This window comes from Lelliottia nimipressuralis (genome assembly GCF_004115925.1).
Classification (GTDB): Bacteria; Pseudomonadota; Gammaproteobacteria; order Enterobacterales; family Enterobacteriaceae; genus Enterobacter; species Enterobacter nimipressuralis.
On sequence record NZ_SDDX01000002.1, the window covers coordinates 115,344 to 173,014 of the forward strand.

Genomic DNA, 57,671 nt, shown 5'->3' on the forward strand with positions numbered 1-57,671 from the left:
AAATCGTTGAACTGTTGCCGCGCGGAGGCTCGCTCACTTTCAGTTGCGCTACTCCAGGGGATGACATCGCCGGCAAAACTACTGTACCAGTCGGTACGATCGCCCCCCTGGTCGTTTTGCGGAATAGCAAGATGTCGTGCCAGGTCGCGACCTGCATCGAGGCGGTAGATGGCTTCACGTAGCTGAAATGCCATCTTAAACACGGGATAACCGGTTTCCCCCAGCGCCTTAAACGATGAGTTATTTCCGGTACGTAATAGTGGTCCCTGAATCGAATTTCGCATTGTCTAAACCTTGTAGGGCTGTTAATTAACGCAAATCAAACACAAACATGGCTAATTTTTGCTCGCACCAGGCGTCCATTTAAAGCCCCAGCCGTAATGCTTATCCAGTGACTCACGATTGCGGAAGAAACTGTTAAGCCGCTCCACTTTGATATCACCATTAACATTTTTTAAACGAGCGATTGCCACAACGTTATTGAGTTCACTTCCTTCTACCAACGTTGAAGTGACAGGAGGCTGTTCAGGGACATAGATAGTGATAGTGGCATCAGTACCCTTCCAGTTATCCGTACCGCCGTAGATAAAGGTGTAAATCAGCACTTCATCAATCTCTTGCCATTGGCTACCGTTGATAAAAAGCCATTCACCATCCTGGTCATCCCCCCCACGAAGATCTTTCGGCAACAACATATAGGGCGGTTTGTCATAGTCACCACGAAATTTACTGAGCGCCTCGACTCCGCTTATCTTGCCATTTTTGAAACGAACAAATGCGGCAATATCCAGATCCACAGGCTCATTATGTTGACCCTGTTGCCACGTCAGATTGACTCTGATACGCCCGAAGTCCTTTCTTTTTTCGAGACTGATGCTGGGGTTATCCTGCGTTAATTCCGTCTTTTCGGCTGCGGTTTTGGCAACTGCTGCAGGCGTTTCGTTCTGCACGGGAAGAATTGTGTCAACGCGGTTTCGGTTGGCAAACCACCACCAGGCGACCGCCAGAAGGAGCAGAAACATCAGCAACATTAACCAAGGCCAGAATCGTTTCCACCACGGTACGACTGGTACCACAGTAGCCGCTTTCTCTTGGGGGATAGCCCAGTTGATTAATACAGGTTCGCCACCGACGCTAAAGCAGGTAAGATTCTGTGAGTGAGTAAGGAGGAGTTGCAATGCTTGAGCGGGTTCCACTTCTCCACGGGCCTTCAGCTGTTCAACCAAACCCGAAACAGTATCCTGGTACTGCTGGCGCTTGCTCTGGAGTTGATGTTGTTCGGTATCACTCAGCGTGGAATATGGCGCTGCAAATCCTTCTCGCGCAGTCCACCACTCGAGATTACCTTCAGTGCTCCGACGCGCAGTCGCATAAAGCAATGCAAGAGAGGGTGGAAGGTAACGGTGAATAATAGCGACCGTATCCTCGTAAATAGCGAGGATGGAATCATCAATTGGCACTGATCGTGTTAATCGTTGCATAGCCCGCATTCATTGTCGTTATCATTAGCATCACACGCTGTGTAGGTGGAGCTATCTTGATCAGAAGGTCTGTTTAAGGCGGTCGTAAAGACCGCCACGCAAACAACATGCTTATTGAAGCGTGTTGGCCTCTTCCAGCGCTGCGACTCTTTTTTTGGCATCTGCAATTTTTGTCTCAAGAGCGGAAATTTCACTGGCGCTACCCGCTTTCTGAGACTGGCGTTGTAATTCCTGCAATTGCTTAATTTCTTGCTGACGCTGCTTATTGTTAGCTTTGCTCGACTGAAGTTTTTTAAGCGTCTGCGCCAGATCGGATTGCGCAGCCGTTAACCTGGCTTGTTCATCTGCCAGCTTCTGGCTTGAGGCAAGCTCCCTTCTTTGGGTATCAGCGAGATCTTGTTGCGCGATTTTATTGTCTCGCTGACTTTGCAGGACCTGACGCTCTTGCTCATCAACTTTCTGTCTATATCCGCCGGAAGTCGCACAGCTCAGCTTGGTAATAAAACTTGGGTCCTGTGCATGTAAGTCACAGTCCTGAGGAGATGATGCGCATCCGGCAAGTATGAGCGAAGCGAGTAGTACATATTTTCTCATGAAGTAGTCCATGAATTGAGAATGCTAAATATGGGGTCGAAGATAACCACAGGAATAAATAGGGCTGACAATAATATCACCCCGTAATTATCAACCGAGTGAAATAGCCTGGCGTTGGTTGTACAAGCCATCGGCTTCTTTTTCCAAAGCGACAATCTGACTATTGAGTTGGGTATACTCAGTGTTTAATGTTTTCAGCTTGTCTTTATCAGCCGGGGTGGTCGTGCTTTGTCCCTGCAAGGCAACTTTATAAGCAGCTGTTTTTTCATTCATGACCTTGATTTTGTCTTTCATGACTTTAATGTTTGCATCAACCTGAGCCAGTTCTTTATTGGCGCTGGCTTTATCGAATCCGGCATTATCTTTCTGCAGGCTAATTTTGGTCAGTGTGGCATGGTTATCACTAATAACTTCTTTCATCGCAGCACTTGTTTTCGCTACGTCTGCCGTGTCTTTACTAATATCTTTATCCATTGCCTGCAGACGATCTGCGGTTGTGGCGTAATCTTTTTTCAGATTGTCCAGATAATAGTTTGTCGCCATACCTGCAGCACATCCGGCAGCTCCGCCAGCGGCAGCGCCGACTAATGCTTTTTTACTGTCGCCAGCCAATACGCCCACTAATGCCCCCAGGCCTGCACCGGCCAGAGCGCCAACGCCACACCCTTGAGCTGTGGAACTGGTAAAGAACTTAGATTGTTCGGTCGTGGTCAATCGTGGATCAGGTTTGGTGTTCGACAGAAGAGAACTGCCTGTATTAGCACACCCACCAAGAAGAAGAGTCAGAGAAACAATAATACATGTTGCGCTACGCTCAAGCTTATTCGCCATCGTTTTATCCTTAAATTATCGCATGGCGCAGCCGCGAGAAAGTGTGCTGTCCATCGACACTATTGCTGTATTAAATTAAAAAATCGGGGCGCCTACCACTCTTTTAATAAAATTTCAATGAATAATTACTACTGGGGTAGGTTTCCGGACTATTCTATTTGATCTCATTTTAAAATCACTAAAAAAATGCACAGCATACTGATTTTTGTAGTGCTTAATAGAAATCGGCAGGCAGTCTCAGATCTTTAGCATTAAACAGAAAAATAATAATTTTACGTTTATTGTGGTGGATCAATTTTATCGATTTGCGAAGTGTAAACGACGGCAATCAGCGCAAGATAGCAGGCTGGCGGGGCGCATGTTGAAGTTGATGCTTCATCGAGATGCAATGATACGAATAGCCATTTTTAAAATATTAATGCGGATTTATCCCTATCTATGAACGCATCCAGGATTTCAGCTGTAAATATCTCATCCAATTGGTGATAAATGCTGAAAATTGAGACGTAGGCTGAATGGTTTGAAAAACTCGATAGCGCATCACCCACCCGCATTGAAGTTTACAGACCTGGATAATGCACAGGTATAGCTCGGGTGAAACGCTGCCACTTCCGCCATGCCGTTAAGGTCAGGAGATGTCTATACTCATTTCATCCCCGCAACCGGAGCGCGCCATGCCCCTACCCGACTTCCATGTATCCGACCCTTTTACGCTGGGTATTGAACTCGAACTGCAGGTGGTGAACCCGCCGGGGTACGATCTCAGCCAGGACTCTTCGGCGCTGATTGCCGCCGTGGAAAACGATATCAAAGCCGGTGAAGTCAAACACGATATCACCGAGAGTATGCTCGAAATCGCCACCGGCGTGTGCCAGGACATTCATCAGGCTGCAGCGCAGTTTTCCGCGATGCAGCAAGCGATCCTGCGCGCGGCGGCGGATCAGCATATTCAGATCTGTGGCGGCGGCACACATCCTTTTCAGAAGTGGCAGCGTCAGGAGGTGTGCGACGACGAGCGCTACAACCGCACGCTGGAGATGTTTGGCTATCTGATTTTGCAGGCGACGGTTTTCGGCCAGCACGTTCACGTCGGCTGCCGGAACGGCGATGAGGCGATCTACCTTCTGCACGGCCTTTCGCGCTTTGTGCCGCACTTTATCGCCCTCTCTGCCTCGTCGCCTTACATGCAGGGCAGCGATACCCAATTCGCCTCCTCTCGGCTCAATATTTTCTCGGCGTTTCCGGATAACGGCAAAATGCCGTGGGTGAATAACTGGCAGGAGTTCGAAGGGCTGTTTCGCCGCCTGAGCTATACCAGCACCATCGACAGCATCAAAGATCTGCACTGGGACATCCGCCCCAGCCCGCATTTTGGCACCGTTGAGGTGCGGGTGATGGATACACCGCTGACCCTGGCGCACGCGATTAACATCGCCGGGCTGATTCAGGCGACGTCGCACTGGTTGCTAACCGAACGTCCGTACAAGCACCAGCCGCAGGATGCCCTGCTCTATAACTTCAACCGTTTTCAGGCCTGCCGCTATGGGCTGGATGGCCTGCTGACCGACGTGAACAGCGGCGAACAAAAAACCATTGCGGAGGATATCGCGTGGCTGCTGGAGCGCGTCGCGCCATCAGCCGATAAGGTGGGCGCGACAAGCGCGATTGCGGAAATTGCCCTGATGTTAAAACAGGGCAAAAGCGAGGCGCAGCGGATGCGGGATTTTATCGCCGACGGCGGTTCGCTGACCTCGCTGGTACAAAAACACTGCGAGCTGTGGACTACTCACCCGTAAGTGAGTGCCCCCACTCGCGCAGACGCTGGAACAGCACGAACAGCGCCGGAATAAAGACAATCCCGACCACGGTCGCCACCAGCATGCCGCTGAACACCGTGGTCCCGATGATGCGGCGGCTCTGCGCCCCCGCACCGGAGGCCAGCATCATCGGCAGCACGCCGATAATAAAGGACACGGCGGTCATCATCACGGCGCGGAAGCGGCGCGATGCCCCTTCGCGGGCGGCATCGACAATCGCCATGCCGTCGATGCGCCGCGCGCGGGCAAACTCGACGATCAGAATGGCGTTTTTGGCCGCCAGGGCGATAAGCAACACCAGCCCAATCTGCACGTAAACGTCGTTGGCAAAGCCCGCAACCCACAGCCAGACCAGCGCACCGCCGATGGCAAACAGCACCGAGAGCATCACGCTTGCGGGCAAGGTCCAGCTTTCGTACTGCGCCACAAGGAACAGCCACGCCATCACCACCGCCGCCAGCACAATCCAGATCGCCTGATTGCCCGTCTGCTGCTCCTGATACGACATACCGCTCCACGCATAGTCATACCCGGCGGGCAGAGTATCGTTCAGCAACTGGCCCATCGCCGCCATTGCCGTACTGCTGCTCACGCCCGCCGCCGCCGAGCCGCTCACCGACACCGACGGGAACTGGTTGTACTGCTGCACAAACGGCGCACCGACGGTCGGGGTGATAGTCACCAGATTGCTCAGACGCACGCGCTCGCCATTATTGCTGCGCACATAAAGCTCGCTGATCTGCTCCGCACGCTCGCGCCACTGCATCTCGTTTTGCATCACCACATGGTAAACGCGATTATTAATGCTGAAATCCCCGGCGCGCGTGCCGCCAAAGGCGGTTTGCAGGCTGCTGAAGATGCGGCTCACGGGCACATCCAGACGTGCTGCGCGCTCGCGATCCACCTCAAGGGTCAGCTGCGGTACGTTGCTGCTCCAGGTGGTAAACACGCGGGTGAGTTGCGGATGCTGGTTGGCTTTCGCCAGCACCTCGCGGGTGACGCGCTCCAGCTCCGCCGGGCTTTGCCCTGCCTGGGCCTGAATACGCAGATCGAACCCGGAGGCATTACCCAGCCCCGGCAGCGTCGGCGGCGCGAAGGTCATGATGGTCGCTTCCGGCAGGGCCAACAGCTGACGTTGCAACCCGCCCATCACCTCGTCGAGCGCCGGGCGCTCGCTCCAGTCTTTCAGCATCACCGAGATAAATCCGCCGTTCGAGGCGCTGGTACCGTTGAGAATATTAAAACCCGAGACCTGAATAACATCCGCCACCGCCGGATTGGCGGCAATCAGCTCGCGCGCCGTTGTCATCACCGCTTCGGTGCGCTCCAGGGACGCCGCCTCCGGCAGCTGGACGCTGGCGAAGAAGTAGCCCTGATCTTCCTGCGGCAGGAACCCTTTTGGCATGGCGGTAAAACTCAGCGCCACGATGGCCGCCGCACCGGCAGTCGCCAGCAGTGCCAGCACAGGGCGACGGTTAAAGACCTCCACCAGACGGGTGTAAGCCTGCCGCGTGGCGTCCAGCGCCCGGTTAAAGCCGCGAAACACTGCCGCAGGACGCCCGACGCGCGGGCGCAGCAATAAGGCGCACAGCGCCGGTGTGAGTGTCAGGGCCACAATACTTGAAAGGGTTACGGCGGTGGAGAGCGTGACCGCAAACTGGCGATACAGCTCGCCGACAATCCCCGGCAGCAGCGCCACCGGCACGAACACCGCCAGCAGTACCAGGGTGGTGGCGATCACCGGCCCGGCAATCTGACGCAGCGCGTTGGCCGTCGCCTCCGTGCGGCTTTGCCCCTCCGCCATCAGCGTTTCGACGCTCTCGACCACCACAATTGCGTCATCCACCACCATGGTGAGCGCCAGAATAATGGCGAACAGACTCAGGGTGTTAGCCGAATAGCCGAGCGTGTAGAGCACCGCGAAGGTGCCAATCAGCGACACCGGGATCGCCAGCACCACAATCAGCGTCGCACGCCAGCTTTGCAGAAACAGTGAAACAACCACTACCACGGCAAGCAGCGTCAGGGCCAGTGAGACACCAATCTCTTTGATGGTCGCCGCCACAAACTCGGTGGTGTCGAACTTCACTTCCCAGGTCAGGTCCGCCGGGAAGCGTGTGGCGAGCCGCTCAAGCTCGCCGCGCACCGCTTCGGCCACGCGCAGGGCATTAGCCGACGGCGTCGGATAGATGCCTAAGTACGCCGAATCGTGACCGTTCAGCTGCGCGCCAGAGCTGTAACTTCGCGATCCCAGCTCGATGGTCGCCACATCTTTCAGGCGCACCAGTTGCCCCATGTCACCGGCGCGGATAATGATATCGCCAAAGGCGTCGGCTTCGTTGAGACGCCCCAGCCCGTTGATAGTGAGCGTTTGCTGCTGCCCGTTGAAGACCGGCGGCGTCCCCACCTGGCCTGCCGCACCCTGCACGTTCTGCTCGCCCAGCGCCTGGGCCACATCATCCGTGGTGACGTTGAGAGCGTTCATACGATCCGGACGCAGCCAGATGCGCATGCTGTAGTCGCGCGCGCCAAACAACTGGACCTGCCCGACGCCCGGCAGGCGTGCCAGGGCTTCGCGCACCTGGGTGCTGGCGTAATTGCTGACAAACAGCGTTGAATGGGTGCCTTCCGGTGAGTAAAGACTTACCCCCATCATCAGGTTAGTGGCGCGTTTTCGCACCTGGACGCCGTTTTGCTGCGCCTCGGCGGGCAACTGCGCCAAGGCCTGCGCCACGCGGTTTTGTACATCAATCGCCGCCAGATCCGGGTCGGTGCCTGCGGCAAAGGTGATGTTCAGGCTGTAGGCGCCTTCATCGGAGCTGGTCGATTCCATGTACAGCATGTGATCCACACCGTTAAGCTGGGTTTCCAGCGGCGTGGCGATGGCTTCTGCCACATCTGCCGCGCTGGCACCCGGCCAGCTGGCGCTCACATTCACCACCGGCGGCGTGATCTGCGGGTACTGCTCCACCGGAATCAGCCTCAGGGCGATGGCCCCAAGCAGGGTGATCACCAGCGCAATCACCATCGCAAAGCGCGGGCGTTTGATAAACAACGTCAGCATGGTGGCTCCTTAATTCAGAATCTGGACAGCAGCACCGGGCTGCAGTCGCGGTGCGCCGTCAGTGACCACGCGCTCATTCGCCTCAACGCCGCTTTGCACGGTGAACTGCTGGCCCATTTGTCCGCCGAGCGTAAGCGCGCGTTTTTCAGCGTTTCCGTCGGCGTTCACTACCCAGGTGAAAAATCCGTCGCCATTTTGTTGTACCGCAGCCGCCGGGATCACCAGCGAATCCTGCTCGCTCTGCGGTCGCAGCCAGACATTCACGTTGCCCCCCGGCAGCAGGCGGTGCTGCGGATTGGCGAATTCGGCGCGCAGCATTACGCTGGCGGTGCGCGGGTCGATACGGTTATCCACCGAGGTCAGGGTGCCGTTTTCACGCTGCTCGCCGTTCTGAATCTGCGCCAGCCAGGCCTGTTTTAGCGCCGTGATATCCGCATGCTGCCCGGCTTTCGCGGCAAATGCCCCCTCTTCCAGGGCGAAGGCAATGCGGATGGGGTCAAGCTGCACCACCTCCACCAGCGGGCCGCTCGATGGATTCACTACGCTGCCGACATGGAAGCGGCTGTGGCCCATACGCCCGTTGATGGGCGAGACTATCCGGGTGAAACCGAGGGTGACGTTTCGCGCCTCGAGACGGGCATTGGCCTGCTCCAGCGCCGCGCGGGCCACGTCGCGCTGCATCTGCGCATTGTCGACGTCATTGCGGCTGATAGCGTTACCGGTTTTCAGGCTTTGAAAACGCGTGAGTTGCTGCTGTGCCTGGCGCAGGGTGGCTTCGGCACTTTTCACTTCCGCCTGCGCCAGACGCACCGCCGCACGCGGCTCCGCGTCGTCGAGTTCGAACAGCAGATCGCCCTGTTTGACGTACTGCCCGTCGCGGAAATGGATTTTGGCTATCGCCCCTTCCGTGCGCGCCCGCAGCTCTACCGTATGGATCGCCTCAATGCGGCCAGGGATCTGGCGCTCAGCGGCGTGGGTGGTCTGCTCGACGCTGGCGACGCGCACCGGAATGGCGGCGGCAAGGGCGGTTTGCAGGGTGCAGGAAAGAAGTGCGACCGCCAGAGCGGTGCGCAGGAAGGTGGATTTCATGGGGAAGTCCTCAGGTGATTCTCTCCCTCACCCTGCCCGCTCCAGTGGAGAAGGTCAGGATGAGGGTGAGGGCAAAAAGTTATGCAGCCTTACGGAACCTGCGGGTCAGTCGCTTCTCAATTTCGACGATGAAGAACATCACACCAGCCAGCGCCAGGGTAACACCCCAGTAGCGCAGCGGCAGGGCTTCGGTGCCGAACAGCATCTGCATAAATGGCAGGTAGATAATCGCCAGCTGCAGCAGGAACAGCACACCCGTGACCAGCCAGATCCCTTTGTTCGCCAGCAGACCGCGGTTCAGAGAGAAACCATCGCTGTTGCGGCAGTTAATCATGTACACCCACTGCGCACACACCAGCATCTGCAGCAGCACGGTGCGGATGAACTCGGCGCTGTGGCCGCGCGGCGCGAGCCAGGCTTCCAGCGCAAAGGCTGCAATCGCAATCATGGTACCGACGAAGGCCACGCGCCAGACGGCGAAGGCATCCATCACGTGCTGACCGGTCTGACGCGGCGGACGCTTCATGATGTTGCGCTCGGCGGCTTCAAAAGCCAGGCCGAAGGAGAGCGTGGCGGAGGTCGCCATGTTCATCCACAGAATCAGCACCGGCGTCAGCGGAATAATGTTCCCCGCCAACAGGGCAATCACAATCAGCAGACCCTGCGCCAGGTTGGTTGGCATAATGAACAGAATCGTTTTCTTCAGGTTGTCGTAGACGCGACGCCCCTCTTTTACCGAGCTGGCGATGGTGGCGAAGTTGTCGTCCGTCAGAACCATATCGGCGGCTTCTTTGGTCACTTCCGTGCCTTTGATGCCCATGGCGATCCCGACATCCGCCTGACGCAGCGCGGGCGCATCGTTCACCCCGTCGCCGGTCATCCCGACGATTTCACCTTTCTCCTGCAGGGCTTTCACCAGGCGCAGCTTATGCTCCGGGCTGGTACGCGCAAAGATGTCGTACTCCACCGCCGCATCCGCCAGCTCGGCGTCGTCCATCTTCTCCAGCTGATAGCCGGTGACAGCCTGCGCACTGTTGGTGATCCCCAGCATCTGCCCGATGCTCATTGCGGTCTGCGGGTGGTCGCCGGTGATCATCTTCACGCGGATACCGGCCTGCTGACAGGCGTGGATGGCGTCGATGGCCTCCGGACGCGGCGGGTCCATCATCCCGGCGATGCCGAGGAAAATCAGCCCGTTGTTCAGGTCATCGTGGCTCAGCCCCTGCTGGTCGGCCGCCGCCGGTTTGTACGCGGCTGCTACCATGCGCAGCCCCTGGCTGGCATAACGCTCCATCTCGGTTTCCCACCAGGCGCGGTCAAACGCGTCGACACCGTGGCGAGTCTGCTGCTGGTCGCACAGGGCGAAAATCACGTCCGGCGCGCCGGTGACCAGGATCTGCTCCTCACTGCCAATCTGGTAGTGGGTGCTCATGTACTTGTACTGCGAGTCGAACGGGATTTTGTTAATCAGGCTGGTGACGACCGGCGCAAGATTGGCTTTGGCGGCCAGCACTTTCAGCGCCCCTTCCGTCGGCCCGCCGGTGATACCCCACAGGCCGCGCTCGTCCTGAATAATCTGGCTGTCGTTGCACAGGTCGATGGTGCGCAGATAGTGCTCCAGCACCGTGCCCTGCTGAACGTGCACCGGCTCGTCGCTGCCGTCCAGATAGATGTTACCCACTGGCTCGTAGCTGTTGCCTTCCACGCGGTAGCAGCAGTCGGCGGTGATAATTGCTTTAACGGTCATTTCGTTCATGGTCAGGGTGCCGGTTTTATCCGAGCAGACCACGGTCATCGCCCCCAGGGTTTCAACGGTTGGCAGCTTGCGAATAATCGCCTTTTTGCGCGCCATCGCCTGAACGCCGAGCGACAGGATAATCGAGATAATCGCTGGCAGACCTTCCGGCACAGAGGCCACCGCCAGGCTAATCAAAGAGAGCAGCAGCTCGCCCATTGGGATGTCGCGGAACACCAGGCTGAAGACAAACAGCGCCGCCATCATCGCCAGAATAATGGCGAAGATCGCTTTGCCGAGTTTGTCCATCTGCACCAGCAGCGGCGTGCGGTGCTTTTCAATTCCGGCCATCATCTGGTTGATGTGACCAAGCTCGGTGTCCTGGCCGGTGGCGATAACCACGCCCACACCGCCACCTGCGCTTACGGTGGTGCCGGAGAACACCAGGTTCGTGCGGTCACCCAGCGATAAATCGCCCTGCAATGGATTGGTGTGTTTATCCACTACCGTCGATTCACCCGTCAGAATCGCCTCTTCGACGCGTAAATTATGCGCCTCGATCAGACGCATATCCGCCGGAATACGATCCCCGGCGCGCAGGACAATAATATCGCCCGGCACAATATCCGTGGTTGGAATGGTCTCGTGGACGCCGTTACGAATAACACGCGCATCGCTGGAGAGCATATTGCGAATACTTTGCAGCGATTTCTCCGCATTACTTTCCTGCACATGACCAATTAAGGCGTTGATTACCGCCACGCCCAGAATCACCAGCGTATCCACCCAGTGCCCCATCACGGCGGTTAATACGGCGGCGGCCAGAAGAACATAAATCAGGACGTCATTAAAATGGGCGAGAAAACGCAACCAGGCCGGCTTGCCTTTTTTCTCAGGCAGGGCATTTGGGCCATATTGCTGCAAACGCGCCTGGGCTTCTGCACGGTCCAGTCCGTTGGCGTGGCTCTTTTTTTGCGCCAGTACCTGCTCGATGGTCTGCTGGTATGGCCGATTCTGGGAGTGAGTCTTTTTGGTCATTGATGCAATTCCTTCAATATCCGGTGGACGGAAGCCTGAATTCCTTTCTGGCTTTATTAAATTCATTTTTTATGGCGTTAATTCTTGCGGTGTAAATTGTTCTGCCGCAATATAATTAGCGCCGGCTTATTCAAAACACACATTCAATATTTCGATGAGATGATTTTTACAAAATATTTCTAAACGCAATCTAAACGAGGAGAGAGCATGTTTGGGATTTATCGCGGGCGCCGCCTGGCTTTGTACATAGTTGTTGCCATTGTTATTGCGACGTTAATTGGATACAGCACATATACGTTTGTAAAATTATTCACCTGATGATGACAGTTATTTACATAACCACAGAATAATTGAATTCATTCATTCGAGGTTTAATTAAATCAGGAATATTCCGGAATAATTATTCTTTTTTTATCAGGAAAGTGAATTTCGGGATGATATTGCTTTACGTTGCAGGATGCCGGACAATAACTTTTTTAACTGACAATTAACATTGATATGAAACACCCGTTAGAATCGCTGTTAACGGCAGGAGGCATTTTGCTAATGGCACTGCTCTCCTGCCTGCTGCTTCCCGCGCCATCGTTCGGACTGGCGCTGGCGCAGAAACTGGTCGCTCTGTTTCATCTGATGGATCTGAACCAGCTCTACACTCTGGTGTTCTGTCTGTGGTTTATCCTGCTCGGCGCCATCGAATTTTTCGTCCTGCGTTTCATCTGGCGCCGCTGGTTTTCACTGACCGCGTAGCCCCGTGAAATCGCGCATTCCGTGGATCAACGCTTCGCACCAGGCCGCGTAATCGTGGCCGCTGGACCACGGATGGAAGCTCACGCGATAGCCTTTCTCGCGTAATACCTGCTCAAACTTTTCCGTATTGCGATAGATCCCGCCGCCCGGCCCGGAGGTTTCGAAGCGCCCGGCCTGCAGCCAGAAGCGAATCGGATACGGCGGCGACTGCTGATACTGACGCGTGAGCCAGCCCGGAGCGTCCTCTTTCGGCGCCCACCAGTACGACCCCGACAAACTCAGCACGTTGCCGAACAGATACGGATAGCGCAGCGCCACCCAGGACGACGCAATTCCGCCATAGCTTGATCCCGCCAGCACCGTCTTTTGCCGTTGCAGCGCAATCCCCTGCCCGCGCAGCCACGGCAACAGCTCCTGCGCCATAAAATCGGCGTAATCCGGATTCGGCGGCAGCTCTTTGCCGCGACGGGCGTGATCGAGGCTATCAATAAACACCACGTTAATCGGCGGCAGGTGGTGGCGGGCGATCAGTCCGTCGAGCACATTGGCAAAATGGTACTCATCCTGGTAAATCTGCCCGTCAAACAGGATCAGCGTCCAGCGTGCGGGCTGTGCACCGCGCGGTTTGTAAATCATCACTTCCCGCGCATTACCGAGGATATGACTGGTAAACGGCTGGCGCGTCAGCGAGCCATGGGTAAGCGGCTGCGCGGCGGCCTGCGCAGAACAGTAGCGCGCGGGGCTGAGATCGAGCAGCGAATAGCGGTTCCAGCGATCGGCCTGCTGATCGCCGTAGGTCTGTGGATTGAGCGGATCGGCCTGCGCGCTCACCAGAATGGCGCGGCGCTGATCGCGTGCGCTGCCCTCCACGCGCGGCACATCCGGTGCCAGTTTGTACTGCATGATCGTATCCGCAGGCACCACGTAGCTGCGGAACCAGACGTCGGTTTTGCCAAGACGAAACAGCGGATCGTGATCGCCTGCGGGCGACCCGAGAAGAAAGACGTTATCCCGCGCGCCGCGCCATAAGAACGTCACGCGCTTGTGGCTGGCATCGACCGGCTCCACCATCGGCGTTCCCTGCCGAATTTGCGCCTGCCAGAACGCATGAGTATCTCCACCGGCAGCAACCGTTTTAGCCAGCGTTTGCAGCGTCGGGCTTTCTGGCTCGAGCATCTGCGTGCGCGGGAGTGGCGACGTCTCTTTCATCCGCCACGTAAAGCGCCACGGCTTGCCCTCTTCCCCGTGCAGCACCAGAGACGTGCTCTGCTGCACCGGCAGCGCAAACAGCAGTGAGTGCTCGCCATCGCTGGGACCTTTTTCAATCAGCGTACGAATACGGCGGTTTTGCCCGTCCAGCAGCCTGGCATCGGTTACACCGCTCAGCGTCGCGGAAACGTAGTTTTCATCGAGCGCGGGCAGGACGAAACAGACCTCGCCGCTGGCATCGAATTTCCCTTTCTGTTCCCCCTGAATGGAAGGATGCTCGCACGTTGCCGCCAGTGCTGGCAGCGTACTTATCCCTAACAGCAACCCACTCCACGCCCTTTTCATACCGACTCGTTCCCCTGCAAAATTTGTTAGCAACGCTAATGCAAATGGTAATAATTTGCAATATCATCTGAGCCGTTATTAGGGTGTTTTTATGGCGATAGCAATTAAGGGATTTTAATAAAAATGTTTAAAAATAATAAGATAATGCAACTCTGGTTGCTGAGTCTGGCCAGCGTCAGCGTGGCGGCTCAGGCAGAAACAAATGAAGAAACCCTTCTGGTCACGCAGAGTGTCACCCAGGAGCCGACCGCTCCGGTGAAGGGGATCGTGGCGACGAAAACCCTTTCGGCGACCAAAACCAGTGCCGATATTGTGAAAACGCCGCAGTCGGTTTCCGTCATTACGCGCGATCAGATGGAGCAGCTGGATGTCACGTCCGTGTCACAGGCCCTGCGCTACTCTGCCGGGGTATTTACGGAATACCGCGGCTCGTCCAATCGTAACGATGAAGTGTTCGTGCGCGGCTTCAGCTACGTGCCGAAATTCCTCGACGGACTGAGCTACGGCGCGACGGCCTCCTCGCAAACCGGCACCATGGATCCGTGGCTGCTGGAGCGCGTCGAATTGGTGCGCGGCCCGGCCTCAGTGCTGTTTGGTCAGGTCAACCCTGGCGGGCTGATCAGCATGACCAGCAAGCGCCCGACCAGTGAGCCAGTCCACAACGTGCAGTTCCGCACCGGCAATCACGATCTCGCCGAAGGGGCGTTTGATTTCGGTGGCCCGCTCAGCGACGATGGTCGCGTGCTGTATCGCGTGAACGGAATAGCCCGCACGCAGCACAACCAGGTGGAGGATTACAAAGAGACGCGGATGGCGATTGCCCCGGCGATCACCTGGTATCCTAACGATCAGACGCGCTTTACCCTGCTGACCAGCTACCAGAAAGATCCTGACGCGGGCTATCGCAACTTCCTGCCCGCTTATGGCACGGTGACCAGCGCCAACGGGCGCTACATTCCGCGCGACTTTAACGTCAGCGATCCGGATTACAACCAGTCCTGGCGTGAGCAGACGATGATCGGCTACGAGCTGGAACATCAGTTCGCCGAAAACCTCACTTTCCGCCAGAACGCCCGCTACGCCTCCATCAAGCAGAAATATCGCTATCTGGTGTACGCCAACAGCGCGGCAGACAGCACGGTGCTGACCCGCCGCGCCCAGCATGAAGAGCGCACCACCAACGAGTTTGGTCTCGATAACCAGCTGGAATCCCTGTTCACTACCGGCGATGTGAGCCACACCCTGCTCGGCGGGCTGGACTACAAAACCAGCAAAGATAAGCAGTTGCTGGAACGCGGGATGGGCAAACAGTACGACCTCGACTGGACTAAGCCGGTGTATGGCATCAACGTCGATGAGAGCACGTTCAGCACCGCGACGGACGAGCAGCAAAACCTCGACCAGATGGGCGTCTATTTGCAGGATCAGCTGAGCTGGAACAACTGGGAGTGGCTGGTGTCCGGGCGTTACGACTGGACCGAAGTGCGGACCACCGATTTCACCGGCGGCGCGCCGACCCAGCAGAACGATAACAAGTTCACCTGGCGCACCGGGCTGCTCTATGCGTTCGACTTTGGTCTCTCGCCGTACGTCAGCTACAGCACCTCCTTCGAGCCGAGCCTGCAGACCAACCGTGCACCGGGCGTGGCACCGTTTAAACCAACCACCGGGAAGCAGACGGAAATCGGCCTGAAGTATCAGCCGGTCGACTCCACGCTGATGACCCTGGCACTGTACGATCTGACCCAGAGCAACGTGGCGACATACAACAGCGCCCAGGGCTGGTTCGAAAACGCGGGCGAAGTGCGCTCCAAAGGGGTGGAGGCCGAGATCCACTCAACGCTGATGGAGAGCATCAACCTCATCGGGTCGTATACCTACACCGATGCGGAAATGCAGAGCACCACGGTGGCAGGCACCGAAGGCAAAACCCCGGCGCGTATTCCGGCACACATGGCGTCGGCCTTCGCCAGCTACACCGTGCCTGGCGGGGCGCTGAAAAGCCTGACGGCGGGCGTGGGGATGCGCTATATCGGCACCAGCTATGGCGATGCGAAAAACACCTTCAAAGTGGCGTCGGTGGATCTGTATGACGCGATGATGAGCTATGAGCTGGGCGAGCTGAACAGCAGCCTGAAAGGGGCCAGCGTACAGTTCAACGTCAATAACGTAGCGGATACCAAGTATGTGGCGTCCTGCGCCAGCGATACGGCGTGTTTCTACGGGATTGGTCGTACGGTGACGGCGACGGTGAATTATCGCTGGTAGTGAGCGATTGCCGGGTGGCGGCACCGCCGCACCCGGCATCTAAGCTCACACGTTTTTTAATGCGTGCGGCTGTGATTCTCTTTGCGGTACGCACCCGGCGGCTGATTAAAGGTACGGGTAAAAATCCGCGTAAATGTCTGCTGGGAATCAAACCCGTAGCGCAGACAGATGTCATACACCCGTTCGTCGGACTCGCGCAGATCCCGCGCTGCCAGCAGCAGTTTGCGCTCGCGAATGTACCGCCCCAGGCTTTCACCCTTGTATTGCATAAACAACCGCTGTAGATGCCATTTGGAGTACCCCGCGTGACGGGCGATCTCCTCAATGCGCAGCGGCTGATGTAGATTGTCGTCGATCCACTCAACGATAGTGTCGATGACCTGAGCGGAAATAGTCATGCTGCTCTCCCCCTCGACTGCTTGTCGGTTAAACATTATTCCCACCACTCACGAAATTGCTGCGTCGTATCATTCACCCTGACCGGTTCGCCCAGCTCTGGCGTCAGCAGACGATACTTTTTATCCTGGCTTGCGCGCGTCAGCTGAATTACCGGGTCGTTCCAGCTGTGTTTTGCCAGCACAAAGCGTCCGTAATGGCCCGGCACCACCGCTTTAGCGTTGATATCGGCGGCGGCCTGCGCGGTCTCTTCCGGCAACATGTGAATGTATTTCCAGTCCTGGTCGTACTGTCCGTTTTCCATGATCGCCAGATCGACCTCGCCGAACTGCTCACCAATGGCTTTAAAGTGCGGGCCGTAGCCAGAATCGCCGCTGTAGTAGACCTTTTGCTCAGGCGTGACGAACATAAAGCTGCCCCACAGGGTCTGATTGCGTTTAAGTCCTCGGCCAGAGAAATGGCGTGCGGGCAGCACGTGTACCGTCAGCTCATCGCTGATACGCACCGACTGATTCCAGTCGCGCTCGTCGATAATCTGTGGGTCCATTCCCCAGTAGCGCAGATGCGACCCGACGCCGAGCGGCGTGACCACACGCTTCACCTTCGGCATCAGCGCCTTAATGGTGGCGTAATCGAGGTGGTCGTAGTGATCGTGCGAGATGATCAGCAGGTCGATCTCAGGCATCGTTTCCGCGCGCCACGGATATTCCCCGGCAAAGGCTTTGTTGAGGAACGAAAACGGCGCGGCGTAGCTGCTGAAGACCGGATCAATCAGAATGCGTTTGCCCGCCAGCTGCAGATACCACGACGAATGTCCGAGCCAGACCAGCGTCTCCTGCTCCAGCGGAATCGCCGCCAGATCGGTTTTCACCAGCGGCAACGGCTGAGCGGGACGGGCGTTTTCCGTTTTGCTGACCAGAAATTCCCACATCGCCACCAGCATATTTTTGTCGCCGTTGTAGCCCGGCGTCGGCAGCGTATTGTGGAACTGTCCGTCGCGATAGTGTGGCGAGGCCTCCACTTCACTGAGCTGTGCGCCCTGCGGCGGCTGGCCGAATCCGGCATTTAACACAAAGGGCAAACTCGCCGCTGAAGCAATAATCATGACAAACACCACGCTAAGAAGAAGAGGCTTTTTCATATCCTGACCCGAATACGCGCCCCCTTCCGTTGGTTTGCGCGGGTTGAACTTGATTATGAGTGAGTAAGCACTCATTATAGATATGATGATAAAGTCGTCAAGACGTTTTCGATCTTTGACATTCCGCGTTGCAGCGTGGCAAAGAGCATGTTTCAATCAGGGTTTTACACATTGACAGGAGGGGAATTTTAGTGGCACGTCCGAAGAGTGAAGATAAAAGACAGGCGTTACTGGAGGCAGCAACCGCTGCATTTGCGCAGTCAGGGATTGCTGCATCGACGGCGCTTATCGCCCGTAACGCGGGCGTCGCTGAAGGCACGCTGTTTCGCTATTTTGCTACTAAAGACGACCTGCTGAATGCCCTCTATCTGCACCTGAAACAGGATCTCTGCCAGACCATGCTGGCAAACCTGGATCGCGCCATTAACACCCCGAAAGAACATACCCGCAATATCTGGAACAGCTATGTGGACTGGGGGATTCGCAACCCTGTCGCCCACGGCGCTATCCGCCAGCTCGGCGTGAGTGAAAAGATCAACGCCGAAACGGAACAGGCGGTGCATGAGATGTTCCCGGAACTGCACGAGCTGTGCCGTCGCTCCGTGCGCCAGGTGTTTATGTCCGATGAGTTTCGCACCTTCGGCGATGCGATTTTCTTATCGCTTGCCGAAACGACGATGGAATTTGCCACCCGCGACCCGTCCCGCGCCAGTGATTTTAAATCCCTTGGCTTTGAATCCATGTGGCGCGCGCTTGCCATCGAGGATGTGAATGGACAGTAAATCCCTGCAGGCTTGCGCCAAACGCGTCGCGCTGGAATTGCCCTTCACCGAGCACTGCTGGCCCTTTGGCCCGGAATATGACGTGTTTAAGATCAACGGGAAGATCTTCATGCTGATGGCGGTCGCCCACGGGCGGGCGCATGTCAGCCTGAAATCCGATCCGGAGAAATCACTGCTCAACCAGCAGATCTATCGCGGCATCGAACCCGGCTATCATCTGAACAAAAAGCACTGGATCTCCCTCTACGAAGCCGACGATATCACGCCAGAACTGGTGGCGGATTTGGTTCTCGACTCGTGGAATCTGGTGGTGGATAAGCTGCCGAAAAAAGATCAGAAGCGCATTCGCCCTGCCTGATTGTTCACGTCAGACGAACAGTATAAGCGCATATCTGGCACTTATCTTTTCCCGTGAGTCCTTGTAATCTGCTCTCTTTTCTCGCCCGCAGACGGCGAATTTATTGACCAGGAGTTGTTATGGATATCATTTCAGTTGCCCTGAAGCGTCACTCGACCAAAGCATTTGATCCCACCAAAAAGTTGACCGCAGAACAGGCAGAACAAATCAAAACGCTGCTGCAGTTCAGCCCGTCCAGCACCAACTCACAACCGTGGCATTTCATCGTCGCCAGCACCGAAGAGGGCAAAGCGCGCGTGGCAAAATCAGCGGCAGGCACTTACGTGTTCAACGAGCGTAAAATGCTGGATGCGTCCCACGTCGTCGTCTTCTGCGCAAAAACCGCGATGGACGATGCGTGGCTGGAGCGCGTCGTGGATCAGGAAGAAGCCGACGGGCGTTTTGCGACCCCAGAAGCGAAAGCCGCAAACCACAAGGGCCGCTGCTACTTTGCCGACATGCATCGCGTCGATCTAAAAGATGACGATCATTGGATGGCTAAACAGGTTTACCTGAACGTCGGTAACTTCCTGCTGGGCGTGGGGGCACTGGGTCTGGACGCGGTGCCGATTGAAGGTTTCGACGCCGCCATCCTCGACGAAGAGTTCGGCCTGAAAGCGCAGGGCTTCACCAGCCTGGTCGTTGTGCCGGTCGGCCATCACAGCGTGGAAGATTTCAACGCCGCTCTGCCAAAATCTCGTCTGCCGTTGAGCACGATTATTACTGAGTGCTAATCGACATGGGCACGCTGGTTTCCGGCGTGCCAAATTCTCTCCGCATAACGCCCAATCACCGCCAGCGACGCCGCCAGAATCAGGAAGAAAATCACTTTATTCATCCCGTCCCAGAAGTATTCGAAATAGCGGGTATAGAGGTTAATGGCGAAAAACGTCAGGCCGAAACCGCGCAGCATGCCGTCGTCGGTTTTCAGGCTGATATAAATACACACAACGGCGGCGACGGCGAAAAGCAGCGCCCACGGCAGCAGCGCAGCGCGAGTAACGCCATACCAGCTGTCGATATCGTAATTACCAAAAATCGACATGATCCACAGGGCCACAAACAGGTACGTCAGCCCCATCGCTTTACTGGTGGTGTACAAGTGACGTTTGATTAACATCGCCCGCAGCAGCCAGCACAGCGCCAGCAGCGCCCCGCCGAAGAAGATAAACCGCACCGGGTAGTTCATCCCCAGCCAGTAGGCCCCCCAGCCGGACATATACCCGGTTTCAGCCCCAAACCAGTTGCCGAGCGACAGCAGGAAAAAGAGCCACACCAGACCCGAGCGCCCAAAGAAGCCCACCAGCCCGTAAACCACGCAGCCCGCAAGGAATAGCGGCGCGATATGCCCGCTGCCGTTATCCAGCCGCTCGCCCAGCTGCCAGAGCGCAATGGCGGTGAAGAGAACGCCGAGAAACAGAATTGCTTCGGTGCTGTAGTGCCACTGGGTTTCTCGCCGCTGGCGGCTGAATCCCCAGAGATAAAAGGCCACCGCCAGCACGGCGGGCAGCCCGATGCGGGCAACGAAAGAGAAGGAGAAAAAGGCGATGATGCGTTCCATCAGCTCGCTGTCAGCAAACAGGCTGCCGAAGGCGATCATCACGCAGGCCAGCGCGGTCCAGAAGGCGTAACGGCTGAGTCGCTGCCAGTCCATCGCCACGCGTTTGAGGGTGCCCGCCAGCCGCTGGTGTTCATCGGTACTGAGCGCGCCCTCCTGCTCCCATTCGACGAGCGCCCGACGCAGCAGGCGTTCCTGTTTGCGAGTCACGTTCATGTTCTGTCCCTGAATGAGTGAAATTTAGTTGAGTATAACAGCCTGTTCCGCCAGCCACGTGAGCGCATGTTCGCCCGCGTCGTCCACCGGGAGATAAACCAGCAGCCGCGAGCCGTTGCGCGGAGCGGAGTACCAGTACATCTGCTGAAGCTGAAAATCCCCCAGCTGCGGATGGCTGAAGAGTTTCAGCTGATTTTCCACGCCGCGCACGTCATAGCGCTGGTGCCACAGAGCCTCGAACTCTGCGGAGACGGCAAAGAAGCGCGCCAGCTGCGCTTCCCACTGCGGTTCGCCGCGATGCTCGGCCATTGCCGCGCGGAAGTAGGAGACGAAAATCGGCAACACGTCATCGCGTTTGCCGAGTCGACTGCGCCACGCCGGATGGGTGAGAAATAGGTAGATGCAGTTACGATCTTCCGGCGGAATGGCGTTGAAATCCACCCCCATCAGATGGCCAAAACTGTCGTTCCACGCCACGATGTCGAAGTTCGGTTTCTGAATGCTGGCCGGTTTCGGCATCAGCGTATCCAGCAGACGCCGCGTGCCTTCGCTGATCCCCTCACACACGGTCTGCTGCGGCGCTTCGCCCGGCGGCAGCCCCGCCAGCACAAACAGATGGCGCGTTTCCGTGGCGGTGCACTGCAGGGCTTTCGCCACCGCCACCATGACGGCGCTGGAGGGATTGACGTCCCTGCCCTGCTCAAGCCAGGTGTACCAGGTCACCCCCACATCCGCCAGCATCGCCACCTCTTCGCGACGCAACCCCGGCGTGCGGCGCCGACCGCTGCGCGGCAGGCCCAGCCGCTGGGGATCGAGGCTTTCGCGGCGCGCGCGTAAAAAGGCCCCGAGCTGCTTGCGGTTGTCGTCCTGCAAAGAGGAAGTGGGTTCGGTCATCAGCGTCATACGGCCCCCTGCGTGGTAGTGCCAGTACCAGTATAAGCAAGAACTGGTACCCGTTTTTATTATCACCGATGCTACGTCCATCTGCTGAATGACGCAATGGAGTCACCATGAATACGTCTGTTGTTTCACCGGGTCGCGCAGGCCTGATATTGCTGCTTACAGGCCAGATGCTGCCGCTGATTGATACCTCAATCACCAACGTGGCGCTGGATTCGATCACCCACTCACTGCACGCCACGGCCACCGAGCTGGAGCTGATTGTGGCGCTGTACGGCGTGGCCTTCGCCGTCTGTCTCGCGCTGGGCAGTAAGCTTGGCGATAACCTTGGCCGCCGCCGTCTGTTTATGTGGGGCGTGGCCGCCTTTGGCGCGGCATCGCTACTGTGCGGCATGGCGGGAAGCGTGGAGCAACTGCTGGGCGCTCGCGTGTTGCAGGGCGCTGGCGCGGCGCTGATCGTGCCGCAGATCCTCGCCACGCTGCACGTCACCCTGAAAGGCACGGCCCACGCCAAAGCCATCAGTCTGTTTGGCGGCATCGGCGGAATTGCGTTTATCGTCGGCCAGATGGGCGGCGGCTGGCTGGTGTCGGCGGATATAGCCGGGCTGGGCTGGCGAAACGCGTTCTTTATCAACGTGCCGATTTGCCTGCTGGTGCTGGCCCTGAGCCGTCGCTACGTGCCGGAAACTCGCCGCGAAACGCCGTCGCGCATCGACTGGCAGGGAACCACCCTGCTGGCAGTGATCCTGTGCTGCCTGCTGTTCCCGATGGCGCTCGGGCCGGAACTCCACTGGCCGCTGGTGTTGCAACTGGCGCTGATCGCGGTGGTTCCGCTGATGCTGTGGATGCGCGCCAGCGCGTTGCGTAAGCAGCAGCGCGGCGAACATCCCCTGCTGCCCCCGCGTTTGCTGAAACTCACCAGCATCCGCTTTGGGATGCTGATCGCCCTGCTGTTCTTCAGCGCCTGGTCAGGCTTTATGTTCTGTATGGCACTGACCATGCAGGCCGGGCTGGGGATGGCGCCGTGGCAGTCGGGAAATAGCTTTATCGCCCTCGGCGTGGCCTATTTTGTCTCCGCCTGGTACGCGCCAAAACTGATTGCCCGCTACAGCATGGGGCGCATTCTGATGACCGGCCTGACGGTACAAATCGCGGGCCTGCTGCTGTTGATCGCCACCTTCTGGCGCTTCGGCCAGGCAAATACGGCGCTGACGCTGGCCCCCGCCACAATCCTGATTGGCTATGGCCAGGCGCTGATCGTCAACAGTTTTTACAGGATTGGGATGCGCGATATCAGCAGCTGCGACGCAGGCGCGGGAAGCGCAATCTTGAGCACGCTGCAACAGGCCACACTCGGTCTCGGCCCCGCCATTCTTGGCACCCTGTTCCTGACCTTTGCGCGTCACAACGGCGGCCATTACCCGCAGGCGATGATCGGTTTTCTGAGTATTGAAGTGGTGATGATGCTGGCGCTTGGCGGCATTGCCCTGTGGTTGCGCCACCGCCTGGAGGCCGGCCCGCTGCCTGCTGCGTCATAACAACACCTGCATAGCGTCGCGGGTTGCATAATAAACACGCAGCCGTCATGATAAAAGGAGGATATTCAGGAGACGTTATGCAGGAATTAATTGCTCAGGTTGAAGAGCTTGGAATTGAAATTAATCACACCACTTCGCTGGTGTTAATCTTTGGCATCATTTTACTCACCGCCGTTATTGTCCATCTGATATTGCACAAAGTGGTGCTGCGTCTGTTTGAAAAACGGGCGCAGGCCAGCTCACATTTGTGGCTGCAAATCATTACCCAGAATAAGTTATTTCACCGCCTGGCCTTTACCCTTCAAGGGATAATCGTCAACGTTCAGGCGGCGCTGTGGTTACAAAAAGGCAGCGAAGCGGCTGAAATATTAACCACCTGCGCCCGACTGTGGGTCATGGTTTATGCCCTTCTCTCCTTCTTCTCGTTATTAGATGTGATCTTCAATTTGTCGCAAAAGCTGGCAACCGCCTCTCAGCTTCCGCTCAAAGGAATATTCCAGGGCGTGAAGTTAGTGAGTGCGATCCTCGTCGGCATTCTGATGATCTCCCTGCTGATCGGTCAGTCTCCGGCGATTCTGATCAGCGGTCTTGGCGCGATGGCCGCGGTACTGATGTTGGTCTTTAAAGATCCGATTCTGGGCCTGGTCGCCGGTATTCAGCTCTCGGCGAACGACATGCTCAAGCTCGGCGACTGGCTGGAGATGCCGAAATACGGCGCGGATGGCGCGGTGACGGATATCGGCCTGACCACCGTGAAAGTGCGCAACTGGGATAACACCATCAGCACCATTCCTACCTGGGCGCTGGTGTCGGACTCCTTTAAAAACTGGAGCGGCATGTCAGCCTCCGGTGGACGGCGAATTAAGCGCAGCCTGAGCATTGATACCACCAGCATTCATTTTCTTGATGAGCACGAGCAGCAGCGTTTAATTCAGGCGAAACTGTTGAAGCCCTATATGGCGGCGCGTCACGAAGAAATTCATCTCTGGAATCAGGAAAATGGTGAAGGGGAATCGGTATTAAATCTGCGCAAAATGACCAATATTGGTACATTCCGCGCGTACCTGAATGAATATCTGCGCAACCATCCGCGTATTCGTAAAGATATGACCCTGATGGTGCGCCAGCTGGCACCGGACGCCAATGGTTTACCCATTGAGATATATGCGTTTACCAATACCGTGGTTTGGGCAGAATATGAATCCATTCAGGCAGATATTTTCGACCATATTTACGCCGTGGTCGAAGAGTTTGGCCTGCGAATTCATCAGTCGCCCACCGGGAACGATATTCGCTCGCTGGCGGGCGCGTTCGCGAAATAATGCTCAGGTACTGGCGCGCGCCACGTAGCGCCAGTCCATCATCACCCTTTCCGTCGGCGCATCCGGGTTATCGATTTTATTCAGCAGCAGATCGACCGCTTTGCGCCCGATATCCCGCGACGGCTGTTCAATGGTACTGAGCGGCGGGGAAACCATCTCCGACAGCTCCGTGCCGTCAAAACCGACCACTGCGATGTCCTGCGGAACCCGCAGCCCGGCCTGTTCGATGGCGCGCAGAGCACCCGCTGCCAGGGTGTCCGATACGGCAAACACCGCATCCGGCGGGTTGTTCGCCAGCAGTTTTTTCATTGCCGCCATGCCCGCGCTGGAGCTGAGATCGCTCGCGTACTCCACCACCTGATACTCGAGATCGCGCAGATGCAGCACGCTTTTGTAGCCGCGCTCGCGCAGACGGGCATATTTGTAGCTGAGATCGTGGTTAATGAGCGCAATCCGTCGACGCCCGCCGTCCGCCAGCTGGCTGACCACGTGCTGCGACGCGTCCACATCGTTAATGCCCACGCAGGAAACGGTGCCGGAGTCGGCGTATTCCGCGCACTGCACCCAGGGCGCAGTGCCGATGAGGGCGGAGAGTTCCGGCAGTTTCGAGAACGCGTCCATGGTGATGATGCCGTCGACGATTTTGCCCGACAGCAGGCTCAGGCCGGAGCGCGACCGTTGCAGATCAGACCCGGAATTGCACAGTAAAATGCGGTAGCCGTTTTTCTCGGCCTCTTCTTCGATGCCTTTCACCACTTCACCGCAGAACGGGTTGGCGATGTTCGAGACCATCACGAGGATCATGTAGCTGCGCGCGGTACGAAGCTGGCGCGCCAGCAGATTGGGCTGGTAGTTACTCTCTTTAATCGCCTGCAAGACGCGCTCGCGGTTCTTCGCTTTCACCGAGTCGCTGTTGTTAAGCACGCGCGACACGGTCGCCACCGAGACACCGGCGAGCTTAGCGATTTTCTGAATTGACATAACGACGGCACATCCTGCAGTTAGCGTTTTCATCAGGCTAACATAATTTTGCTGCCCGGCGAACCGGGCAGCACGTTACCGCTCAACCCGTATCCAGCGCTGCTGTTGGTGGCTTTTAACAATGGCATCAATGATATCCATCACGTTTGCGCCATCGTGGAAGGTCGCAAAAAGCGGCTTCTCGGGCAGGGCATTTGCCTGCACGGCACGATAGAACTGCGCCATCATATTCTTGAACGCATCGGGCCAGCCTTCGATGTGCCCGCCGGGGAAGTGGGCGCTGTCGGCGGCATCTGCATTCATCAGGCCCGGATCGTCTGACAACGTCTGATTTGCCTGCTCACGATACCCGATCCACAGCTGCTGCGGAATTTCCTGATCCCAGGCCACAGAACGCTCGCTGCCGTTGATTTCAAAACTGAGGCGGTTTTTGCGCCCGGCGCTGACCTGCGAGACGCTGAAACTGCCTTTGCTGCCGTCGTCAAAGCGGAACAGAACCGAGCCAAAATCCTCCGTCGTGACGGCTTTATCCGCATACACGGCGTCGGCCTGGCGGGTAAAGGTCTGGTTGCCCGCCACCTTCGCTTTACGCGTCGGCCAGACGATCGACAGATCGGCCATCACCTCGACAATGCGTCGTCCGGTGACAAACTGCACCGTGTCGCACCAGTGCGAACCGATATCCGCCACCGCCCGCGAGGCCCCGCCGAGAGCGGCATCGACGCGCCAGTTGTAGTCGGTCTCGCGCAGCATCCAGTCCTGCAAATAGCTGCCGTGCGAGCCAAACAGCCGCCCCACGCTCCCCTCGCGCATCATGCTCGCCGCCTGGCGCACCATCGCGAAGTGGCGATAGACAAAGCTCACGCCGTGGATCACCCCCGCCTGCCCGGCCAGATCCACCAGTTCCCGCGCCTCTTCCGGCGTCATACACAGGGGCTTTTCAGAGAACACATGTTTGCCCGCTGCCAGAATTTGCCGGTTAATCTGCGCGTGCAGATGGTTGGGCGTGCAGTTGTGAACCACCTGCAATCCCGGATGGGCAAGCAGTTCGTCCACGCTGCCGTAGGCATGCGGCACATTCAGCGCCCGCGCCTTTTCCTGCGCCTGCTCAAGCGAGCCGTCGCACAGGGCGACGACCTGCGCAACACCCAGCCGACGCAGGGCCTCGATATGCGCCGGGCCGATAAAGCCGCTGCCGACGATCCCGACGTTAATCATGCGCGCCTCCTGCGGCGAAATCGTCAAATGCGCGGCCAGAGACCGGAATGATGTGGCGGCGGATGAACTCGCTGCCTTCGCTCGCCCCCACGTCACCGTCTTTCATGCAGCACTCCCACTCCAGCACCGCCCAGCCGTCGTAATCGTACTGCGTGAGCTTGCTGAAAATACCGTTGAAGTCGATCTGCCCGTCGCCCAGCGAGCGAAAACGTCCGGCGCGGTTGATCCACGGCTGATAGCCGCCGTAAACGCCGCTGCGTCCGTTGGCGCGAAACTCCGCGTCTTTGACGTGAAACGCCTTGATGCGCGCGTGATAGATATCGATAAACGACAGGTAATCCATCTGCTGCAGCAGCATGTGGCTCGGATCGTAGAGAATATTGCAGCGCGGATGGTTGTCGACCAGCGCGAGGAAGCGCTCGAAGGTCACGCCGTCGTGCAGATCCTCCCCCGGATGCAGCTCAAAACAGAGATCGACGCCGTGCTCCTCAAAGCAGTCGAGGATCGGGTGCCAGCGGTGTGCCAGCTCTGCGAACGCATCGCGAAACCGCTGCTCGTTGTGCGGCGGCCACGGGTAGAAAAACGGCCACGCCAGCGAACCGGAAAAGGTGGCGTGGGCGGTTAAACCAAGCTTCGCCGACGCCGCAGCGGCCTGTTTCACTTTGGCGGTTGCCCACGCCTGGCGCGCCGCGTCGTTACCGCGTACCGCAGGCGGCGCGAAGTGGTCAAAGGCCTCACCGTAGACCGGACTGACCGCTACAAGCTGCCCTTCCAGATGGGTGGACAATTCGCTGATGACAAGCCCATGCCCGGCCAGCATCCCGGTGATCTCGTCGCAGTAGGTCTGGCTGTTCGCCGCCTGCTCCAGATCGAAAATCTGTGGATGGTTGCAGGGGATTTGCAGCGCTTTGTAGCCTTTCGCCGCCGCCCAGCCCGCCAGCCCGTCGAGGGAGTTAAACGGCGCGCGCTCGCCAATAAACTGCGACAGAAAAATGCCCGGTCCCTTAATCGTCCTCATAACACCTCCAGAAAATTACGCCTTATCTTCATCATATTTGAATGCGATAAGGAAAATCAGCGCGATCGCGGCGGCAGCTATCGCCGGGATCCACCAGAATGTGACCCACGCCTGCGGCACGGCCTGCCCCGCCACCAGGCTGTTATACAGCGCGCCAGAAATCTGCGAGCCGAGCAGCATGCCGATGCCGTAGGTGAACATCACCACCATACTCTGGGCCTGGCCTTTTACCTTTTCGCCCGCCACGCGGTCGGTGTAGATAAAGCCGACGACAAAGAAGAAGTCATAGCACACGCCGTGCAGCAAAATGCCGAGATAGAGCAGGAAGCGTCCCTCTTCGCTGACGCCAAGCGCAAAGAAGGCGTAACGCACAAACCACGCCAGCATGCCGATCAGCAGCATGTATTTCACCCCGAGACGGCGGAACAGCAGCGGGATGACCAGCATAAAGACGATCTCGGACATCTGCCCGAAGGACATGGCGGTGCTGACATCACGGATACCGGCGTCAGCGAGATAGGAGGCGGTGTACGCGTAATAAGTGCCCAGCGGAACGGAGATCAGCATCGCGCACAGGGAGAAGATAAAGAAATGGCGCGTTTTCAGGAGCGCGAAGGCATCCGCACAGAACAGATCGCGCACGGCAACGGGCATGCCTTTTGCCGGAGCTGGCGTGTGCGGCAGCGTCAGGCTATAGAGCGCCAGCAGAACGGAGCTTACCGCCGCGACCTGGAAAATGGTCACGCTCGACGCCACGCCGGTCACGCCGATAAAAATCCCGGCGACAATCCAGCCGATGGTGCCAAAGACGCGCACCACCGGGAACGTTTTGTCGACGTTCGCCAGGCTGTGAAACGCGATGTTGTTGGTCAGCGCCAGCGTCGGCATGTAGCAGAGCGTGTAGCCAAACAGCAGGCCTATCAGCAGCGCACCGTTTTCGGCGATCAGCGCCCCCGGCACGAACCACAGGATCGCCGCGCCAGCGAGGTGCATCACGGCCATCACCTTCTGCGAGGCGAAGAAGCGGTCCACCAGCATCCCGAGCACAAACGGCGACAGAATCGAGGCAATGGGCCCGGCGGAGAACGCATCGCCAATCAGCAGGGACATGTTGTGCTGAGTCATCACCAGCCCGAGCGTGACCGACCAGCTTCCCCAGATAAAAAACTGTAAGAACATCATCAGCGACAGCCGCGGCACCAGCAGCCGATGCTGGGCTATCGCCTTTCCACTACTTTCAGTTGTTGACACCATGATAAGCCTCACCCTTAAAAAGTAATCGATTACAAACCTCGTCAACTAAAAAGTAATCGATTACAAAATAAAGATCCTGCGAATCAAAACAGAACTGCGAGAACGGTCACGATCTAAATTTCCGCCCCCTTCTCCCACGCTTTCTCGGAATTTACATATTTAGTTACATTTGGCCGATAAATTAGTCTGCGCTTAATTCATTAAATAATTATGATTCCGATTCTCATTCAAAAAAAATCACATAACAACTCTTCCGGACAGGAAACATGACCTCTTTTAATGGCAAGGAAATCACGAAACCGTTCGCGGTTTCACTTATCGCGCTGGCAATCCAGACCGTCGTTCACCCGGCACTGGCAGCAGAAAACAAAAGCGAACAGGAGATGGTGGTGTACGGCGACGCAAACACCCCGGTGGATGAGCAGCAGGATTACGCGGTTAAAACCACGCGCGCAGGGACCAAAATGTTGCTCGCCCCACGCGATATTCCGCAGTCGGTGAGCGTCGTAACGCAGCAGCGCATGAAGGATCAGGACCTGCAAACCATCGATGAGGTACTGACCAACGCCACCGGTGTGTCGTCACAGCAGATCGACAGCGAGCGCGCGAACTATTTCTCCCGTGGCTTTGAGATCACCAACTTCTCCTACGATGACATCCCGACGTCCATGGGCGACGCGTGGAACTTTGGCGATGCGACGGAAGATACGGCGATTTACGATCGTATCGAAGTGGTGCGCGGCGCGGCGGGACTGATGACCGGTGCGGGCGATCCGGGGGCATCGATGAATATGGTGCGTAAACGCGCCGACAGCAAAACCGTGACCGGCAACGTCAGCGCCAGCTATGGCAGCTGGAATAAGCAGCGCTACGTGGCCGATCTCTCTGCCCCGCTCAACGCTGACGGCAGCCTTCGCGGACGGGTGATCGCCGGTTATCAGGATCAGGACAGCTGGCTGGATCGCTACGGTAAACGCAAAAAATTTCTCTACGGCGTGATGGATGCGGATCTTACGGACCACACCACCCTTTCACTCGGCTGGGATTATCAGCAGACCAACACCGCCAACCCGACCTGGGGCGGCCTGCCGAGCCTCTACAGCAACGGTTCGCGCACCCATTACGATCGTAACGTCAACACCTCGGCGGACTGGACGGGCTATTCCATCGAGTCCCGCAAGGTGTTCGCGAACCTCTCCCACAGCTGGGATAACGGCTGGTCGGTGCGTTTCAACGGCACCCACGGCGAGCAGAACTTTAACGATACGCTGCTCTATGTGATGGGCAATCCGGACGCGACCACGGGCGACGGCGCGAGCGGCTGGGGGAGCAAAGATCGCGGCAAACGTACGCTCGACTCCTTTGACTCCTACGCCAGCGGCCCGTTTGAACTGCTTGGCCGCCAGCACCAGCTGATGGCCGGGGCCAGCTACAGCCGCCAGCATAACGCCACTTTCAGTAAGGATGGCCCGATGGACAGCGTGGGCATCTTTAACAACAACTGGGATGGAAGCGTGGCGGAACCGGCGTGGGGTGACTGGTATCAAAACGCCGATGACATCGTGCGCCAGAAATCGGCCTACACGGCGACACGCCTGTCGCTGGCCGATCCCCTGTCGCTGATTTTAGGCGCGCGTTACACCCAGTACAGCACTAACGGCAGCAGTGGCGATATGCGTAAATACAACACCACTCCGTACGGCGGCCTGGTGTTCGATATCACCGACGCGCTTTCGGCGTACGCCAGCTACACCTCGATTTTCGCGCCGCAGACCAAGCGCAGCAAAGATGGCGCGTGGCTCTCGCCGGTAACCGGCAAAAACTACGAAACCGGCCTGAAAGCCGACTGGATGGACGGTCGCCTGACCACCAACGTTGCGGTATTCCGTATCGAGCAGGAAAACGCGGCGGAGGCGATCAGCGGAGAGTTCGTCAACGGCTCCAGCGAGCAGGCCTACCGTGCGACAAAAGGGGCGGTGAGCAAAGGGGCCGAGTTTGAAGTGAACGGCGCCGTGACCGACGATCTGCAGCTGACCTTCAGCGCCACGCGCTACGTCGCCACCGATACGGATGGCCGCTTCAACAGCTATGCGCCGCAGACCCAGCTCAAACTCTTCAGCCGCTATCGCGTGCCGGTACTGCCGGACCTGACGGTCGGCGGCGGCGTGAACTGGCAAAACCGGGTGTATAAAGACGTAACCGGGCCGGATGGCGAAACCCAGCGTCTGTACCAGGGCAGCTACCCGCTTGTCGATCTGTTCGCGAAGTATCAGCTGACCAAACAGCTGGCGGTGCAGGCCAACGTCAGCAATCTGTTTGATCGGGAATATTACTCGTATCTCGACGACTCGGCGGTGTATGGCGAACCGCGAAGTGTCTCAGTGAGCATGAGTTATCTGTTCTGATGAGATGATGTGAAAGCCCGCCAGCGACTCCGCCGGCGGGCTTTTGGTTAGCGCGCTTTACTGCGCGATAAGGTAAAGGCCACAAACAAGAATACCACCCACACGGGCAGCAGGAACGCCGACAGACGCATGTCATCGATGGTGCACATCAGCACCAGAATCATGCCGAGAAACGCGATACACAGGTAGTTTCCCGCCGGGTAGAGCAGCGCCTTGAACTGCGTCTCACGCCCTTTACGACGCATAGCCGCACGAAAGCGCAGGTGCGCCAGGCAGATCATGATCCAGTTCAGCAGCAGGGTAGCCACCACCAGCGCCATCAGCAGGCCAAAGGCCTCTTTCGGCAGCAGATAGTTGATCAGCACCACCAGCGAGGTAATGCCCCCGGAGAGCAGCAGCGAATTGACCGGTACTCCGCGACGGCTGACGCGCGTTAAGAACTTCGGCGCGTTGCCCTGAACGGAGAGGCCAAACAGCATGCGGCTGTTAGAGTAGACGCCGCTGTTATAGACCGAGAGCGACGCCACCAGAATGACAAAGTTCAGCGCCGATGCCACCAGGTTGCTGTTCATATCATGGAAAATCATCACAAACGGGCTGCTGTCGGATTTCACCTCTACCCACGGGTAGAGCGCCAGCAGAACCACCAGCGAACCGATATAAAACAGCAGAATACGGTAGACCACCTGGTTGACCGCTTTCGGAATGCTTTTGTGCGGATCGCGCGCTTCTGCCGCCGTGATCCCAATCAGCTCCAGCCCGCCAAAGGAGAACATGATCACCGCCAGGGACATAATCAGCCCGTTCCAGCCGGTCGCGAGGAAACCGCCGTGTTTCCACAGGTTATTGATGTTCGCGCGCTCGCCACCGTGCCCGGAGAAGAGCAGCCACAGGCCAAAGCCGATCATGCCGATAATCGCCAGCACTTTGATCAGCGCGAACCAGAATTCCGTTTCGCCATACAGACGCACGTTCACCAGGTTTACGGCGTTGATAATAATGAAGAAGGCGGCGGCCCAGATCCACGTCGGGACATCCGGCAGCCAGTACTGCATGTAGATGCCCGCGGCGGTGAGTTCAGCCATGCCGACCAGCACGAACATCACCCAGTAGTTCCAGCCGGACAGGAAGCCTGCAAACGGTCCCCAGTATTTGTAAGCAAAGTGGGCGAAAGAGCCAGAAACCGGCTCTTCGACGACCATTTCGCCGAGCTGGCGCATAATCAGAAAGGCAATCACGCCCGCAATGCCGTATCCCAGCAGTACCGCAGGCCCGGCCATTTGAATCGCTGGTCCGATGCCGAGAAACAGTCCGGTACCAATCGCGCCGCCGAGGGCAATTAATTGAATATGTCGATTTTGCAAACCACGTTGCAGCGTCGGTGTCTGTTCCGACGAGGCTTCAGAAACCGCATTGTCTGAAGCGGATGACGCGTCTTTCACGTCTGACCCCTGTGTATTTTTATTGGAAGGGGCACCTTTTAACACTTCGGGTCAGCAGGAGCAAGTTGCAGGCCCGGCTCAAATACCCATATGAATTTAAAAGCGCGGCTGGGTATGATATTGAGAACCCTACACTGACAGAGTGACCTATGACTGAGAAACAGTTCTACCCTATCGGTACGCCAGGCCAGCCATGGACTGCGGCGGAAAAACAGCAGTGGCGCGAGAACCAGACGCGTTTTCGCAGCTATCAGACGGACGTACTTGACGCGATCAATGCCCTCAAGCCTCGCTACGACGTAAGTCAGTATGGCGAATTACACTACGGCGACCAGACCTTCCCGCTAATGGCCGTAAAATCACAAGACTGGGACGACAACCTTCCCGTCGCGCTGATTACCGGCGGTGTTCACGGGTACGAAACCAGTGGCGTGATGGGCGCGCTGAACTTCCTGGCGGAGTATCAGAATGAGTATGCGGGGAAAATCAATCTACTGGTGGTGCCGTGCGTCAGCCCGTGGGCCTACGAGCATATCACTCGCTGGACCTATGAAGCCGTGGATACCAACCGCCAGTTCTGGCCACAAGGTGAAGGCGAAGAAGCCCGCGCGCTGATGGCGTTAACCGCCCCGCTGAAAGGCAAATTCCTGCTGCACGTTGATCTGCACGAAACCACCGACAGCGATGAGAGCGAGTTCCGACCGGCGAAGGCCGCGCGCGACGGACTGCCGTTTGAGCCGGGGACAATTCCCGATGGCTACTATCTGGTGAGCGATACGCAGAATTCACGGCTGGATTTCCAGCAGGCGATTATCGACGCCGTGAAGAAAGTCACCCATATCGCCCCTGCCGATGAGAATGGCAAAATGATGGAGTTCACCGTCGTCAGCGAGGGCGTGGTGGAATATGACATTCATGCCTATCATCTGTGCGCCACCCTTACCGGCGCGCCGTTTACCACCACCACGGAAGTTTATCCCGACAGCCCCGGCACCACGCCAGAGGCCTGTACGCGCGCGCAGATTGTGACCGTTCACGCCGCAATTGCGTTTGCGCTGGCGCACGCTTAAGAAATGGATGGGGCATCCGTGCCCCTGATAACGAGGGTAAAACTTAGAACTCGTAGCCGACGGAAACTTTGAAGGTACGCGGCTCGCCCTGGAACAGGTAAGTTCCGGAGTCGTCCACGCTTGCCCAGTAGTTTTCGTCCGTCACGTTGTCGATACCGGCACGCACGGTCATTTGATTCTGGTTCTGGTTTACCGCGAAGCGATAGCGCATGCCCAGATCCAGCGTGGTGTAGCTGTCGAGTTTTTTGCTGTTCGCCAGATCCGCGTACTGAGAGCCGGAGTGGTTCACGCGCGCGGTCGCCGTCAGGCCGTCGATCGGTTTGATGTCATATTCCGCACCCAGCACCGCATAGAAATTCGGTACGCCGATGACCTTGTTACCCTGATTCAGCCCGTTGTTGGTTTTGGTCATTTCTGCCTGCAGCCAGGTGGCGCTGGCATTCAGACGCATTCCCAGCATCGGCTCGCCGAATACGTTCAGCTCAACGCCGCGGTTACGCTGCTCGGCATCCAGACCGTAATGTTTGGTCACGCTGTCGAGGATCGCCGATGGCATTTTGATTTCGAACAGAGCCAAAGAGCCGCCCACCCGTCCTAAGTCTGCTTTCACGCCCACTTCGTTCTGCTTCGAGTGAACAATCCCGGTGCTTTGCCCGTAGTTAGTCGCGGTGTCTGGCGCGGTTTTACCCGGCTGCAGCGCTTCGGTGTGGTTAGCGTAGAGCGAAAGTTCGTCCCACGGTTTGTAGACCACGCCGTAAGTTGGCATCCAGCTGCTGCCGTCAAAGCCATCGGCGTCGTTTTCCGCACCGGTGATTTTGTTGTATCCGCGAATCACCACTTTTTGATGGCGCGCGCCAGCGGTAAACAAGAGTTTGTCGTCAAGTACGCCAAGGGTATCGCTGAGCAACCAGCCCTGAGTGCGGGTGCGGCCGCTGGTCAACGGATCGCTGTAGTTACCGCCGGAGCCATTGAAGTTGCTGCTGTCAGGTTTATCCACGCCGGTATTGTGATAGATGTTGGTGATCGGGTTATCCGCTGCCGCCGACATCTTCCACGCGATTTTTTCGTTTTTGGTCATTGCGGAGTAGCCCACGTTGACCTTGTGCGACACGAAACCGGTATCGAAGTTACCGCGAATGCCTGCCATGCCGCTCACGGCGTCGCTGATGCGATTGGTATCCAGACGTGTTGCCGTGGCGTTACCGCTCTTATCCATCAGCTTCGCGCCGCTGTACAGCCCCTCTTCGTGGGCGTGCTGCGCGCCCAGCCCGGTGTAAGCCGTCCAGTTATCGGTGATGTCATACTCGCTGCGCCACATGCCGAATTCGTTTTCGATGTTGCTGTAGGCCCATTTCTGCGAGTAGTTACGATCGTTTTTCGGTGGTGTCGGCACGAAGTCGACCCCGGAAATGTTGACGCCCGTTTCGCTGCCATGGAAGGTTTTCTTCTGATAGCCCATGTCCAGGGAGGTGCGGAAGGTGTCACCTTTGAAATCCAGCCCGGTAGAGAGCAGCGTGGTGCGACGGCGGTCGTTGGCGACCGGTGCTTCTCCTTCGCGGTGGACCAGGTTCACGCGTGCGCCAAACTGGTCACTCTCCCCGAAGCGCCGACCGGCGTCCAGCGTGGTGCCAATCTGCGAATCAGAAGTGTAATCGACGCCAATTTTGGCCTGCGGCGTATCGCCCGCGTGTTTTGGCTCAAGGTTGATCATCCCGCCGACGCCGGAACTTGCCGCGCCGTTCATCAGGGAGTTGGCACCTTTGAAGATCTCAATGCGATCAACCATCTGCGTATCGACCACCTGACGCGGCAGCACGCCGGAGAGACCGCCAAAAGTCATGTCGTCGCCGTCGAATTTCAGGCCGCGAATGCGATAGCTTTCCGCGCTGTTACCGTAGCCCTGCACCGACTGCACGCCCGCATCGTTGGCGACCACATCGGCAATGGTTTTAGCCTGCTGATCTTCCACCAGCTTCGAGGTGTAGCTGATAATGTTAAAAGGCACGTCCATCGCGTTCTGCTGGCCGAGCATTCCCATGCGGCCACCGTTGGCGACCTGTCCGTCAAGGAATGCGGGCACCAGCTGATCGCCGCCCGGTTTGAAATCGCTGACCGGCGCAGACTGCACCACGAGGGTCTCTTCTTTTGGGGTCTCCGCCGCAAAAGCGGAGTGCGTAACCGCGCCGATGGCGAGCGCCAGCAGCGTTTTGTTCATTCTGGTGTTGTTCATGATTAACTCGTTCAACATACGCGCAAAATGGCCCGTCGCCGGGCCTGATAATTTATAAGAGGTTTATTTCAGTGAAATTCTGACAACGCTGTCCGGTCCGTTCGTGGAGTGGTCTTTGTTGAACGCCTGTTTGACGGTGACGTACAGCGTCTGGCCATCTTCCGACAGCAGCAGGCTGTTTGGATTCGGAGGCAGATCCCAGCTCTGTTTAACGGCATAGGTCGTGGCATCCAGGCTCAGCAGTTTTCCGCTTTCGCGCTGGGTAATGTACAGCTCGTTGCGTTTAGCGTTGAATTTCACCGCCAGCGAATCGCCCACATCGAGCTGCTTAATCACTTCGCCGGTGTGGATATCCAGCACCAGCGTGGTTTTGGCTTTGGAGTTATCGGTCACGAACAGGCGACCCGTGGCCTTGTCTTCTGCCAGGTTAAGCAGCAGCGCCGGTTTGTCGCCGAGCGGTTTCCAGCGTTTTTCGATGCGATTGTTGCGCGGATTGATAATCAGGATTTCGCCGCCGCCGTTAGCCACGTATATGCGCTGAGTCTGCTCAGACCACAGCAGCCCCGTCACCCACTGCCCGGCATTTTTGATGGTTTTTTTCAGCTTGAGCGTTTCGGCATCCACCACCCAGACCACTGCCGGATCGGCGACACCGCCAATGTAAAGGGTGCCGTCATGGAGCAGCACCTGGCGCGCCCCGTACGGGAAGCCTTCTTTGTTGCGCTCGGTGAACAGCAGACGATTTTTCACTTTGCCGTCCGCGGTGCTGATGGCGCTGATACCGCCGTCCAGCGAGTTGGTCGCATAGACGGTACTGCCATCCTTTGATATCGCCAGCGCAAAGTTTTTCAGATCCGTATGACTGCGGCCAATGGTTTTGAGCGTAGTGGGATCGAGTTTGTAGATCACCCCGCCCTGCACGTCCTTAAACCCTTCGGCGCTAGCGACATACAGCGCATCGCCTTTCGGACTGAGCACCATTTCGTATAAGCCGTCGGCCAGTTCACGCTTCACCACGCCGGTTTCCGCCGGCGCGGTTACGGCGGTGTGTGCTTCAGGGGCAGGTTTGGCGGCATGCTGCGCGGCGCAGCCGGAAAGAGAGGCAGCCACAAGCAGCGCCAGCGCGGACAATTTTTTTGTCATCAGGAACATCCTTTACCGTTCAAAAAGAGAATCAGGCGGGAAACTGCGTCGCATGCTGCTGTGCGATTAAGGTTGTTTTACAGGCTGTGAGGCCAGTGCAGAGTCCACCGTTAACACTCAGTGTTCCGTGTGAGATCTGCGCTCACTGTTGATGCGGGAATCGTCCGTCGCTGCCCACAAACACTAAAGAGAATGAGAACTATACTCATTATCTTTATATGATCAAGCGTAAAAATGGGCAACAAGATAAAACAAGCAGGGATGAGAGGGCGTTAGGTCACCTCATCTACTCTTTTGCGCAATAAATAACAGGCGCGTTTCTGTAGATAATGAAATAGCTGGAGGCGTTCGCCGGCGTTATCTGAACTTTAAGGCCGCGATCGCGCAGACGGAAAAAGTCCGGGACATCCAACCTGAAGGCTTCATTTCTTTTTGGGCGTCCACTGGTGTCGCTGGACACCATAATAATATCCCCCGCTTCTCGCCAGTAATTAAACGCAATTTTATTACTGACTTCGACAGGTGGCTGGCCTTTCTGGGTATATTCCCCGGACGTTGCATAGCTACCCTCCCCGTTCATAAATGAATAATCCATCATGACGTCGAGAAGATAATTATCGTCTACCACCGTTACATGCGCTTCGCAGCTGAAGTGATTACGCTGGTAATGAATATACCACGCATAAAGCAAGGGTGCGGCAATGGCCAGAGCAATTAACGTCCAGCGCAGCGTTATTTTATTCATCATCATGATTCTGCGGCCTGTAAATAATGGAATCACACTGCGCATTTTTGTTCTTTAGCGGACGGTCGCAAATAATGACCGAATGAGCCTGCTGGGAAAAACTGCTTGTCATCCACAGTACCCCTCCGGGTTTGCACTGAATGGGATAACGTTTCGCCAGCCCCGCCAGCATTTCACTGGTTTTCTCTTTATCCCGCCAGGATGAATATACGTCACATCCGTTAAATTGACTCACCGACTGATAATGCGTCAGAGAGGACTTATCATCTTTAATCAGAAAGTACGATATCGCGCAGGAGAGCAGAAAAAGAACGCCAGCCACCCCATAGGCAAGCTTTGCCGGGAAAAAAGGGGGTTTGCGAATCATCTCAGAAACAGCTACCGCCGTAACCTCTGCGACGGGATATTCTTCGGGCAAAACCGAAACCAGCGCCGTTGTCTGCGGGCGAATAAACTCGTCCAGCTCCCCTTCGCGCAGCTGCGCAATCGACTTAAACCCCTCTTTAGGCAGGGTCTTAATGATGTTTTCTTCCAACCCCGCAAATTTCAGCGCCTTGCGGATTTGGGAAATGGTCTGGTAAAGGGCGTTGGTACTGACAATCGCCCCCTGTTTCTCCCAAATGGAGGCAAACAGAACCCGCTGCGTCACGACATGGTTGTTGTTTTCAAGGAGTAAAAGCAGGCACTCGCTCACCGGGCCATGAAGCGTGGTAGCCCTCTGAGGATACCCGTCCAGCGGACCGAGACGCCGCAAATCAGGTTCAAACAGCAAGGTATCGTTGATGACGTACACTTTTTTCATGGTGCGATCGATAGTTGACATAGAAAACCTGATTCAGAATTTAGTTATTATATATCAGCAGGTTGAAATAAACACCTTCATGCAAAAAACCGCTCTTCGCTCGCGCCTTAAGCCTCTTAATCAGTATAAATCATATAACTTCACTCACGTTTTTGTCAGGCAATTCTTAAAGTTGTGGCATCGGAAACCTATGGATGAAGGAAACGTGATCATCGACACTCACAATCAGCCATTGATGCTTGAAAACCAGAAAACTTCGCGACTTTATGTTGAGTGGTTGATTCATTACGCGTTTTTAGCATTAATCTCCAGAAATCATAAAAAACAAGGTGCTTAGCACTACAGATGCAACTTATGTAAATAGAAACTCTATAAACAAATCGTCAACACAGGGTTTCTTATAGCGCATGGGGTTGTGTATTGGAAAGCACGAACGGCATACATATAATCCACCTTATAAAATGTATGGTTTATTAGAAAAGTGTATTTCCAGCGGCGTATGTCAGGTTGACTCTAATGCAGGAATAAAGAGATGGGCTATCGTCTATATGGCTTTATGATTGGTGATGAAATTCACTTCGATATTACCAATCGCAGACTGTACCGACTTACCGGTAGTCACAACGATAAAAGTGTGGCGTTTGCATCAATCTATTTTAACGAAACAATGTTACGGCTTTTCCTATATTTGCTGGAACATGGTCGTAAGAAAGTCATCGCCAAAGAAGAGTTGTTCGAAAAGATCTGGGAGGACAATAACCTCAGTCCTTCGACCCAGCGTTTATGGCAAGTGCTCCATAATCTGAACAACAAACTGAATCTTCTTGGATTACCCGAGGACTTTATTCGCAATATTAGAGGGCATGGTTACATCATTAATTACCAGGATGTCGTCCCCGTATATTATAGAATGAGCGAACTCCCTGCTCACTCTGTTAAAAAAGAGGAGGAGTCTGATCCCCTGAGTGAGTGATGTCAACTCAGCGGTTTTGCCCTTCGTACCTGAGTGCAAAGGGCTTTTTTTTACTTCTTCAGTTTCATGTTTTGCATTCCATTAATGATGGCAACATAGCTAAAAATATTGTCGCTCGGTAAAAACCGGCCCGGGAAAAATAGATGAGTGTAATGAATCGTTTTCAAAATTTAAAAGTCAGCCGAAAACTCTTGTTCGGCTTTTCGACTATTTTATTGGTGACACTGGCCATTCTGCTGTCGGGAATGCTGGGGATGGTGAGCATTCAGGATCGCGTCGAGAAAAATGAACATACCACCGGCCTGTTTAACGCACTGTCTGCCGTGCGACTGGCCCGTCTGAACTATCTGTATACGCAGGATCAGAAGTATCTCGATCAGACCAACGATGCCGCCCAGACGATGCAGGATATGATCGCCCGGCTTGAAACTTACACCTGGACGCCTGAGGGAAAAGTTTCCGTGGATAAGACGGACGCTGCGGTGAAAAACTACATCGCGTCCCTTACGCCGTTTACCAAAGCGGCGAGCGAAAAAACGGACAGTGAGCGCAAACTTAATACGCAATCCCTGTGCGATAACTCAGAAATCGCATCGAAATTAAGCCACAGCGCGGCGTTAACTCCACAGCAGACGCTGGTTGCGTCCCAGGTGGCCTTCATCCTGAGCGATATTGACTCCCAGGTCTCTCTCTATAAGCAGCACCCGACGGAGGCGGCAAAGCAAAACGTCCTGACGCGTCTGGACGCGGCCAAAAACGGGATAACAGAGATGCTGCAGTTTGTGCCGGAAGATCAAAACGCCTGGCTGAACAGCACTCTTAAAGATATGCAGGCAATCGCTGCAGAACTCGACCACTACAAAGTTGTGTGGGCAGAGCAATCGACCCTCTCAGACACCCTGACAGATAAAGCAGAGACACTGATTGAGACCATTCAGTCGATGTTCGCCAGACAGCAACAGAAAGTGGTTGAGACCGTTGATGGCGTCCGGCTACAGATGAGCATTGTGGCTGCCATTGGCATTGCCCTTGGCCTGCTGCTGGCAATGGGGATCACCGCATCGATCACCCGTCCGCTGAACGAAACTTTGCGCGTCGCAGAGCAAATCGCCAAAGGCGATCTCACCAGTACGTTGACCAGCACGCGTCATGACGAACCTGGGCTGCTGATGCAGGCCGTTTCAACCATGAACGAAAACCTGAAAAGCATTATTAATGACGTGCGCGAAGGGGTGGAAAGCGTGGCCCGCTCCTCCACGGAAATCGCCGCAGGCAATATGGATTTATCTTCACGCACCGAGCAGCAGTCTGCTGCCGTGGTGGAGACGGCAGCCAGCATGGAAGAGCTGACCTCCACCGTCGCGCTGAATGCGGAAAACGCTAACCAGGCGCGCCTGCTGGCGGAAGAAGCGTCGCAAAATGCCAGCGAAGGCAGCCTGATTTCCCAGAAAGTGATCGATACCATGAAAAATGTGCGACTCAGCTCGCACCGCATTTCTGAGATCACCACGGTGATTAACAGTATAGCTTTTCAGACCAACATTCTCGCGCTCAATGCCGCCGTCGAAGCCGCACGCGCGGGCGATCAGGGGAAAGGCTTTGCGGTCGTCGCCGCCGAAGTGCGCACCCTGGCGCAACGCAGCGCGCAGTCGGCAAAAGAGATTGAGAACCTGATCCACGAATCCGCCGTTCACGTCGATACCGGTTTTAACCTGGTGGAAGGCGCCGGTGCCGCGATGTTCAAAATTGAAAAATCGGTGGCGCAGGTGCGCGATATCATGAGTGAAATCGCGACCGCGACGGACGAACAGAGCCGTGGGATTTCGCAGATTGCGCAGGCGATGGCCGAGATGGATACCACCACGCAGCAGAACGCCGCGCTGGTTGAAGAATCCTCCGCTGCGGCCAGTTCGCTGGAAGATCAGGCCGTGCAGCTTGAAAAGGTGGTGTCGATCTTCCATGTATCGAATACCCCACGCCAGCTTAAGGAGAGCCGTCCGGCAGGCAAAGGGCATGTTATTGCGCTCCCTCCCGGCAAAAAAGAGAGCGTCAGCGACCAGGACGACTGGGTGAAATTCTAATCCAGCCTGTGATTCCCCCCTTCTCGTCAGGTAAACCCTCCCGGTTTGCCTGACGGAAACGCGATAAAAGTGACCTATGGAAAACACCCTTAAAAAAGATCCTACGTTTCTCAACGGGCTGGGATCATCGTTGATCCGCGGTCTGTCACGCTTTAAAACGATCCCCGCCCGGCCTGGGTTGAAAACCCTGAAAACGGCCATCGCGCAAAAGCAAATCACCCCTGTTTATCAGCCGTTTATCAACGCGCAGACCGGGAAAATCGCGGGCATCGAAGTCCTCGCCCGCTGGCGGCACCCCATCTATGGTGATGTTTCACCCGACGTGTTTATCCCGTTGGCAGAGCAAAACGGCCTGATTATTTCGCTGACCCATCAGCTTATCCAGCAGGTGATTGCCGATCTCGAACACCCGATTCAGCACTTCCCGGTGGGAACTTACATTTGCATTAATATCAGCGCGCAAAATTGTCTCGATCCGAATTTCGAGATCGACACCTGCGAGCTATTAAAGAAATGCGACGCGAATCAGAGTCAGGTGGTGATGGAAATCACCGAGAGACACCCGCTGCATTTCACCCCGCAGCTGAGCAACTGGTTTGCTACCCTGCGGCGCGCCAACATCTCTGTCGCGCTGGATGACTTTGGCACCGGCTATTCGAACCTGTCCTATATTTCTGCCCTGAATCCGGAATTCATCAAGATCGATAAAATGTTTATCAGCCAGATTGGCGTCAGTGCCGATACACGGCTCGTGGACAGCATGATTGCGCTGGCCAAAAACATGCATCTGAAGATTATTGCCGAAGGGGTGGAAACACAGGTACAGGCGAACTATCTGCGTGCTAAACAGATCGACTTCTTGCAGGGTTTCTATTTTTGCCGACCGCTACCGGTGGAGGAGTTGCTTAACGTGGTGATGGCGTGAGTAGCAGCGACTAAATGGTACGCCCTGTAGGATTCGAACCTACGACCTACGGCTTAGAAGGCCGTTGCTCTATCCAACTGAGCTAAGGGCGCACGGAGAAGCGTGCACTTGCGGTGTGAAACGCCTGGAATTATACGGTCAATGGCTAGTGAGTCAATGCCTTTTAGCGCAATCGCCTGCCTTCTCACCATCCCCCTGTTTATCCCTCGTCAATACGTCTGTTTTTTCGACATTCCTCTCATTTTTCTGCCACTTGATGACTCTACGAAAAGGCTTAACGCCGTTTAAGTAACGCCTGGTATTTTCTGCCGACCATCGCTCTCACACTAGCCTCCGGTATCCCGGCGCCGAGGAGCCGGAAGATAACAGGACAGTGTAGTGACCTCCCCATTCCCGCTTAACCATTCCTGCTTGCCAGAATGCGATCTCCCCCCACTGCGTAGCGTCTCGCCAGAGATTATCGGCATCAAGCTGGAGCCCATCGTGGCCCTCTCCTCTTCGCGAGTGGTCGGGCGCGAAGTGCTTAGCCTTCTCGCCTCCCCTGAGCAAAGTGAAGCGTTTTTTCAGCAACAGTCGGTGAAACAGTCGCTTAGGCTGCTAGAACTGCAGCTCGCCATGTTAAAAAACACACTTTACGCTAAAAACCTTTTTATCAACCTGCCGATAACCGTATTGAGTGACTCAGAATCCTTCGCCCGAATCCTGCCGCTGCTTAACGCCGGCCAGAATATTGAAATTGTCGAACCCAGCGCACTCTTCAGACTTCCGGCTCCCATGCGTGAGCGCGTGACCCGCCACTGGTGGACGCTCGTCGAACGCGGATGCCATCTCTGGCTTGATGACGTAAACACGGCATCTGTTCGTCCATTTTTAGGCTGTCGTTTACCGTTATGTGGCGTCAAGATCGATAAGATGGCGTTCTGGCGAAAAAAAGGCTCGCCTGCGCTAGCCCAGCTGGTAAATCTCTGCGCACAGGTCGCCAGCAATGTGCTGATTGAAGGTATTGAGTCAAACAGGGATCGGGAGTACGCGCTGCAGGCAGGAGCGGGATTCGGTCAGGGATATTACTGGCCGTCTGTAGGCTGGTCTGAAGAAAAAAGGACATTAGCCTGAGAGAGAATCTATGCGCATGACCGTACGCCGCTATCGGCGTCGTCGTAAAGGAAGCGATTCGCTGGGTTTTTCACATTCGCGTTCCAGCGCCCCTTTTTTTGATCGTCTTGTTTATTTGAGTCAATCCATCAACCAGACACGCAGACCCGACGCCCCCTTTATCGTTCTCGTGACCCACGATCGTTTCCTGCATGCAGGAATTCAGCACGGCCCATCCCCCCTGAAACACTGCTGCGGATATGACACGCTTGAATCGGCCTTCAGCGCGCTGGAAAACTGGCCCTCGGCCAGACTGGTTGTCGATATGGAGAGCCGCACGATGCCGCTGATGGAGATGCTCACCACGCTTCGACGCGCCATTCTGTATCCCCCCTACACTGCCGTGAGCCTGCTGATACGCGCTGATGACTATGACGCCCGGCTGTTTTGCAAAACCAGCGGTCCCTTTGATGTGCTTGAGCGCCAGCTTCCGGCTCAGGCGCTGCAACATGCGTTAGCGACGGCCCTCCCTCCCGTGAATAATCGCCACATCTACTTTTCCAGAGAAGAGTGGTTTGTCCTGCAATATCTGACACAGGGGGAATCACTAAGAAATATTGCGCTTTTTCGCCAGCGCCCTTACAGCCGCGTGGTTTATCGTCTGGGACGAATTCTCAGTAAATTAGGGTTAAACCATCGTCAGGAATTACTGCATCTGCTGCATCGCCTTTCTGTCTCCTCTTCCGAATAACCCCTTAATTCCTAAAGACCTTTAAGAAATTACTTACGCACAATATTAAAATTATGTTTTAAATTAACATTTATGCAAAGATTACAACTATTCCTAATCCAGGATTTCTCGTGATGTTAATCTCTGCGTAGCGATCAAAAAACAGCATTTTCATCCAGAAGTTAAGTTTTAATCTCATCCGTTAAAAAGATGATAACGATGTAAAAACGTGAGTATTCAATGAGTCGCTAAAAACACCATCCCTTGCTGGCAGCAGATCCTTCTGCAGCCGACGGCTTTTTTTGCTGAAAGGTGAACAGCACTTTCAAATGAAGGTGACGCGCGGAAAGCGGCAATAAATCTTCCGCCGTGATGGCGAACAAGATTCCGCTTACCGTGGGTGAAATGGCAACATTAAATTAACATTGAGGGGATTCTATTATTTTTTGCAATTACATAAATAGGATAATCCACATTAAGAGGAATGTCTGGTGATTTAGCCCAAATTTAAAATAATCACTTTCCGTCTCCAGAAGATCATATTAATAAACACGCCCTGAATAATTTACAGGCTTTTCGGAGAAAACTTACACGGTATAATAAGCATGTTCCAAAGGAGAATAAGAAATACCTTTACTCTTTCCAAAATATTAATAAGCCAACGCGCTACTGCCATTTTTTATCAGAATGCAAACAAGGATGCTTACGCTTTTTCCAGGGAATTACCCCCGTATAAGGATCTGCAGAATTATCCTTCCGGCTTACCAGGCACTTTTGCACAGATTGCAATTGCGCTTTCACAACCTGAGGCATAAAAAATGAAACCGGCATCCGTCATCATTATTGACGAGCACCCTATCGTCAGAATGTCAATTGAAGTCCTGCTCCAGAAAAACAAAAGCATTGAGATTAAACTCAAGTCAGGAGACAGCCATGAAGCACTCGACTACATTCGCAATCACCCTATCGATCTGGTGATCCTCGACATCGAATTACCTGGCACAGATGGGTTTTCATTGCTAAAAAGAATCAAGAACTTAGATGACAACATAAAAATTCTGTTTTTGTCTTCCAAATCAGAATCGTTTTACGCTGGCCGCGCCATGCGCGCTGGTGCAAATGGATTTGTGAGCAAAAGAAAAGATCTGAATGATATCTATAACGCCGTGGAAATGTTGCTCTCTGGATATTCCTTCTTTCCCTATGAGACCCTGAGCTTTATAAATCATCAAGGCTCACACCGGGGAGCAATAAATGACATGCCGTTATCAAACCGCGAGGTGACTGTTTTGCGTTATCTGGCCAATGGATTATCTAACAAGGAAATCGCGCAGCAATTATTACTTAGCAACAAAACAATTAGTGCGCATAAGTCCAACATCTACTCGAAATTAGGTGTGCAGACTATTGTAGAGCTGATTGATTATGCCAAAGCGCACGAACTGCTTTAATCTGAAAGTCCTCCCTGAGACTCCAGTGAGTTTCAGGGAGGGTGTTTAGACTTAATTATAATTAATCATAAAGGTCGCATCGGCATCTGCACGCCCCGGCTGGGGATTATTTGCCGTAGCGATATAATTCGCATAAAAATTCAAAACCGCATTTCCCTGCTCATCTACCACCACATCCTGGCTCGCCTGCTGTAATGGCAGACGCGTTTTATCCCGATCGCGTATTTCTACCGCCACATTCGTCGCCTGGCTGGCATCATTTAAGGCCAGCAGTTCTGGGTCCTGCGGATCCGTTTTTCCTGAAAAGGTAATCGACGCCGCACCCGGTGGGCAGCCGGTCAGCTTCAGCGTAAACGGCATCGCCTGGGTTCTGCTGCCCGTGGTACTGAGCTGTTTGGTCGGCCAGGTGCCCAGCGTCACCGATTTGTCGCTGTCGCTCCCCTCAGCCACACAGGTAAAATCGATAATATTGCCGTACAGTTCGATGTTGATTTCGCCCAGTGGGCTTGCCGCCAGCACGCCTTTCACAGGCATAAAGGCTACGGCTACAGCGGCAACTAAAATCCCTATACGCATCGCCCTCTCCTTAATCGTAATCCACGCGAAGATATCCGCGTGAGGTGAAGCGCCCTTCGCTCGGTTTATTCCCGGTGACGCTCACCGGCCAGGCGGTGATCCCAACCACTGCCGAGGCGTTATCATCCAGGCGGAACGGGATCTTGCTGGCGAGATTATTGGGCGTCAGGGGCGTATTGTTCGTGCTGGCGACGATAAAACCGAGATCAGGATTATCAGAAACCAGCGCATTGCCGGACACTTTTTCCGTTTCCACTCGCATAGTCAGGTAGGCGTTGGCCTCCACGTTAGTGCATTTTATGGCGATGGTCTGGGTTTTAGGCGAGACGTTCTGCGGGCGATTTCCCGCCCCGGCCTGGCTAAACTGCGAGGCGCCAATATCGCCAAAATCGAATTCCACCACTTGACCGGCGTTGATGGCGCAGCTCTGCGGCACCTGGATGGTTCCGCTGTAGCTGATGGTGTACACCGGGGTCGTCAGCGGGTCCGATGAGGTGGTCGTGACATAGACCCGGAACATCGTCTGACGCGGGATCTCCACCATATTGATAAACCGGCGCGTCACCTTCAGGCGAAACACCAGATTCGAGTCTTTCACCCCGAAAGGTTGATTTTTAGAGACGTTCGGGTGGCTCCCCATCTGAATAAAATTCTGTGGCGGGTAAAACACGCCAGAGTAGCTGTCGGTGATCTTCATCGCGCCATCCAGATACTCATTCAGCTTCAGATATTTGTAGCCATCAATGGTGCTGGTGATCGGGAAATCGGTCACGTAGCTGCGCTTGGTGGTGTTGCCCGATGTCCCTTTCGGGCAGACCGCGTTGACCCCCACCCACTGGGATTTCTCCGCAAGCGTGACAATCTGCCCAATCTGGTTATTGGAACTATTAAACTTATCCGTCAGATCGTAATAGATATCCGTCGGCACACCGTTTTCGTTAGCACAGACCGTGGCCAGCGCGTGCGCGACAGGAAGCATTACCAGCAGCGCGGCCATCAGGTATCGACTCTTAATCACAGCGAATCTCCTTCATCGTGATTGCCTGTTGCAGGCTCTTTTCAGGCAGGACGTACGGCGCGTGGCACTGGGCGCTGGCGCCGTTGCCCCACTGAACCAGAAGCTCGCCTTTAAGCGGCAGCCCGCTGAGGTAAATTTGCCCGTCATCGCCCACCATGCTGGTGACGCCGCTTCCGGTTTCGCGCACTACGGCACCGAAAGGCACCGGCTGATTGCCGCGCATGACGGTCAGCAGCGCACGAACGCCAATGCGCGTATCAAAGCTGGCACGCACTAGCGCACCGTTGGTCGGCACCACGCTGCTGACGTTGTTTTCGATATCGGTACTGTTGTTCATGGTATTGGTATCCAGCGCCACGCGGTTGTAGCGATAGACCGTGGCGTAAGGCATCACGGCGTAACCCCGCCAGTCGGTTTTCACCCCGGTCTGGTTTTCGACATTCACCCCGGACGCGCCCGGTGCTTTGATTAGCACGTTGGTATCCCCCAGCGGCTGGCTGAAGGTCACACCGTCCGCATGGCCTACAACGCCGCCTGACATTTGCCAGTTCAGATCGTGCTGGTCGCGGGAATAGTTGTATCCGGCCCCGAAGGTGCCGTAGGTGGCCTGCCAGTTTGCGCTGGCGCTGCCGCTTGCACCGTTGGTGCTGGTGTGTCCCTGACTCACGCTGTAGTTCAGGTTTCGATCTTCCAGCAAGGTGCCGCTGACGCCGGTCTGCCAGGTGGTATCTCCGCTGCTGTTGCGGCTGGCAGAGGCCGTGGCGTAGGCGCGATCGAAGGCGCTGTCACGGCGATAACCGTGACGGGTAAACAGGCTGAACGGAACCGACACGTTGAACGAGGCCAGCTTGTCTGTGCCATCAATACCCACCGCCTGATTCCACGACCAGGAGACGGAATAGCTCACGCCCCGCCAGCCGCCGGCATAACCCAGCTGATACCAGACGCTGGAATCGCTGGTTCCCCAGTAGGTTTGCTCGCTGCCCGACACATAGAGCGACCCGTAATCCCCCAGCGACTGGGAAATGTTCACCTGGAAGCGCCCTTTTTTGTTCCACGTCAGATTGTGATAACTCACCACATCCGACACGCCGTTCTCGTCCTTGCTGTCGCTGTACTGGTAACCTTCCATGGCTTTCCACGCCACGTCATCCAGGGTGTAGAACCCTTTGGTGGAATAGCGATAGCCAAGCAGCTGGAAGTTAGTCCCGAATCCGTTCAGAGATTTGGCGTACAGGAAGCGTAAAGATTGCCCTTCGTGGCGACTGTCGTCAGCCAGCTGGCTGCGCGCCTGGGTGACATCGAGTGAAATCGCCCCCCAGTCGCCAAAGTTTTTCCCCGCACCGAGCGCAATGGCGCTGTAGCGCGAGGCGAGCTGGGTGCCGCCATACAGGGTGTAACCGTTGCTCAGGCCGGCAATCAGCGTGCCCTGGGTGAAGAACGGCGTGTCCTGATCGTCGTTGCCGCTGCGGTAATCCCCCGCCACCAGATCGTATTTCATGCGGCCTTCACGCTGTAAGAGCGGCACCGTGGAGTACGGCACCGTATAGCGCTGCGGGTTGCCGTCTTTCTCTTCAACCGTGACCTCAAGGTCGCCGCTCGACGATGTCGGGTTCAGATCGCTGATGGCAAATGCCCCTGCCTGCACATAGCTCTGATAGATGACATACCCGTTCTGGCGGATCACCACTTTCGCTGGGGTGCGGGCGATACCGCGCACGGTCGGCGCGTAGCCCTGCATGCTGTCCGGGTACATGCTGTCAGAGGAGTACATGCGCAGCCCGCGGAAACCGAGGCTGTCGAACACGTCATTGCCGGTGTTGCTGTCCCCGGCCACCAGCTCGCTTTTCAGGGGAATGATTGTCCGCTGGGCGGATGTGCTGATGTTCTGCCACTCGCGATGGCTTTCCCCGTTGCTCTCGGTGTAGCGCCACGCACCGTTGTTACGCAGCCGCCAGGGGCCATAGTTCAGTCCGCTTTGCAGATTCAGGTAGTAGCTGTTGTCGGCGTCATTGCCTTTGTTGCCGCTGAAGCTGTAGTTCAGCAGCAGCGCCGGTATGCCTTCGTCCCATTGATCCGGCGGAATATAGCCGCGCGCGCTGTTTTGCATTGCCACCTGCGGCAGGCTGACGTTCAGGCGCAGCGAGGCAAAATTGAAGCCAATCTCCGAGCCGGGGATCGCCGTCGCCAGCGGAACGCAGGTTTCGCCGGTCACGTTAAGCAGTTCAGGGAAGGCAGTAATGTTGACGCCAAAGCGGTCCAGCATCGCGCGCGTGATGCACGGCGACAGCCCGCCCGCGACCGGAGGTGTATTTTCATCCCCGGCCTCAAAGCGGACATCCTGGGTACCGATAAACTCATCGTTACGCCAGATATCCACGCGATAGGTGCCAGGCGCCTGCTGATGCCCCTGCTCAAAGCGCGACAGATCCGCCACGCCCGCCGTGTCATCAGACAAAAACGCGGGGTTAAAATAGTTCTCAGACCAGGCTATCCCCGGGCAGAGCACCGCCATTATGGCCAGCACACACGGGCGGTAACGCCATCGTGAAGGATTCATCACTGTGACTCTGCTCAAAGACTGACGCGACGCGCGGGAGTAATCGCGCCGTAATCATTCACGCTCTGCCAGGAGAGCGTGCCGCTGGCCCCATCAGGTAGCGCCTGCTGGGCTGAATTCTTCGGCGCAATCATGATATTTTCCAGCTTCTTGCCGCCCAGTTGCAGGTTCACCAGCGTGACGTAATAGGGTGAAGCATTGCTGACTTTCAGGTGATTGCCCGCGCGTTCAAAGCGCAGCTGCGAAAGCGCCTCTTCCGGCGGCATCGCCAGATTTTTTGGTCGCACAAACAGTTTGATACGCGACAGAATCGCCAGCTGCAGAACGTTTTTCCCTTCCAGGTTGGCTTTGTTCACCGAAGGAATGGCCTTCACGTTCATGTAAAACAGGGATTCGCGATCCGTTGGCAGCGGCGGCCCTGCATAGATAATGCGCAGCGTGTTCTCGCTGTCCGGTTCGCTGACAAACAGCGGCGGTGTGACCGCAAAGGTTTTTTCTTTCTGCCCGCGATCGTTTTCAATCCACGCGTTAATTAAATAGCGCTCTTGTTTATTGCTGTTCGTGATCGCGAGCGATGTCTGTTTCGCGTCGGCCGGATAAATCACGCGCGTCGCCCCCAGAGCAATCCCACCGGATGCCTGAACGGGCAGAGAAATCATCATCAAAATAAGCGAAAAGATCAGTCCTGGTTTTATTAGGGAGTTCATCACAACAATACCTTTACTATTAAGTTCGCAGGCGTGTACGACGTTATGGATAAATCAACGTAAACCAGACATCCGACTGAATATTGCCCGGCACAAGGTGTTCTGAAATAGCCCGATAGCGCGCACTGAAATGAAAGTTCAGCTCGGGCGTGTCGATCGGCAGCATATTATTGGCGGTGGCGTTGGGAATAATCTGTCGCTTCTGCGAATCGAAAAGTGCCAGCCCAATCCCGCTACTGACGCGGCTGTTGCCGGGACGGGATGTTGCCAGAAAAACCTGCGGATCTTCAGCGGGCGTGATGCCCTGAAACATCATCCCGACCGTGCGGGAAACATCCACACTGCAATCCACCAGACGCAGGGTAAAAGGCACATCCACCGTCGAAAAACTGCCCACACCGTGAAAGGCGTTGGTGCGATACTGCCCCATCTCCACGCGCAGGCTTTGACTCTCGGGCGCCACGGCGCAACCGCCGTTGACCAGCTCACCTTTGAGATGTACCCGTCCGCCATCCACCACCACGCGGTGCGCCATCACAGGCTGTACGGCAGTAATCGTCAGCAGAAACAGAAGCCCAATTCTGGTCATCCTTAGCCCTCGATGTGGATCAAACTGGCCTCTTCCCTGAGGCCCGGTCTTCCCTGAAAAGCCGATTATTCGTATTTCAAGACGAAAGTGGCGTCCGCGTTCGCCTGACCAGGCTCAGTGGTTGCCGCAGTCGATTTGTAGCGTGCGGTGAAGTTCAGGGTGTTGGTCCCTGCGATCAGCGTTTTCGCTGCGGAGAAGGTTGCACCGTCTGGTGTCAGGGTGCTGGACGCGCTATCCAGGATCTCGATACCAACACCTTTAGCCGTGTTGTCGTTATCGCCTGCGGTTACAGCCAGCAGGGTTTTATCGGTCGCATCAATCTGGCCGGTGAAGGCAACAGCAGCGGTGGCAGCCACTTCTGGATCGCAATCATTCAGTTCAATGTTGAACGGAATATTAGAAGTGGTATCGCCCACTTTCGTGAATTTAGCGGTACGATATTGACCCAGAGTCACGATCTGATCCGCAGATTCAGTATTTACTGCGCATGCCGCATTAACTAATTCACCTTTAAAGTGAACGGTACCGCCATTGACGGAAACGGGATCTGCTGCATGAGCTGCACCCGCAACCAATACCAGCGAAGCAATGACGGAAGAAGCAATATTGCTAAGTTTCATATCTGTTCCTTTGGAATGTAAAAAGCCCTTCCCGGGTTAATTCGGGAATAAAAAACACATTCAATTGCGTAATTGAAAGTTTATTTTGGAAGCAACAAAGTAGCCCACGGACAAATATTAAAACAGGTCAAAACACTGCGATAATTCCAGGCTACATCCTAATTCCCCTTAGGAAAAGACCATTCAATGAGCAGGGTTTAGGGCCTGATTGTGGAAATCTCTCAATGGGTGACTGACAGCGGGCCTCGCTTCTGACAAAATATAGGCAATCCCCCTTTCAAACGTTACAGACGGAATCCTCTCTCTGATGGCAGCAAAGATTATTGACGGTAAAACGATTGCGCAGCAGGTGCGCTCTGAGGTCGCGGAAAAAGTGAAGGCGCGTACAGCGGCCGGAAAACGCGCTCCAGGGTTAGCCGTTGTGCTGGTTGGCAGCAACCCGGCATCGCAAATTTATGTCGGCAGTAAACGTAAAGCATGTGAAGAGGTGGGCTTCGTCTCCCGTTCCTACGATCTGCCGGAAACCACCAGCGAAGCAGAACTGCTTGAGCTGATTGACACCCTGAATGCCGACGACGCGATCGACGGTATTCTGGTGCAGTTGCCGCTGCCTGCGGGCATCGACAATGTGAAGGTGCTGGAGCGTATCGCACCGGATAAAGACGTGGACGGTTTCCATCCGTATAACGTCGGACGTCTGTGCCAGCGCGCACCGCGTCTGCGTCCGTGTACGCCGCGCGGTATTGTGACGCTGCTGGAGCGCTACAACATCGACACCTACGGTCTGAACGCCGTGGTGATTGGCGCATCCAACATCGTTGGCCGTCCGATGAGCATGGAGCTGCTGCTGGCCGGTTGCACCACCACCGTGACGCACCGCTTTACCAAAAACCTGCGTCAGCACGTCGAGAATGCCGACCTGCTGATCGTGGCGGTCGGTAAACCGGGCTTTATTCCGGGCGAGTGGATCAAAGAAGGCGCCATCGTAGTGGACGTGGGTATTAACCGTCTGGAAAACGGCAAAGTGGTGGGTGACGTGGTATTTGAAGACGCCGCCGCGCGCGCGTCTTACATCACACCGGTACCGGGTGGCGTGGGTCCAATGACCGTAGCAACCCTGATTCAGAATACATTGCAAGCATGCGTTGAGTATCACGACGCAGAGGAAGCGTAAGATGGCAACATTTTCATTAGGTAAACACCCGCACGTTGAACTGTGCGATCTGCTGAAGCTGGAAGGCTGGAGCGAAAGCGGCGCACAGGCGAAGATTTTCATCGCCGACGGCCTGGTTAAAGTCGATGGCGTGGTTGAAACCCGCAAGCGCTGCAAAATTGTCGCAGGTCAGACGGTCACCTTCGAAAACCAGAGCATCACCATTACCGCCTGAGTCGCTCAAGGCCCGGCGGCGCTTCGCTTGTCGGGCCAATGACGCGTGGTTGGTACTTGTAGACCGGGTAAGGCATTTCCGCCGCCCGGTATTTTCCCCCTCTCGCCCCCTGATTTCCCCTCAACCATAACGGTTAATTCTCGATCAACTTCAAAGAATCACTATTTCGTTTGTTGAAATGTGAAAATTAAGTTGCACGAATTTCAGGCTTCTCTCACGATAAGTAGAACGTTCTACTAAAACGTTCTACTTACAATAACAGCGCCTCTCAAAGCGCTTCTCGGGGGAAATCAGCATGAGTCTGATATCAGGGTTTGTTAAATCGTTGTCTAAGTTATCGATGATTGGCCGCGCGTTGATGCTGCCAATTTCACTGCTTCCTGCTGCGGGCCTGCTGTTAGCCTTCGGCGATAAATTCCACATGCCGCTGATGATGAACGCCGGTGGGGTCATTTTTGATAACCTGCCGATGCTGTTCGCCATTGGTTCTGCCGTTGGCCTGGCGTCTGAATCCGGGATCGCAGCCCTGTCGGCGGCGGTATCGGTGTTTGTCACTAACATCACCATCGGCACCGTTCTGAGCATTACGCCGGAAATGGCCTCCCAGGGCGGGAAATACGCCATGGTGGTGGGTATTCCGACGCTGCAAATGGGCGTTTTCGGCGGGCTTATCTGCGGTATTCTCGCGGCCTGGTGCTATAACCGCTTCCACACCATGCAGCTGCCGGAGTTCCTCGGCTTCTTCTCCGGCAAACGTTTTGTCGCCATCGCCACTGCGTTTCTGTCATTCGTTCTCGGTTTGCTGCTGCCGTATGTCTGGCAGCATATTCAGGCGGGGATCGATGCCCTGTCGGTGATTGTGAACGGCGATAATCAGGCGGCCTCGACCTTTATCTTTGGTCTGGTTGAACGTGCGTTAATCCCGCTCGGCCTGCATCACATCTGGTATCCGTCGTTCTGGTATTCGTTCGGCGATTACACCACCCAGGCGGGCCAGGTGATCCACGGCGATCAGACAATCTGGTTCAAAATGCTGGAAGAAGGGACCAAATCCTTTAGCAGCGACACTTACCAGAACGCCGGTAAATTCATGCAGGGCGAGTTCCCGCTGATGTTGTTCGCGCTGCCTGCGGCCTGTCTGGCGATGTATCACGAAGCGCACACCAAGAATAAAAAAATCGCCTTCGGTATTCTGTTCTCGGCGGCGTTAACCTGCTTCCTGACGGGCATCACCGAGCCGGTAGAGTTCACCTTTATCTTCGTGGCCCCGATCCTGTACGTCTTTAACGCTATTATGGCGGGTCTGGCCTACATGACTATGTACCTTCTGCACGCTCACATCGCCAAATCCTTCTCTGCGGGCCTGATTGACTACATTTCGTTTGGTATCCTGCCGTCGTTCAACGGCTATCAGACTAACTTCCTCAACGCCGTGATCATCGGTATTCCGATGGCGCTGATCTACTACTTCACCTTCCGCTTCGTCATCCGCCGTTTCGACGTCAAAACGCCGGGCCGCACGGAAGTGACCGCCACCACGGATGACAAAACCGACACCGAAATCGCGACCGAAATCATCGGCCTGCTGGGTGGCGCGAAAAACATCGACTCCGTCGGCTCCTGTATCACGCGTCTGCGTCTGGAAGTGGCGAAGAGTGATGAAGTGGATAAAGACGGGCTGAACGGTCTGGGTGCGCGCGGCGTCGTCTTCGTCGGCGATAACGGTATTCAGGTGATTTTCGGTGCCAGAGCACAGTTTATCGCCCAGACCATGTCCACCATGATCGGTAAATAATAAGATGCCGGACCGGCACGTCTCCTGTAGTCTGGGAGGCGTGTCTTATCTGGCTGATAATCGAGAAATTTCAGGGAGCGAGTTTGAAGAAAGTCAGCATTATTGATGTCGCAAAACACGCAGGCGTATCGGTGTCCACCGTCTCGCTGGTGTTACGTCAGAAAGGGAAAATCTCAGAGGCAACGATTGAGAAAGTCCACGCTGCCATCAATACGCTTGGCTACATTCATAACGTCGCTGCCGCCAATCTTCGCGCCAACACCTCCAATCTTATCGGCCTGATCCTGCGTGATTTCAGCGACAGTTTCTCCATCAAAGTGATGGCGAGCATCGTGCAGGAGCTGGAAAAGCAAGGCTATATGGTTTTCCTCGGGCAGCCGCTTAACGATCACGAGCATCTTGAGCGCTGCCTGCTTTCGTTTAAACAGCAGGGCGTCGCCGGGGTGATCTATCTGGCGTCCGATACACGAACCTCCACGCTTCCGGCGCAAATCCGCGAATGCCCGTTACCGCTGGTCGTGGTCTCCCAGTCCTTGCTGAATGAAACCTGCAATCTGGTGATGCGCGATAATCGCCAGGCGGCGAATCTCGCCACCCGTTATCTGATTGAGCGCGGGCATCGTAATATCGCCTATATCGGCGGGCGGGAAGGCTGTCTGATCCGCGAGCAGCGCCTGCTCGGTTTTCGCAGCGCGATGACGCAATACGGCCTGGTGAACCGCGAAGAATCCGCCCCGGTCTGTAGCGACGATACCCAGGCGGCAGGGTTTATTACCCGTCAGCTGCTGGAAAAAAACAACACCATCACCGCCCTGCTGTGCCATTCGCCGGATGCGATGATCGGTTCGATTTCCGGGATTCATCAGGTCGGGCGTACCGTCGGAAAAGATGTGTTTCTGACGCAGCAGGTCGCGCTGGTCGGGTTTGAAGATATGCTGCATGTGAATCTGACCTCGCCGTCCTTCACCTATGTGTCGTCGGCGAGTGAAGAGACGGGCCGTCAGGCGGCCGGTTTAATGATTCGCAAGCTGAAGGAGCCGGATCTGCAAACGCAGCGGATCACCCTTTCCGGGCAGCTGATCGCGCGGGAGTCGGCCTAGAAATAGCAAAACGCCCGAACATGTCGGGCGTTTTATTGACTGTTTTACGGAATTGACCGGGTAACAGTGACCTACTTACGACGCCAGGTGGTGCCCTGCGGGCCATCTTCCAGGATGATCCCCATTTCGGTCAGGCGATTACGCGCCGCATCCGCCGCCGCCCAGTCTTTCGCCTGACGCGCTTCCAGACGCGCTTTGATCAGCGCCTCAATTTCCGCCACTTCGCCATCGTCCGCCTGTGCGCTGCTTTGCAGGAACACTTCCGGCTCTTGCTCCAGCAGGCCGAGCACCGCAGAGAGTTTACGCAGATGAGCGGCCAGCGCGTTCGCGGCAGCCATATCTTCTGTTTTCAGGCGGTTCACTTCACGCGCCATATCAAACAGCACCGAGTAGGCTTCCGGGGTGTTGAAATCGTCGTTCATCACCTCGATAAAGCGTGCTTCGAACGCATCGCCCCCTGCCGGTGCGACAGATTTGTCGGTGCCGCGCAGCGCGGTGTACAGACGCTCCAGCGCAGAACGCGCCTGTTTCAGGTTCTCTTCGCTGTAGTTCAGCTGGCTGCGGTAGTGGCCGGACATCAGGAAGTAGCGAACGGTTTCCGCGTCGTAATATTTCAGCACGTCGCGCACGGTAAAGAAGTTGCCCAGTGATTTGGACATCTTTTCGCGATCGACCATCACCATGCCGGAGTGCATCCAGTAGTTCACGTACTCGCCGCCGTGAGCACAGGTGGACTGAGCGATTTCGTTTTCATGGTGCGGGAACATCAGATCCGACCCGCCGCCGTGAATATCAAAATGCTTGCCGAGCTGCTTGCAGTTCATCGCCGAGCACTCAATGTGCCAGCCCGGACGCCCTTCGCCCCACGGGGATGGCCAGCTTGGTTCACCGGCTTTGGACATTTTCCAGAGTACGAAGTCCATCGGGTTGCGCTTCACGTCAACGACGTCAACGCGCGCACCGGCCTGCAGCTGGTCCAGATCCTGGCGAGAGAGCTGGCCGTAGTTCGGATCGGTCGGCACCGAGAACATCACATCGCCGTTGTCGGCAACATAGGCGTGACCGCGGGCGATCAGCTTTTCGGTGATATCGATAATTTCATGAATGTGGTGCGTAGCACGCGGCTCGCTGTCGGGACGCAGAATATTGAGTGCATCAAAATCTTTGTGCATCTCGGCGATCATGCGGTCCACCAGCGCGACAAAACTCTCGCCATTTTCATTAGCGCGTTTAATGATTTTGTCATCAATGTCGGTGATGTTACGCACGTACTTGAGCGTATAGCCCAGG

48 protein-coding genes and 1 tRNA gene (2 of these 49 cut by a window edge) are annotated in these 57,671 nt (G+C 55.8%); 20 read left to right on the forward strand and 29 right to left on the reverse strand.

Annotation, left to right across the window (positions count from 1 at the left end):
- From ETG88_RS02970 to ETG88_RS02985, 4 genes are all read right to left on the reverse strand, one after another.
- Positions 1 to 284, reverse strand: the 5' end (the start) of a protein-coding gene (locus ETG88_RS02970; RefSeq protein WP_129034539.1) for an SrfA family protein. Its footprint begins 1,195 nt before the window's first position; only the first 284 of its 1,479 coding nucleotides appear in the window; its start codon is at positions 282 to 284; its stop codon lies off the left edge, out of view.
- A 51-nt stretch (positions 285 to 335) separates the two neighbouring features.
- A complete protein-coding gene (locus ETG88_RS02975) occupies positions 336 to 1,481 on the reverse strand; it encodes a tellurite resistance domain protein (RefSeq protein ID WP_129034541.1) in 1,146 nt (381 codons plus the stop codon).
- 111 nt (positions 1,482 to 1,592) lie between these two features.
- Positions 1,593 to 2,075 (reverse strand): hypothetical protein, encoded by a 483-nt coding sequence (locus tag ETG88_RS02980; RefSeq protein WP_129034543.1) that lies wholly within the window; start codon positions 2,073 to 2,075, stop codon positions 1,593 to 1,595.
- A gap of 90 nt (positions 2,076 to 2,165) precedes the next feature.
- A complete protein-coding gene (locus tag ETG88_RS02985) occupies positions 2,166 to 2,906 on the reverse strand; it encodes a YMGG-like glycine zipper-containing protein (protein ID WP_129034545.1) in 741 nt (246 codons plus the stop codon).
- Positions 2,907 to 3,580: 674 nt separating this feature from the next.
- On the opposite strand from ETG88_RS02985, the gene ETG88_RS02990 reads away from it, so the two are divergent.
- Entirely contained in the window at positions 3,581 to 4,702 is a 1,122-nt protein-coding gene (locus tag ETG88_RS02990; RefSeq protein WP_129034547.1) for a YbdK family carboxylate-amine ligase, read from the forward strand.
- On the opposite strand, the gene ETG88_RS02995 is transcribed toward ETG88_RS02990, so the two are convergent.
- The 3 genes from ETG88_RS02995 to ETG88_RS03005 form a co-directional block, all read right to left on the reverse strand.
- Complete coding sequence (locus tag ETG88_RS02995) at positions 4,689 to 7,787, reverse strand: efflux RND transporter permease subunit (RefSeq protein WP_129034549.1); 3,099 nt, start codon at positions 7,785 to 7,787, stop codon at positions 4,689 to 4,691. The two genes, ETG88_RS02990 and ETG88_RS02995, sit on opposite strands and share 14 nt — an antisense overlap.
- A gap of 9 nt (positions 7,788 to 7,796) precedes the next feature.
- Positions 7,797 to 8,876 (reverse strand): efflux RND transporter periplasmic adaptor subunit, encoded by a 1,080-nt coding sequence (locus ETG88_RS03000; protein ID WP_100777294.1) that lies wholly within the window; start codon positions 8,874 to 8,876, stop codon positions 7,797 to 7,799.
- Between the two features lie 79 nt (positions 8,877 to 8,955).
- On the reverse strand, positions 8,956 to 11,649 hold the full coding sequence (locus ETG88_RS03005) for a cation-transporting P-type ATPase (RefSeq protein WP_102104225.1): 2,694 nt from the start codon (positions 11,647 to 11,649) through the stop codon (positions 8,956 to 8,958).
- 498 nt (positions 11,650 to 12,147) lie between these two features.
- On the opposite strand from ETG88_RS03005, the gene ETG88_RS03010 reads away from it, so the two are divergent.
- Positions 12,148 to 12,396 (forward strand): DUF1158 domain-containing protein, encoded by a 249-nt coding sequence (locus ETG88_RS03010; protein ID WP_100777296.1) that lies wholly within the window; start codon positions 12,148 to 12,150, stop codon positions 12,394 to 12,396.
- Here ETG88_RS03010 and ETG88_RS03015 read toward each other — a convergent pair.
- A complete protein-coding gene (locus tag ETG88_RS03015; protein WP_129034551.1) occupies positions 12,382 to 13,950 on the reverse strand; it encodes an alpha/beta hydrolase-fold protein in 1,569 nt (522 codons plus the stop codon). The genes ETG88_RS03010 and ETG88_RS03015 overlap by 15 nt on opposite strands.
- 123 nt (positions 13,951 to 14,073) lie before the next feature.
- On the opposite strand from ETG88_RS03015, the gene ETG88_RS03020 reads away from it, so the two are divergent.
- Positions 14,074 to 16,218: a TonB-dependent siderophore receptor gene (locus tag ETG88_RS03020; RefSeq protein ID WP_129034553.1), complete on the forward strand. Its 2,145-nt coding sequence runs from the start codon at positions 14,074 to 14,076 to the stop codon at positions 16,216 to 16,218.
- Between the two features lie 56 nt (positions 16,219 to 16,274).
- Here ETG88_RS03020 and ETG88_RS03025 read toward each other — a convergent pair whose 3' ends face one another.
- Together ETG88_RS03025 and ETG88_RS03030 are read right to left on the reverse strand one after the other, a co-directional pair.
- Complete coding sequence (locus ETG88_RS03025) at positions 16,275 to 16,616, reverse strand: RamA family antibiotic efflux transcriptional regulator (protein ID WP_020885132.1); 342 nt, start codon at positions 16,614 to 16,616, stop codon at positions 16,275 to 16,277.
- A gap of 35 nt (positions 16,617 to 16,651) precedes the next feature.
- On the reverse strand, positions 16,652 to 17,755 hold the full coding sequence (locus ETG88_RS03030) for an MBL fold metallo-hydrolase (protein WP_129034555.1): 1,104 nt from the start codon (positions 17,753 to 17,755) through the stop codon (positions 16,652 to 16,654).
- A gap of 191 nt (positions 17,756 to 17,946) precedes the next feature.
- Here ETG88_RS03030 and ETG88_RS03035 point away from each other — a divergent pair, with 191 nt between their 5' ends.
- The 3 genes from ETG88_RS03035 (at position 17,947) to nfsB (ending at position 19,668) form a co-directional block, all read left to right on the forward strand.
- Positions 17,947 to 18,537 carry a TetR/AcrR family transcriptional regulator gene (locus tag ETG88_RS03035; RefSeq protein WP_100777300.1) on the forward strand — a complete coding sequence of 197 codons (591 nt, stop codon included), beginning with the start codon at positions 17,947 to 17,949 and terminating at the stop codon, positions 18,535 to 18,537.
- Positions 18,527 to 18,895 carry an MmcQ/YjbR family DNA-binding protein gene (locus ETG88_RS03040; RefSeq protein WP_100777301.1) on the forward strand — a complete coding sequence of 123 codons (369 nt, stop codon included), beginning with the start codon at positions 18,527 to 18,529 and terminating at the stop codon, positions 18,893 to 18,895. Before ETG88_RS03035 ends, ETG88_RS03040 begins: the two co-directional genes overlap by 11 nt.
- Before the next feature lie 119 nt (positions 18,896 to 19,014).
- The gene (gene nfsB, locus ETG88_RS03045) at positions 19,015 to 19,668 is read left to right on the forward strand and encodes an oxygen-insensitive NAD(P)H nitroreductase (RefSeq protein WP_129034557.1); all 654 of its coding nucleotides are present in this window, start codon (positions 19,015 to 19,017) and stop codon (positions 19,666 to 19,668) included.
- Here the strand turns inward: nfsB and ETG88_RS03050 are convergent.
- Complete coding sequence (locus ETG88_RS03050; protein ID WP_129034559.1) at positions 19,665 to 20,708, reverse strand: DUF2157 domain-containing protein; 1,044 nt, start codon at positions 20,706 to 20,708, stop codon at positions 19,665 to 19,667. The genes nfsB and ETG88_RS03050 overlap by 4 nt on opposite strands.
- Before the next feature lie 24 nt (positions 20,709 to 20,732).
- Positions 20,733 to 21,611 (reverse strand): helix-turn-helix transcriptional regulator, encoded by an 879-nt coding sequence (locus ETG88_RS03055; RefSeq protein WP_100777304.1) that lies wholly within the window; start codon positions 21,609 to 21,611, stop codon positions 20,733 to 20,735.
- Between the two features lie 107 nt (positions 21,612 to 21,718).
- Here ETG88_RS03055 and ETG88_RS03060 point away from each other — a divergent pair, with 107 nt between their 5' ends.
- Positions 21,719 to 23,146: an MFS transporter gene (locus ETG88_RS03060; protein WP_129034561.1), complete on the forward strand. Its 1,428-nt coding sequence runs from the start codon at positions 21,719 to 21,721 to the stop codon at positions 23,144 to 23,146.
- Between the two features lie 77 nt (positions 23,147 to 23,223).
- Positions 23,224 to 24,468: a mechanosensitive ion channel family protein gene (locus ETG88_RS03065; RefSeq protein WP_100777306.1), complete on the forward strand. Its 1,245-nt coding sequence runs from the start codon at positions 23,224 to 23,226 to the stop codon at positions 24,466 to 24,468.
- Positions 24,469 to 24,471: 3 nt separating this feature from the next.
- Here the strand turns inward: ETG88_RS03065 and ETG88_RS03070 are convergent, their stop codons facing one another.
- The 4 genes from ETG88_RS03070 to ETG88_RS03085 all read right to left on the reverse strand — a co-directional run bounded on the left by ETG88_RS03070 (position 24,472) and on the right by ETG88_RS03085 (position 28,939).
- The gene (locus tag ETG88_RS03070) at positions 24,472 to 25,449 is read right to left on the reverse strand and encodes a LacI family DNA-binding transcriptional regulator (RefSeq protein WP_129034563.1); all 978 of its coding nucleotides are present in this window, start codon (positions 25,447 to 25,449) and stop codon (positions 24,472 to 24,474) included.
- 75 nt (positions 25,450 to 25,524) lie between these two features.
- A complete protein-coding gene (locus ETG88_RS03075) occupies positions 25,525 to 26,667 on the reverse strand; it encodes a Gfo/Idh/MocA family protein (RefSeq protein WP_129034565.1) in 1,143 nt (380 codons plus the stop codon).
- The gene (locus ETG88_RS03080; RefSeq protein ID WP_129034567.1) at positions 26,660 to 27,685 is read right to left on the reverse strand and encodes a sugar phosphate isomerase/epimerase family protein; all 1,026 of its coding nucleotides are present in this window, start codon (positions 27,683 to 27,685) and stop codon (positions 26,660 to 26,662) included. The genes ETG88_RS03075 and ETG88_RS03080 overlap by 8 nt, the downstream gene beginning before the upstream one ends.
- Before the next feature lie 15 nt (positions 27,686 to 27,700).
- Positions 27,701 to 28,939, reverse strand: a complete 1,239-nt coding sequence (locus ETG88_RS03085; RefSeq protein WP_102104236.1) for an MFS transporter — start codon at positions 28,937 to 28,939, stop codon at positions 27,701 to 27,703.
- 266 nt (positions 28,940 to 29,205) lie between these two features.
- On the opposite strand from ETG88_RS03085, the gene fhuE reads away from it, so the two are divergent.
- Positions 29,206 to 31,344 (forward strand): ferric-rhodotorulic acid/ferric-coprogen receptor FhuE, encoded by a 2,139-nt coding sequence (gene fhuE, locus ETG88_RS03090; RefSeq protein ID WP_129034569.1) that lies wholly within the window; start codon positions 29,206 to 29,208, stop codon positions 31,342 to 31,344.
- Positions 31,345 to 31,391: 47 nt separating this feature from the next.
- On the opposite strand, the gene pheP is transcribed toward fhuE, so the two are convergent.
- Positions 31,392 to 32,786, reverse strand: coding sequence for a phenylalanine transporter (gene pheP, locus ETG88_RS03095; protein ID WP_129034571.1), 1,395 nt, complete (start codon positions 32,784 to 32,786; stop codon positions 31,392 to 31,394).
- A gap of 149 nt (positions 32,787 to 32,935) precedes the next feature.
- Between pheP and ETG88_RS03100 the strand changes: the two genes are divergently transcribed.
- Positions 32,936 to 33,856 (forward strand): M14 family metallopeptidase, encoded by a 921-nt coding sequence (locus ETG88_RS03100; RefSeq protein WP_100777313.1) that lies wholly within the window; start codon positions 32,936 to 32,938, stop codon positions 33,854 to 33,856.
- Positions 33,857 to 33,899: 43 nt separating this feature from the next.
- Here ETG88_RS03100 and ETG88_RS03105 read toward each other — a convergent pair whose 3' ends face one another.
- The 4 genes from ETG88_RS03105 to ETG88_RS03120 form a co-directional block, all read right to left on the reverse strand.
- Positions 33,900 to 36,086: a TonB-dependent receptor gene (locus tag ETG88_RS03105; protein WP_129034573.1), complete on the reverse strand. Its 2,187-nt coding sequence runs from the start codon at positions 36,084 to 36,086 to the stop codon at positions 33,900 to 33,902.
- Positions 36,087 to 36,149: 63 nt separating this feature from the next.
- Entirely contained in the window at positions 36,150 to 37,229 is a 1,080-nt protein-coding gene (locus ETG88_RS03110; protein WP_123429332.1) for a YncE family protein, read from the reverse strand.
- Between the two features lie 286 nt (positions 37,230 to 37,515).
- Positions 37,516 to 37,980, reverse strand: a complete 465-nt coding sequence (locus ETG88_RS03115) for a hypothetical protein (protein ID WP_129034575.1) — start codon at positions 37,978 to 37,980, stop codon at positions 37,516 to 37,518.
- Positions 37,967 to 38,776, reverse strand: a complete 810-nt coding sequence (locus ETG88_RS03120) for a transcriptional regulator (protein WP_164971753.1) — start codon at positions 38,774 to 38,776, stop codon at positions 37,967 to 37,969. The genes ETG88_RS03115 and ETG88_RS03120 overlap by 14 nt, the downstream gene beginning before the upstream one ends.
- Positions 38,777 to 39,308: 532 nt before the next feature.
- On the opposite strand from ETG88_RS03120, the gene ETG88_RS03125 reads away from it, so the two are divergent.
- From ETG88_RS03125 to ETG88_RS03135, 3 genes are all read left to right on the forward strand, one after another.
- Positions 39,309 to 39,749 (forward strand): winged helix-turn-helix domain-containing protein, encoded by a 441-nt coding sequence (locus tag ETG88_RS03125; protein WP_129034580.1) that lies wholly within the window; start codon positions 39,309 to 39,311, stop codon positions 39,747 to 39,749.
- A gap of 152 nt (positions 39,750 to 39,901) precedes the next feature.
- Complete coding sequence (locus ETG88_RS03130; protein WP_164971754.1) at positions 39,902 to 41,830, forward strand: methyl-accepting chemotaxis protein; 1,929 nt, start codon at positions 39,902 to 39,904, stop codon at positions 41,828 to 41,830.
- 76 nt (positions 41,831 to 41,906) lie between these two features.
- Complete coding sequence (locus tag ETG88_RS03135) at positions 41,907 to 42,755, forward strand: EAL domain-containing protein (protein WP_129034584.1); 849 nt, start codon at positions 41,907 to 41,909, stop codon at positions 42,753 to 42,755.
- Positions 42,756 to 42,770: 15 nt separating this feature from the next.
- Here the strand turns inward: ETG88_RS03135 and ETG88_RS03140 are convergent.
- Positions 42,771 to 42,847: transfer RNA gene (locus tag ETG88_RS03140), tRNA-Arg, on the reverse strand.
- A gap of 286 nt (positions 42,848 to 43,133) precedes the next feature.
- Between ETG88_RS03140 and ETG88_RS03145 the strand changes: the two genes are divergently transcribed.
- The 3 genes from ETG88_RS03145 (at position 43,134) to fimZ (ending at position 46,028) form a co-directional block, all read left to right on the forward strand.
- On the forward strand, positions 43,134 to 43,868 hold the full coding sequence (locus tag ETG88_RS03145) for an EAL domain-containing protein (protein WP_233446107.1): 735 nt from the start codon (positions 43,134 to 43,136) through the stop codon (positions 43,866 to 43,868).
- A 10-nt stretch (positions 43,869 to 43,878) separates the two neighbouring features.
- Positions 43,879 to 44,598 carry a helix-turn-helix transcriptional regulator gene (locus tag ETG88_RS03150; protein ID WP_100777327.1) on the forward strand — a complete coding sequence of 240 codons (720 nt, stop codon included), beginning with the start codon at positions 43,879 to 43,881 and terminating at the stop codon, positions 44,596 to 44,598.
- 797 nt (positions 44,599 to 45,395) lie between these two features.
- Complete coding sequence (gene fimZ, locus ETG88_RS03155) at positions 45,396 to 46,028, forward strand: fimbria biosynthesis transcriptional regulator FimZ (protein WP_100777328.1); 633 nt, start codon at positions 45,396 to 45,398, stop codon at positions 46,026 to 46,028.
- A gap of 51 nt (positions 46,029 to 46,079) precedes the next feature.
- Here the strand turns inward: fimZ and sfmF are convergent, their stop codons facing one another.
- The 6 genes from sfmF to fimA form a co-directional block, all read right to left on the reverse strand.
- Positions 46,080 to 46,562, reverse strand: coding sequence for a fimbria assembly protein (gene sfmF, locus ETG88_RS03160; RefSeq protein ID WP_233446111.1), 483 nt, complete (start codon positions 46,560 to 46,562; stop codon positions 46,080 to 46,082).
- 52 nt (positions 46,563 to 46,614) lie between these two features.
- Complete coding sequence (gene fimH / locus ETG88_RS03165; protein WP_129034643.1) at positions 46,615 to 47,601, reverse strand: type 1 fimbria D-mannose specific adhesin FimH; 987 nt, start codon at positions 47,599 to 47,601, stop codon at positions 46,615 to 46,617.
- Between the two features lie 13 nt (positions 47,602 to 47,614).
- Entirely contained in the window at positions 47,615 to 50,182 is a 2,568-nt protein-coding gene (locus tag ETG88_RS03170) for a fimbrial biogenesis usher protein (protein WP_102104248.1), read from the reverse strand.
- A gap of 14 nt (positions 50,183 to 50,196) precedes the next feature.
- Entirely contained in the window at positions 50,197 to 50,889 is a 693-nt protein-coding gene (gene fimC, locus ETG88_RS03175; RefSeq protein ID WP_123429341.1) for a type 1 fimbria chaperone FimC, read from the reverse strand.
- Positions 50,890 to 50,932: 43 nt separating this feature from the next.
- Positions 50,933 to 51,478 carry a type 1 fimbrial protein subunit FimI gene (fimI, locus tag ETG88_RS03180; RefSeq protein ID WP_102104249.1) on the reverse strand — a complete coding sequence of 182 codons (546 nt, stop codon included), beginning with the start codon at positions 51,476 to 51,478 and terminating at the stop codon, positions 50,933 to 50,935.
- Between the two features lie 65 nt (positions 51,479 to 51,543).
- On the reverse strand, positions 51,544 to 52,098 hold the full coding sequence (gene fimA, locus ETG88_RS03185) for a type 1 fimbrial major subunit FimA (protein ID WP_100777334.1): 555 nt from the start codon (positions 52,096 to 52,098) through the stop codon (positions 51,544 to 51,546).
- 307 nt (positions 52,099 to 52,405) lie between these two features.
- Here fimA and folD point away from each other — a divergent pair, with 307 nt between their 5' ends.
- The 4 genes from folD (at position 52,406) to malI (ending at position 56,381) form a co-directional block, all read left to right on the forward strand.
- Positions 52,406 to 53,272, forward strand: a complete 867-nt coding sequence (gene folD / locus ETG88_RS03190; protein WP_102104250.1) for a bifunctional methylenetetrahydrofolate dehydrogenase/methenyltetrahydrofolate cyclohydrolase FolD — start codon at positions 52,406 to 52,408, stop codon at positions 53,270 to 53,272.
- A 1-nt stretch (position 53,273) separates the two neighbouring features.
- Complete coding sequence (gene ybcJ / locus ETG88_RS03195) at positions 53,274 to 53,486, forward strand: ribosome-associated protein YbcJ (RefSeq protein WP_100777336.1); 213 nt, start codon at positions 53,274 to 53,276, stop codon at positions 53,484 to 53,486.
- 295 nt (positions 53,487 to 53,781) lie between these two features.
- Positions 53,782 to 55,281: a PTS transporter subunit EIIC gene (locus ETG88_RS03200; RefSeq protein ID WP_100777337.1), complete on the forward strand. Its 1,500-nt coding sequence runs from the start codon at positions 53,782 to 53,784 to the stop codon at positions 55,279 to 55,281.
- Positions 55,282 to 55,364: 83 nt separating this feature from the next.
- Positions 55,365 to 56,381, forward strand: coding sequence for a Mal regulon transcriptional regulator MalI (gene malI / locus ETG88_RS03205; RefSeq protein WP_102104251.1), 1,017 nt, complete (start codon positions 55,365 to 55,367; stop codon positions 56,379 to 56,381).
- A gap of 71 nt (positions 56,382 to 56,452) precedes the next feature.
- On the opposite strand, the gene cysS is transcribed toward malI, so the two are convergent.
- On the reverse strand, positions 56,453 to 57,671 hold the 3' portion of the coding sequence (cysS, locus tag ETG88_RS03210; RefSeq protein ID WP_102104252.1) for a cysteine--tRNA ligase. The gene runs 167 nt beyond the window's last position; the window shows 1,219 of its 1,386 coding nt (coding positions 168-1,386); its start codon lies beyond the right edge, outside the window — the gene reads right to left on this strand; the stop codon is at positions 56,453 to 56,455.

Coding starts and splice junctions, on each gene's coding strand:
- ETG88_RS02975 (WP_129034541.1), bottom strand. CDS start 1,481: ATGCAACGATTAACACGATCAGTGCCAATTGATGATTCCATCCTCGCT.
- ETG88_RS02980 (WP_129034543.1), bottom strand. CDS start 2,075: ATGAGAAAATATGTACTACTCGCTTCGCTCATACTTGCCGGATGCGCA.
- ETG88_RS02985 (WP_129034545.1), bottom strand. CDS start 2,906: ATGGCGAATAAGCTTGAGCGTAGCGCAACATGTATTATTGTTTCTCTG.
- ETG88_RS02990 (WP_129034547.1), top strand. CDS start 3,581: ATGCCCCTACCCGACTTCCATGTATCCGACCCTTTTACGCTGGGTATT.
- ETG88_RS02995 (WP_129034549.1), bottom strand. CDS start 7,787: ATGCTGACGTTGTTTATCAAACGCCCGCGCTTTGCGATGGTGATTGCG.
- ETG88_RS03000 (WP_100777294.1), bottom strand. CDS start 8,876: ATGAAATCCACCTTCCTGCGCACCGCTCTGGCGGTCGCACTTCTTTCC.
- ETG88_RS03005 (WP_102104225.1), bottom strand. CDS start 11,649: ATGACCAAAAAGACTCACTCCCAGAATCGGCCATACCAGCAGACCATC.
- ETG88_RS03010 (WP_100777296.1), top strand. CDS start 12,148: ATGAAACACCCGTTAGAATCGCTGTTAACGGCAGGAGGCATTTTGCTA.
- ETG88_RS03015 (WP_129034551.1), bottom strand. CDS start 13,950: ATGAAAAGGGCGTGGAGTGGGTTGCTGTTAGGGATAAGTACGCTGCCA.
- ETG88_RS03020 (WP_129034553.1), top strand. CDS start 14,074: ATGTTTAAAAATAATAAGATAATGCAACTCTGGTTGCTGAGTCTGGCC.
- ETG88_RS03025 (WP_020885132.1), bottom strand. CDS start 16,616: ATGACTATTTCCGCTCAGGTCATCGACACTATCGTTGAGTGGATCGAC.
- ETG88_RS03030 (WP_129034555.1), bottom strand. CDS start 17,755: ATGAAAAAGCCTCTTCTTCTTAGCGTGGTGTTTGTCATGATTATTGCT.
- ETG88_RS03040 (WP_100777301.1), top strand. CDS start 18,527: ATGGACAGTAAATCCCTGCAGGCTTGCGCCAAACGCGTCGCGCTGGAA.
- nfsB (WP_129034557.1), top strand. CDS start 19,015: ATGGATATCATTTCAGTTGCCCTGAAGCGTCACTCGACCAAAGCATTT.
- ETG88_RS03050 (WP_129034559.1), bottom strand. CDS start 20,708: ATGAACGTGACTCGCAAACAGGAACGCCTGCTGCGTCGGGCGCTCGTC.
- ETG88_RS03055 (WP_100777304.1), bottom strand. CDS start 21,611: ATGACGCTGATGACCGAACCCACTTCCTCTTTGCAGGACGACAACCGC.
- ETG88_RS03060 (WP_129034561.1), top strand. CDS start 21,719: ATGAATACGTCTGTTGTTTCACCGGGTCGCGCAGGCCTGATATTGCTG.
- ETG88_RS03065 (WP_100777306.1), top strand. CDS start 23,224: ATGCAGGAATTAATTGCTCAGGTTGAAGAGCTTGGAATTGAAATTAAT.
- ETG88_RS03070 (WP_129034563.1), bottom strand. CDS start 25,449: ATGTCAATTCAGAAAATCGCTAAGCTCGCCGGTGTCTCGGTGGCGACC.
- ETG88_RS03075 (WP_129034565.1), bottom strand. CDS start 26,667: ATGATTAACGTCGGGATCGTCGGCAGCGGCTTTATCGGCCCGGCGCAT.
- ETG88_RS03080 (WP_129034567.1), bottom strand. CDS start 27,685: ATGAGGACGATTAAGGGACCGGGCATTTTTCTGTCGCAGTTTATTGGC.
- ETG88_RS03085 (WP_102104236.1), bottom strand. CDS start 28,939: ATGGTGTCAACAACTGAAAGTAGTGGAAAGGCGATAGCCCAGCATCGG.
- fhuE (WP_129034569.1), top strand. CDS start 29,206: ATGACCTCTTTTAATGGCAAGGAAATCACGAAACCGTTCGCGGTTTCA.
- ETG88_RS03100 (WP_100777313.1), top strand. CDS start 32,936: ATGACTGAGAAACAGTTCTACCCTATCGGTACGCCAGGCCAGCCATGG.
- ETG88_RS03105 (WP_129034573.1), bottom strand. CDS start 36,086: ATGAACAACACCAGAATGAACAAAACGCTGCTGGCGCTCGCCATCGGC.
- ETG88_RS03110 (WP_123429332.1), bottom strand. CDS start 37,229: ATGACAAAAAAATTGTCCGCGCTGGCGCTGCTTGTGGCTGCCTCTCTT.
- ETG88_RS03115 (WP_129034575.1), bottom strand. CDS start 37,980: ATGATGATGAATAAAATAACGCTGCGCTGGACGTTAATTGCTCTGGCC.
- ETG88_RS03120 (WP_164971753.1), bottom strand. CDS start 38,776: ATGAAAAAAGTGTACGTCATCAACGATACCTTGCTGTTTGAACCTGAT.
- ETG88_RS03125 (WP_129034580.1), top strand. CDS start 39,309: ATGGGCTATCGTCTATATGGCTTTATGATTGGTGATGAAATTCACTTC.
- ETG88_RS03130 (WP_164971754.1), top strand. CDS start 39,902: ATGAATCGTTTTCAAAATTTAAAAGTCAGCCGAAAACTCTTGTTCGGC.
- ETG88_RS03135 (WP_129034584.1), top strand. CDS start 41,907: ATGGAAAACACCCTTAAAAAAGATCCTACGTTTCTCAACGGGCTGGGA.
- ETG88_RS03150 (WP_100777327.1), top strand. CDS start 43,879: ATGCGCATGACCGTACGCCGCTATCGGCGTCGTCGTAAAGGAAGCGAT.
- fimZ (WP_100777328.1), top strand. CDS start 45,396: ATGAAACCGGCATCCGTCATCATTATTGACGAGCACCCTATCGTCAGA.
- sfmF (WP_233446111.1), bottom strand. CDS start 46,562: ATGCCTGTGAAAGGCGTGCTGGCGGCAAGCCCACTGGGCGAAATCAAC.
- fimH (WP_129034643.1), bottom strand. CDS start 47,601: ATGGCCGCGCTGCTGGTAATGCTTCCTGTCGCGCACGCGCTGGCCACG.
- ETG88_RS03170 (WP_102104248.1), bottom strand. CDS start 50,182: ATGAATCCTTCACGATGGCGTTACCGCCCGTGTGTGCTGGCCATAATG.
- fimC (WP_123429341.1), bottom strand. CDS start 50,889: ATGAACTCCCTAATAAAACCAGGACTGATCTTTTCGCTTATTTTGATG.
- fimI (WP_102104249.1), bottom strand. CDS start 51,478: ATGACCAGAATTGGGCTTCTGTTTCTGCTGACGATTACTGCCGTACAG.
- fimA (WP_100777334.1), bottom strand. CDS start 52,098: ATGAAACTTAGCAATATTGCTTCTTCCGTCATTGCTTCGCTGGTATTG.
- folD (WP_102104250.1), top strand. CDS start 52,406: ATGGCAGCAAAGATTATTGACGGTAAAACGATTGCGCAGCAGGTGCGC.
- ybcJ (WP_100777336.1), top strand. CDS start 53,274: ATGGCAACATTTTCATTAGGTAAACACCCGCACGTTGAACTGTGCGAT.
- ETG88_RS03200 (WP_100777337.1), top strand. CDS start 53,782: ATGAGTCTGATATCAGGGTTTGTTAAATCGTTGTCTAAGTTATCGATG.